Source organism: Lysinibacillus irui, assembly GCF_028877475.1.
Classification (GTDB): Bacteria; Bacillota; Bacilli; order Bacillales_A; family Planococcaceae; genus Lysinibacillus; species Lysinibacillus irui.
Window position 1 is genome coordinate 521,199 of the sequence record NZ_CP113527.1, and the last position, 57,671, is coordinate 578,869.

Sequence of the window (57,671 nt, forward strand, 5' to 3'; positions counted from 1 at the left end):
ATAAACATGTTGATGCAAGTCTTTTCAAAATCCAGATTGAAATGAAGAAAGGGAGAAGACAAAATGGCACAGCTATATTTTAAACATGGTGCAATGAATAGTGGGAAATCGATAGAAATTCTAAAAGTTGCCCATAATTATGAAGAACAGCAGAAGCCTGTGATGATGTTTACTTCAGGTTTAGATACACGTGATGAGGTTGGCTTTGTTTCAAGTCGAGTAGGATTACGACAACAGGCCATTCCTGTATATGAGGATACAAACATTTTCGAACTAGTTAAAAATAATGTCGTCAAGCCATATTGTGTGCTTGTAGATGAAGTTCAATTTCTAAAAAAAGCCCATGTTTTACAACTAGCTAATATTGTGGATCAATTGGACATCCCTGTGATGGGCTTTGGATTAAAAAATGATTTTCAAAATGAGCTATTTGAAGGTAGCCAATACATGCTTACATATGCAGATAAAATTGAGGAAATGAAAACAATTTGCTGGTTCTGTCATAAAAAGGCGACAATGAATTTACGAGTAGATGAAAGCGGTAAGCCAGTCTACACAGGGGATCAAATTCAAATCGGTGGGAATGACTCGTATTATCCCGTTTGCCGAAAATGTCACGCACATCCATCACTATAAAGCATGTGACAACGCTAAGAAAAAGTAGCATACATGCGAAAATTTCCTTATACTAAGTAGTGGAAATAAGAAATGTAAATTAGCCATTACGCCTAAGCGTCATTTTGATTGTAGCTGCTTCTCCTTAAAGAAGGAGCATCTTAAAAAACTAAATAGAGGTGAAATCCATGTTTGATCGATTACAAGCAGTGGAAGATCGCTATGAAAGGCTAACAGAGCTTTTGAGCGATCCGGATATTGTTAATGACAGTAAGAAATTACGTGAATATTCTAAAGAACAATCAGATATCCAAGAAACAGTGGATACTTATCGTGAATATAAAAGTGTTAAAGAGCAGTTAGTGGATACACGTGAAATGTTAGATAGCGAAAAAGATCCTGATATGCATGAAATGGTGAAGGAAGAATTTAACCTATTAAAAGCACAGCAGGAAGAGCTAGAAGAACGTTTACGTATTTTATTAATTCCAAAAGATCCGAATGATAATAAGAACGTTATTATGGAAATTCGTGGTGCAGCTGGTGGTGACGAAGCTAATATCTTTGCGGGTGATTTGTTCCGTATGTATTCTCGCTATGCAGAAACACAAGGCTGGAAAATTGATATTATGGAAGCTACACCGAACCCAATGGGCGGCTATAAAGAAGTAATCTTTATGATAAACGGACAAGGAGCCTATTCAAAATTCAAATTTGAAAATGGTGCCCACCGTGTACAACGCGTCCCTGCTACAGAGTCACAAGGTCGTATTCATACATCGACAGCAACAGTAGCGTGCTTACCTGAAGTTGAAGAAGTAGATGTTGAGATCCATGAAAAAGATATTCGTGTAGATACATTTGCGTCTTCAGGTGCAGGTGGTCAATCCGTAAATACAACGATGTCTGCTGTTCGTATGACCCATTTACCAACAGGTGTGGTAGTTTCAATGCAGGATGAACGTTCACAAATTAAAAACCGTGAGAAAGCGATGAAAATTCTACGTGCCCGCGTTGCAGATATGTATATGCAAGAGGCGCAAAAGGAAATTGATGCTACACGTAAATCTGCTGTTGGCTCAGGTGACCGCTCTGAGCGAATCCGCACATACAATTATCCACAAAACCGTGTAACAGACCACCGTATCGGTTTAACGATTCAAAAGCTTGATCAAATCGTTGAAGGTAGACTAGACGAAATTATCGATGCACTTATTTTAGAAGAGCAAGCATCGAAGTTAGAGCGATTAAATGATGACCTATAAAAATGTGATGGAGGCCCTTGAGTGGGCTTCTTCTTTTTTAGTGGATAACGGTCGTGAGCAAACAGCAGCGCGTATTGTCATGCAACATGTACTGGGTACTAGTTATTCAGAGGTCATGTTACATTTACAGGAAGAATTAACAGCGGAGCAGCAAGAGACATTTAAAGCACTTCTAGAAGAACATGTGAGTGGGCGTCCAGTTCAATATTGTGTTGGTAGTGAGGAATTTTATGGTCGTTCCTTTTTAGTTGATGAATCGGTCCTAATTCCTCGCCCTGAAACAGAGGAATTAGTACTCGGAACAATCAATCGCTTGCCAAAACTTTTTCAACATCAAACATTGAAGCTAGCTGATATCGGTACGGGCAGTGGAGCCATTGCCATTTCAATGAAGCTAGAATGTCCAGAGTTAACGGTTATTGCCACAGATTTATCAGAGGATGCATTAGCTACCGCACAAAAAAATGCCCAGCGCTTAGATGCGGATATTGATTTCAGATTGGGCGATTTAACCGCTCCGCTTGCAGGAGAGAAATTTGATATTGTTTTATCCAATCCACCGTATATCGCCTTTGATGAAGCGCAGGAAATGTCGAGTGTTGTGCTTGAGCATGAGCCGCATAGTGCGCTATTTGCGGAGGAAGACGGTCTTATTTTATATAGAAAATTAGCTGAACAATTACCCTTTTATATGAATAGCCCAGCATTAATAGGTTTAGAAATTGGTTATACACAAGGAGAAAAAGTAGCTAAATTCTTTCAAGATAGTTTTCCACAGGCTACAGTTTCAATAGAAAAAGATATTAATGGTAAACCTCGAATGATTTTTTGTGAGATTCATGTATAAAGTTTCTTGAACTTGCCAACAATGTTGAGCAAGGAGGGATTTTTATGTTAAACGAATACAAGATTATTAGATTACCTAAACAAAATATCTTTCTAGCTTTTGCTAGATTAGTAGTAGTGGCGATTGCTTTGCAACTATGTATTTTATATATTCCATCATTAGTAGGCTTTGCAAAGGAAGCTATGAATGATGAGCAAGAAAAGGATTTTCGTATACGCATTATTGCAAACAGTAATACGACACAAGATCAGCGAGAGAAAGAGCAGCTTGCGGAAGATTTAAAGCCTTACTTTATGCAAGTTGCCACTGCTGGATTTGCAGGGAATGAGCAAATTCTTTCTTTAAAACAACAAATTGAAACAGAATTGAATGAAAATTATCCACAGATGGATACACAGGTTGTAGTTGGGGATAACTTATTTCCACCGAAAAGACAAGGTGCTGTTCTATATCCACAGAATGTGTATCATTCCATTGTCGTTAAGATTGGTGATGCGCGTGGGGATAACTGGTGGTGCAGCATCTTCCCATCCATTTGTGAGCCAGAAAAAGAAGAAGTAAAAGTGGAAGAGTCCGAAGAAAAAGAGCAAGTAACATTCTTTATATGGGAATGGATTAAAGGACTTTTTGAATGAATTGTGCACAAATTCAGATAACTTATACACATTTTTTAATAAGTTATAAACAATTTGTGGATAATTCAGTAAAAAACAATAATTGAAGGTAGGTTGTAATCATGGAAACTGTTTGCAAGGTTGTGGACAGTAATGTGAATAGTCAGATTAATTATACACAAGCTGTGGATATCTTAAATGCAGGAGAAGTAGTAGCATTTCCGACAGAAACGGTTTATGGCCTAGGAGCAGTTGCGACAAATGATCTGGCAGTTAAAAAAATATTTGAAGCGAAAGGACGCCCTTCAGATAATCCTTTGATTGTGCATGTTGGTACAAAAGAAGAAGTAGAGATTTATATCGAGCATATTTCAGAAGTAGCTAAACAATGCATGGATTTATTTTGGCCTGGACCGTTAACGCTTGTGATGCCAGCGAAGCCCAACGTCTTAGCTAAAAGTGTCACAGCTGGATTATCAACAGTCGGCATTCGAATGCCTGATCATCCAGTAGCGCTTGCTTTATTACAACAACTTAAAAAACCTCTTGCAGCGCCAAGTGCTAATCGTAGTGGTAAACCAAGTCCTACAGAAGCAGTCCATGTTTTAGATGATTTGGGAGGGTACATACCTTATATTTTAGATGGAGGCTCTACAGGCATAGGTTTTGAATCTACTGTGCTAGATGTTACACATGAGCCACCAGTCATTTTACGTCCAGGTGGCATTACAAAGGAAATGCTTGAGGCTAAGATTGGTCCTGTTATTCAACCGAACAAAGTTGAGCAGAAGTTAGACACAACTCCTAAGGCACCAGGAATGAAATATACACATTATGCACCGAATGCTCCTGTCTATTTAATAGACTGCCAATTGGAGAAAGTTAGGGAAGCGGTTAAGCAACTGCAGCACGAAGGCCATGCCGTAGCTCTACTTGCACCAGCTAATTTTGAAAATAGTGAGGCTGATTTTTACTTCTCTATTGGAGAAATGGGTAGTAAACAAGAAATGGGAGCCGCATTATACAATGCACTAAGAGCATGTGATAAAACAACCGCTACCATTATATTAGCAACAACAACCTCAACAGAAGGCGTAGGAGCAGCCATTATGAATCGACTGGAAAAAGCCTCTGGAGGTAAATGGTATTCATCTAAATAACAATGACTCAATTATGTTAGCGACAAAAGACATTGAAAATTTCATGTGTTTTGTCCTTTTTTTGTTCATATAAGAAATTCTATAAGAGGCAATTATGATAATAATGTATTTGCTAGCATAAAATGATAAAATATTAGGGAGCGAAGGAGTGCGTTCTTGCAGGGAATTCTTGCAGGTATATTAACGTCTGTTGATGTGATTGGTCTATATGTTTTGCTGCCAAATGTTAGGTATCGCTTATTTTTATCACTATGGACGGCTGCATTGCATATGCTTTTTCCATTATTAGGATTTGAATTAGGGAGTTATTTAGTACGTTTTCTTTTAGAATGGGGTCAATGGATTTCAAGTATTTTATTATTTTGTATTGGTATGCATTTACTATTATTCTCTCATCGAGATGAAAAAGTAACGATTTCTCCAGTACTTTTAGCTGTGACTGCAAGCCTAGATACCTTTTCAGTTAGTGTTTCTTTTGGTATGCTTAACTTAGAAAAAACAATTTTTATCATGAGTGCAGGGTTAAGTGCTCTAATTTGTGCTTATGGGTCATTAGTCATTGCACGTAGAAGCCAAGTCTTTTTTGGTAATAAAATTCAAATAGTTGCTGGGATTATATTCATCATCATGGGTATTCTAGCTATTCAACAATAGATCAAACTGGAGAGTGATAAGTGTGAAAATATTATTTGTTTGTACAGGCAATACTTGTCGCAGTCCAATGGCCGAAGTCATTTTAAAACATAAACAAGTAGACAATGTAGAAGTACGATCAGCAGGTATTTATGCAATGCCAAATGCACACATGTCAGCACATGCGCAACAAGTACTAAATGAAGCCCAAATGTCACATCAACATTTAGCAACTCAATTATCATTTGCTGAAATAGAGTGGGCTGACTTGATTTTGACAATGACGTCTGCTCATAAAGACACCGTCATTTCTAATTATCCAGGATCCGAATATAAAGTGTATACATTGAAAGAGTATACAAATGAAGGTAGTCTCGAAAATGTAGTAGATCCTTATGGGGGCAATAAAGCAATATATGAAGCAACATTTGCAGAATTAAAGGAATTGATTGATCAACTAATTAAAAAAATAGAAAAGAATTGAGGGGCCCTATGAAAAAACAATTTGGTTTACGACTTAAATTAGTGTTGTTTGTTAGTGTTCTTGCATTAATTACCTACAGTGTCAGTTTTATATTCATTGAGTTTTTACAACCGACTTTTTTCCCTGAAACTAATGGAAAATTGTTTCAAGTGATTACTTACACATTAGGTATTATATGGTCAGGTATATTGGCTGCTATTTTTAGTGTGATTTTAATCAAACCTTTACAGCAGCTTGAGCATTCTGCAACTCTTGTGGCAGAAGGGAAAATTGGACAGGATGTGCAAATGCCTAGAACAAATGATGAAATTCGATCAGTAGCAGAGGCCTTCCAACTAATGGTGTTAAATTTACGTCAAATGGTGGAAAGTATTGATCATAACTTCCAACAAACAAATCAGTCCATTATTCAACTCTCTGATGAGGCAGGAGTGGCGACAAAAAAGGCAGAAGGTATTGCCTCTACAGTGAAGCATATTTCTGCTGGTGCAGAAGCATCTGCAACAGCGGTACAAGATACTGCTGAAGCAATTGAGGATGTACGAGCACTTGCGACTGAAGTAAATAGTAGAGCAGAGGCATCCGCATCGCAATCAAAAGAGATCCTACATAATTTAACGACAACAACAAAAGCCATCGAAACACTAGTAAATAGTATCCAGCAAATTGCAACGGGTAATAATGAAGCATTAAAAAGCATTCATGCATTAGAAGAAAATGCTGGCCAAGTAGAACGCATTATTAGCTTAGTCGGAGACATTGCGGCACAAACAAATTTATTAGCATTAAACGCCTCAATCGAAGCAGCACGTGCAGGAGAGCATGGAAAGGGCTTTGCGGTAGTAGCGGAAGAAGTACGTGGTTTAGCTGATGAAAGTGCGAAAGCAGTCCAAGGCATTACAGCTTTAATCCAGTCCATGCAGCAGAATGTAGAAGTAGTTGTTAAACAAATGAACGAACAAGTGGCTTTTGCAACAAAGGAAGCTGATCGTGTTTCTGAAACAACGACAGCAGTAGAAGGAATGGCATCTAATGTCCATGAAATGGCGACAGCAATTGTTGAGATTTCTACTTTAATTGAACAGCAAATGCATAATATTGAAACGACAGCACGACAATCACAGGAAGTCGCAGCCATAGCAGAAGAAACATCAGCGGGAGCACAAGAAGTTCGAAGTGCTGCTGAAGAGCAAGCCCATGCAATTGAACAGGTTGAACATCTTGCGCAAAGTTTAAAAAAGCAATCAGAAGCATTGCATAAAATGATTCAACAATTTGATAGACAAGCATAGTCCTATGGGCTATACATAATTGCGATGAAAATCGGATTATGTATAGTCTTTTTTTCTTCCCTTTTGTCAGTAGTAAACTTCTATCTAAAAGTCGCCTTTATGTCCACTGCAAGTAAAAAGCTGAAAAAACTTTAGTAGATGGAATATTACAACAAAAGACTGTTATCCGAACTTATTAACACGATATTCACATTATCCACAGAAAAATAGGTTTAAAAGTGAATGTTTTTATGTTAATATACAATAAACGTTCGTCTTTCGTGGGAAATCAACGTAAAAATACAAGAAAAATCATGTTATTATTCGAAAAGAAGTGGTACACTAAGGTTGACTATAATTCGAAAAGAGGGAACCCAGTGAGAATAGCAATTTCTTCTGATCACGGAGGCAATAACTTACGTCGTGAGATTATGCAGCTATTAGATGAACTTCAAATTAGCTACGAAGATTTTGGTCCACAATCTGCGGATTCAGTAGACTATCCAGATTACGCAAAACCAGTTTCAGAGGGTGTTGCTAATGGAGAATTTGATAAAGGAATTTTAATTTGTGGTACAGGAATTGGTATGTCCATTGCTGCAAATAAAGTGAAAGGCATTCGTTGTGCATTAGTGCATGATGTATTTAGTGCCAAGGCAACACGTTGCCATAATGATTCAAATATTTTAGCGATGGGTGAACGCGTCATTGGTCCGGGCCTTGCAAGAGAAATTGCACAAACTTGGCTAGAGACAGATTTCGAAGGTGGCCGTCATGCACGCCGCATTGAAAAAATTACAGAACTAGAGCAATAAAGATTTATTATTCCGTGAATGGCATTCGGAAAGGATGTCATTCATGGCATGATTTTAATGAATATAGATGAAGGAGCTGAGCTTAATGGTTGTAAAACAAATACGAACGCATTTGACTCAGTTACTCAGTGAATTTGAAGAGCAAGTCACTTTACGACCCCATACAATTTTTGTCGTAGGATGCTCTACATCTGAAGTGATTGGTCAGAAAATTGGCACAGCGGGTGCGTTGGAAATAGCTGAAGCCATTTACGAGCCGTTACAAGAATTTGCATCAAAACACCAGCTATATTTAGCATTCCAAGGTTGTGAACATATTAACCGTGCTATTACGATGGAGGCATCAGCAGCTGAAAAGTTTGGCTATGATCCAGTAGCGGTAGTCCCAATACGCACGGCAGGTGGGTCAATGTCCGCTTATGCCTACACAAGATTTGCAAGCCCTGTGGTTGTGGAAACAGTCCAGGCACATGCTGGTATTGATATTGGACAAACATTAATTGGTATGCATTTAAAAGCGGTAGCTGTTCCAGTTCGAACATCAGTAAAAATGGTGGGCGAAGCAGTTGTCACAATTGCTACAACACGTCCGAAGCTAATTGGCGGAGAACGTGCAGTATATAAATAATTACCACTTTTATCTGTGGTATAGATAAACGATACTTTAGGAGGCTTTTTCTAACATGGCATATGAAAAATTAGCAGTACAAGACAAAGCAGTATTAGATGGAATTCTTGCAGAGAAAAAACGTCAACAAGCAAATATTGAATTGATTGCATCAGAAAACTTTGTATCAGAAGCAGTTATGGAAGCACAAGGCTCTGTACTGACAAATAAATACGCTGAAGGCTATCCGGGTAAACGTTACTATGGTGGATGTGAACATGTAGACGTTGTAGAAGATATCGCGCGTGACCGTGTGAAAGAAATCTTTGGTGCGGAATATGCAAACGTCCAACCTCACTCAGGTGCGCAAGCAAATATGGCTGTGTACCACACAATTTTAGAACCAGGTGACACGGTTCTTGGTATGAACCTTTCTCATGGTGGTCACTTAACACACGGATCACCAGTAAACTTCTCTGGTATTCTATACAATTTTGTGGAATACGGTGTAACAAAAGATACGCAAGTAATTGATTATGAAGATGTACGTCAAAAGGCATTAGAACATAAGCCAAAACTTATTGTTGCAGGTGCTTCAGCTTATCCACGTGAAATCGATTTCTCTAAATTCCGTGAAATAGCAGACGAAGTAGGCGCATATTTCATGGTTGATATGGCGCACATTGCTGGTCTAGTTGCGGCTGGCGAACACCAATCACCAGTGCCATATGCTGATTTTGTTACATCAACAACACATAAAACATTACGTGGACCTCGTGGTGGACTAATTCTTGCTTCAAAAGAATGGGAGCAAAAACTAAATAAATCTGTTTTCCCTGGTATACAAGGTGGTCCATTAATGCATGTTATTGCAGCTAAAGCTGTAGCATTTGGCGAAGCATTACAACCAGAATTTAAAGACTATGCGAAGCAAATTAAAGCGAATGCAAAAGCGTTAGCTGAAGTTCTAATTGCTGAAGGTGTTGAAATTGTATCTGGTGGTACAGATAACCACTTATTACTACTTAACGTTAAATCTCTTGGTTTAACAGGTAAAGTTGCTGAGCATGCACTTGATGAAGTAGGTATTACAACGAATAAAAACACGATTCCTTACGATACTGAATCTCCATTTGTTACTTCTGGTATTCGTATTGGTACGCCAGCTGTTACTTCTCGTGGCTTTAAAGAGGAAGATATGAAAGAAGTTGGAGAAATTATTGCAGCTGTTCTAAAAAATCCTGAAGATGAAGCAGTTAAAGCGGAAGCAAAAGAGCGCGTGAAAGCATTAACGGATAAACATCCATTATACGCATAATAGAATAATAGGGCTGTGTTTAGAGTACATTTTTTACTTTAAACACAGTCTTTTATTTTTCGGAAATATAGGGTTAAACTGTAAAATGCATCTTTTTTCTAATAAAGTAGAATAATCCTCTTATTTTTGAATAAATTTACATAAAACAGGTATAAAGGGATATATTATAGTATGCTGAGGACAGATAATGTCCTAGAAAAGAAGTTTTTTTTCACAAAAGTGAAAATTTAATTAAATTTTATGTACAATGGAAATGGGATGAAGTGATAGAGACGGAGGGGTTGGATGGTCACTAAATCGTTAGACATAGATCATGATGTTTTATTAAACAGCATTCGCAAGTTAGGGGATAATTCGAAAGAAAGTTACGTTATTTTTGATGCAACCAATTGTCAGTGCATACTGGAATGTAGTGATTCTTTTTGTACGCTTACAAATGCTTCGCGGTCACAAATCCTAAATACTAATTTTTTTTCATGGCTTTCTATGGATGAAGAAAAGACAACCATTGAAATGATGAAAGAAAAAATACATAACGGCATAATGGTACAAGCGAAGCTTACTCATAATACCATTAATAAACACCCCTTTTGGGCGGAAATACAAGCATTACCATTTTGTAATGAGGCAAATGTAACGCAATTTGTTCTAGTACTTGTGAAGGATGTTACCTATTATCATACAGAAGATTTCTTTATGCGTTTAGAAAATGATATGTACAAGGCGATTGAAAGAGATAGCAGCTTTGAACAAAAAATGAAAATGATATGCCGTGGACTTGATGAATTTTTCATGCCGAATATTTCAAGTATGGTTCTCATTAAAAAGGACGCAAAACAATTGCAAGTATTTACAGGTGAGGATGAATCACGATGTGTACCAAAATGTTGTGAAAACAATGAATTTTTTACGGAAATTATGCAGTCAGAAACATCTACGTTCATTGAAAATTTAGATGAAGTAGATATTCCTGTAGAACATAAAAAATATGCAACATTGTCTCAAATGCCATATGGTTGGTTTATACCAATACGCAATCAACAACGGCAAGTGATAGGACTTTTTTCGATATTTGGTCAAAAAACGTTAAGTGACCAAAAGTTTTTGAAAAATATGTTTCGGAAAATGGGGGCACTAGTTGCCTTAGCTTTTTCGTATGCGAAGACGCAGAAAAAAATATGGAGTTTAGCCTACACAGATATTACAACGGGTTTACCAAATCGCCACAGCTTCGTTAATTCTCTCGAAAAAGTAGTTGAACAGGGTCAAAGTGGCTTTATTAAAATATTAAAACCAAGTGAATTTCACCAAGTAGTCGAATTATACGGACGGGAAATTGGTGATGAACTTTTAAGACAACTTGCCAAACGACTTGAGCAAGACAAGCCTGAATACCATGAATATGTTGCTAGATTTACAAGTTCTAGTCTTATTATGTCTACAATAGCACAGCATGAAAATTTACAAGATTACGAAGTGCGGATAAAGGAAACAATTCGTCAGCCATTTGTTATTGGAGGAAAGCAAATCTATATAACGTTAAAAACAGGTATTGCTTCTTATAATAATAGTACAAAAATCAAAGATGCAATCCGTTTTGCTGACAATGCTCTCTCCTTTGCTATCGATAAGCCAGGTACACATACAGAAATATTTACGACAGAGAAAAATGATGCACTTGTGCAGAAAATGACCATTTTAAACCATTTATCTCAAGCGATTAAAAATAAAGAAATTACAGTCCATTTACAGCCTAAAGTAGATTTACGTAATGGCGAAATTAAAAGTATTGAAGCTCTAGCACGTTGGATTTCTCCTAAGCTAGGTTTTGTTTCACCAGCAATCTTTATTCCAGTAGCAGAAAGTGTGGGAAAGGTTCGGGAAATTGATGTTCAAGTTCTAGAAACTGTACTCTCATGGCTTTCACAGCGTCAACGGTTAGGAAAAAATTTAGTGAGAGTAGCAGTCAATATTTCACCAGATCATTTTTACTATCCACATTTTGTTCAGGATACAGTAAAACTAGTTTGGAAATATAAGATTGATCCTAGTTATATCATTTTAGAGGTAACAGAAAATATTGGCCTAGTAGATTTCCAATCTGCCTATAAAATTATTCAAGAGCTAAAGAGCTATGGCTTTAAAACATCAGTAGATGATTTTGGCACAGGTTTTTCATCATTAAGTTATTTGCAACAATTACCGTTCACTGAATTAAAGATTGATCGGAGCTTTATTAATGCAATTGAAGATGCTGCAACACTGGCTATAGTGCGCTCTATCATTCAACTGGCATTAAATTTAGGGATGACATCAGTAGCAGAGGGGATTGAAACAGAGGAACAGGTTGAAATTTTACGTACGCTTGGCTGTACTGTGGGACAAGGGTATTTCTACTATAAACCAATGACAATTGAACAATTAGATACAATCCTTGAATAATAACTTATTTTTGTCAAAAGAACTATAACAAAAGGAGTCGTCCTAAATTTATTTTTGAGGCGACTCCTTTTTTCTGTTATACTAGTTGAGATAAAAATGAAATCCGAACGGTTAGGAGAGAATCCCTTTGAGCAAAGTCTATGTATTTGATCATCCACTAATCCAACACAAGTTAACTTATATTCGTGATAAGAACACAGGAACAAAAGAATTTCGTGAGCTAGTAGACGAAGTAGCAACACTTATGGCGTTTGAAATCACACGTGATATGCCTGTAGAAGAAATTGAAATTGAAACACCTGTAACCATTGCAAAAACAAAAGTACTATCTGGTAAAAAGCTTGCTATCGTACCAATTCTACGTGCAGGTATCGGCATGGTAGATGGCGTATTGAAGCTTATCCCAGCTGCAAAAGTTGGACATATTGGTCTTTATCGTGACCCTGAAACATTAAAGCCAGTTGAATATTATGCAAAATTGCCTGCAGATGTTGAAGAACGTGATTTCATTATTGTAGATCCAATGCTTGCAACTGGTGGTTCAGCAGTGGAAGCTATCCATTCATTGAAGAAACGTGGAGCTAAAAACATTAAATTCATGTGCTTAATCGCTGCACCAGAGGGCGTAAAAGCTATTCAGGAAGAACATTCGGATGTAGATATTTACATTGCTGCTCTTGATGAAAAATTAAATGATCATGGCTATATTGTTCCTGGTCTAGGTGATGCAGGAGACCGCCTATTCGGTACAAAATAAACATCAATACATGAAATTCCTTTATTTAGGAAGAAACTAATAACTTGTGAAAGCGTCCTTCAAATTGAAGGGCGTTTCATAGTATGTTTGGGCAAGTACATCTCTTGATAGCAATCAACGGATGTGGCTAACCTTCTCATACAATAACAAAAAGGACGGTGCAGATCGTTTTGACAAAGAAATGGAAAGTAATGACGATTTTTGGTACAAGACCAGAAGCAATTAAAATGGCTCCTCTCGTTTTAGAGTTACAAAAGTATCCAGAGCAAATAGAATCTATTGTAACCGTAACAGCACAGCATCGCCAAATGCTTGATCAAGTACTAGAGACATTTAAAATTACACCTAACTATGATTTAAATATTATGAAGGATCGTCAAACATTAATTGATGTCACAACAAACGCTTTACAGGGCTTAGATAAAGTAATGAAAGAAGCACAACCTGATATCGTTTTAGTACATGGTGATACAGCGACGACTTTTATTGCCAGCTTGGCGGCATTTTATAATCAAATAGCTATCGGACATGTGGAAGCTGGTCTTCGTACGTGGAACAAATATTCACCGTACCCTGAGGAAATGAATCGTCAACTAACAGGTGTGATGGCTGATTTGCATTTTGCACCAACAGAGGTATCTAAAAAGAATCTACTAGATGAAAATAAAAACCCAGATACTATTTTCGTGACGGGTAACACAGCTATTGACGCATTAGCAACAACGGTTAGCGAGCATTACACTCATCCAGTATTAGAAAAAATAGGTGAGGATCGCATGATTTTATTAACGGCACACCGTCGAGAAAATTTAGGTGAGCCCATGCGTCATATGTTCAAAGCGATCACAAGAATACTAGCAGAGCATGAGGATGTACAAGTTGTTTATCCTGTGCACATGAATCCTGCTGTAAGAGAAATTGCCAATGAAATCTTAGGTGAAAATAATCGTGTGCATTTAATAGAGCCACTTGAAGTGTTTGATTTCCATAACTTTGCAGCCAATTCATATATGATCCTAACGGATTCAGGAGGCGTGCAGGAGGAAGCCCCATCATTAGGGAAACCAGTGCTAGTGCTTAGGGATACAACAGAACGTCCAGAAGGGATTGCAGCTGGAACATTAAAGCTAGCAGGAACAGAAGAGGAAACAATTTATGCCTTAGCTAAAGAGTTACTAACAGATAAAAACGCCTACGAAGCAATGGCAAAAGCATCAAATCCTTATGGGGATGGACATGCATCTAAGCGTATTGTAGAGGCATTGCTAGGATTTTTACTAAAAACTAATTAATGTACTAATTTTTATTGTGAAAAATAAGTCTAATGTACCTATTGGAATGGGTAAGCTAATTTACGAGCATAATCATGTCGTAAATTAGCTTTTTTAATGCGTCAAGAAAATAGGAGGTTTTGAAACTATGAAATTTCATACACAAATTTGTCAACAATTTGACAAGAGTATAGAGGCTGTGAAGTTTTTCTCCTTTACCAATTGACTTCAAATATCACCTATTGTATGCTTACAAAGGGTAAGAATGATAAGGGTTTCTGTTCATAAATAGGACGTTGAAACACTTGTTATATCAACTTTCTACTAAATTGACAGTTCAAAATAAAACTGTCGATTTGCAACGTTTTGTGCGTTTCGGTTTTTACCGAGTCGGTAAGGGGTGTAAGTTATTTTTGGGCATTTACACCTGTAATTGAAATGACTCTCCCATTACTATTCCGCTGTGAGTAGTGCTTTTCACTGCTCTTTTCTGATTTCACATAGTGGTCAGCAAACGTTTTCATTACTCGAAAAAATGATTCAGGAGATTACAACCAATGCTAGATTTGCATCACATTTTTGCTGTGCAGAAGAGGGCGTTATTTTTTTTGCTTGCACTCTGCGCATTAGGCTGGGGATTCACTCCCTATCAAACTGTTTTTGCGGGCATCGCAGTAGGTGCATTTTTTGGTACGTATAATTTTTGGATTTTAGTTCGCCGGATGGAAAAGTTTGATCGATCCATTAGTGAAGGGAAGAAAATAGGCTCACTTGGTACAGCGCTTCGCTTTGGATCAGGTGTTGCGGCAGTCGCAATAGCCATTTCGTTGCCAAACTATTTTCACTTAATTAGCACGGTTATAGGGCTAATGATTCCGTACGTTTTTCTCTTTGTCGAGAGAATTGTGTCACATGTAAGGAACCGCTAATGTGCTTTAAATTAGAAAGAGAGGTGAAAAATAACAATGAATCATGAAGCTCCGTTACTAGAAGTCGGTTTTTTAACATTTAACTTATCGACAGTTATGATGTTACTAGTTGCCGCAATTATCGTATTTTTAATTGCTTTTATCTCAACTAGAAGCCTAAAGTTAAAACCTACTGGTATGCAAAACTTTATGGAATGGATTATGGATTTCGTTAAGAATATCATTAAAAGCAACATGGACTGGAAAACTGGTGGTCGATTCCACGTTTTAGGTATTACGCTAATTATGTTTATCGCAGTATCTAACTTACTAGGTCTTCCATTCTCAATCGTCTTTGATCATGAGCTATGGTGGAAATCACCAACAGCTGACCCAACAGTAACGATGACGTTGGCAGCAATGATTTTAGTCTTAACGCATTTCTATGGTATTAAAATGAAGGGTACAGGTCATTATGTTGGTACATTCTTCAAACCAATGTCATTCATGTTCCCACTTAAAATAGTAGAAGAATTTGCAAACACATTAACATTAGGTTTACGTCTTTACGGTAACATTTACGCGGGTGAGATTTTACTTGGCTTACTTGCAGGATTAGCATCATCAGGTGCCGTGGGATTCATCGGAGCAATCGTTCCTATGATGGCATGGCAAGGTTTCTCAATTTTCATCGGCTTCATCCAAGCCTTTATCTTCACAATGTTAACAATGGTTTACATGGCTCATAAAGTGAGCGATGACCATTAATATAAAGCATATATCCTATGCTTGAACCACAAAAAAACAAACAATTCCAAGGAGGAAATTTTCAAATGACAGGTTCATTAGGTTTATTAGCAGCAGCAATCGCAATCGGTTTAGGTGCACTTGGTGCAGGTATCGGTAACGGTCTTATCGTTTCAAAAACAGTAGAAGGTATCGCTCGTCAACCAGAAGCTCGTGGCGTTCTTCAAACTACAATGTTCATCGGGGTTGCATTAGTTGAGGCCCTACCGATCATCGCAGTAGTAGTAGCATTCATCGTAATGAACAAATAATTCAGTTGAACACTGAATTTTACTAGTGGCGAAGCAGGATTCTCCAGATGAAACTTCGCCCTTCATTTTGGAACTGATAAAAGCTATGTGTAAATATAGCTTTTTAAAATAGGTAGTTTTTTAGTTAATAAATTATGTTGAAGTTAAAGCTCTTGAAGGGAGTGAAACAATCGTGTTTTTAGATAATCTTGTACTAGGTGCAGGCGCTGGATTTAATAGCGGAGACATCATCGCAACATTAGTTATCTTCTTAGTATTAATGTTCTTACTTAAGAAAGTAGCTTGGGGTCCACTTATGGGCATCATGCAACAACGTGAAGAATTAGTAGCGAGTGAAATCGAAGCAGCTGAAAAAGCGCGCAAAGAATCGCACCAATTTTTAGAAGAACAAAAGAGCCTTCTTAAAGAAGCTCGTACGGAAGCACAATCGATTGTTGAAGGCGCTAAGAAGCAAGGCGAACTACAAAAAGAAGAAATTCTTACTGCAGCTCGTAATGAAGCAAACCGCTTAAAAGAATCAGCTTTACGTGAAATTGAGTCTGAAAAAGAAAAAGCTATTGCAGCTGTACGTGATGAAGTCGTTTCATTATCTGTACTTGCAGCATCTAAAGTCCTTAGCAAAGAGATTTCTGAGGCAGACAACCGTGCTCTAATTGAAGAGACGATTGCGAAGGCAGGGGAAGCTCGATGAGTAATTCAACTGTAGCAAAACGTTACGCTCAAGCGCTTTTTGAATTAGCGCAACAAAAAAACATGCTTACTGAAGTTGGAGCAGACTTAAGCGAACTAACAAAAGTTATTAAAGAATCTCCTGATTTTTTAACGCTTTTAAATGCGCCTAAGTTCTCCATCGAACGTAAAAAACAAATGGTAGCTGAAATCTTTGCTGGTGCAACACCAGAAGTTTTACACACAGTTCAACTTTTAGTTGAGAAAAAACGTGTAAACGAGATGAAGCTAATTGCTAATGCATATGCTGAACTTGCTGCACAGGCACAAGGCACTGCAGATGCAACAGTATTTTCAACACGTGCACTTTCTCCAGAAGAAAGCGCTAATATTTCGGCAGCGTTCGCGAAGCTTGTTGGAAAACAATCATTAAACATTACAAACGAAATCGATCCATCTTTACTTGGTGGTATTCGTGTTCAAATCGGTAACCATATTTATGATAGCTCAGTAGCAAATAAACTTGAGCGTCTGAAACGTGAATTAATCGGTTAATAATTTAGAAATGTGAGAGGTGACATACATGGGCATCAAGGCTGAAGAAATCAGCAGTCTGATTAAACAACAGATTGAGAATTATGAATCTGAACTTAAAGTAAGCGAAGTTGGTACAGTTATCCGTATTGGTGACGGTATCGCTCTTGCTCATGGCCTCGACAACGCCATGGCTGGAGAGCTTTTAGAGTTCTCTAATGGTGTTATGGGTATGGCTCAAAACCTAGAAGAAGGTAACGTTGGTATCGTAATCTTAGGTCCATACACTGACATCAAAGAAGGCGATGAAGTTCGTCGTACAGGTCGTATTATGGAAGTACCAGTTGGTGAAGAACTAATTGGTCGTGTTGTAAACCCACTTGGTCAACCAGTGGATGGACAAGGTCCAATCAACACTACAAAATCTCGTCCAATCGAAAGTCCAGCTTTCGGTGTAATGGCTCGTAAATCAGTACACGAACCACTACAAACTGGTATTAAAGCGATTGACGCATTAGTACCAATCGGTCGTGGTCAACGTGAGTTAATTATTGGTGACCGTCAAACTGGTAAAACATCTGTAGCTATCGATACAATTCTTAACCAAAATGACCAAAACATGATTTGTATCTATGTAGCAATCGGTCAAAAAGAATCAACAGTACGTGGAGTTGTAGAAACTCTTCGTAAACATGGCGCTTTAGATTACACAATCGTTGTGACAGCTTCTGCTTCTCAACCAGCTCCATTACTATTCTTAGCACCATTTGCTGGTGTTTCTATGGCAGAAGAATTCATGTTACAAGGTAAACACGTTTTAATCGTGTACGATGATCTTTCTAAACAAGCATCAGCTTACCGTGAACTTTCACTTCTTCTACGCCGTCCTCCAGGTCGTGAAGCTTACCCTGGTGACGTTTTCTACTTACACAGCCGCTTACTTGAACGTGCTGCGAAGTTAAACGAAACATATCAAAATGGTTCAATTACAGCTCTTCCATTCGTTGAGACACAAGCTGGGGATATCTCTGCATACATCCCAACTAACGTAATCTCAATTACTGATGGACAAATTTTCTTACAATCTGACTTATTCAACTCAGGTGTACGTCCAGCGATCAACGCCGGTCTTTCTGTATCACGTGTAGGTGGATCTGCTCAAATTAAAGCGATGAAAAAAGTTGCAGGTACGCTACGTCTTGACTTAGCTGCATTCCGTGAGCTTGAATCATTCGCACAATTTGGTTCAGATTTAGATAAAGCAACACTTGCTAAACTTGAGCGTGGTAAACGTACGGTTGAAGTTCTTAAACAAGACCTAAACAAACCACTAAAAGTTGAAAAACAAGTTGCGATCCTTTATGCATTAACTAAAGGTCATTTAGATGATATTCCAGTACAAGATATCGTTCGCTTTGAATCTGAATTCTTAAGCTGGTTAGATTCAAACCACACAAACGTTTTAGATCATGTTCGTACTACTAAAGAGCTTGCTCCTGATGCGGATTATGAAGCAGCAATTAATGCATTCAAAAAAACTTTCGCTAAATCAGAATAAGTTCAACGAGTCACTTGATTAAAAAACAGAAGGTGGTGAAATACCAGTGGTAAACTTACGCGAAATAAAAGGTCGTATTACTTCAACAAAGAGTACGAAGCAAATTACAAAAGCGATGCAGATGGTTTCTTCTTCTAAGTTACGTCGTGCAGAGCAAAATGCTAAAGCTTACGTTCCATACATGGAAAAAATTCAGGACGTAGTAGGCGCAATCGCTTCAGGGACAAAAGACAGTGGACATCCAATGTTAACTGCTCGTCCTGTTAAGAAAACGGCTTACTTAGTCATTGGTTCTGACCGTGGTCTTGCGGGTGCTTACAACTCAAGTATCCTACGTCAAGTACAACGTACAATTAACGAGCGTCATAAATCAAAAGACGAATACGTTATTTTAGCAGTAGGTCGTGTTGTTCGTGACTACTTTGTGAAACGTGATCATAATGTCATCAGTGATGTTGTCGGTCTTCCTGACCAACCAACATTTGCTGATATTAAAGAAATCGCTCGTAATGCTGTTGGTATGTTCATTGATGGTACGTATGACGAACTTTATATGTACTATAATCACTTTGTCAGCGCTATTGCTAGTGAAGTGACAGAGAAAAAACTTCTTCCATTAACAGATATTGCCCCTGCAAGCGGTAATGCTTCTTACGAATTTGAACCATCTGGTGAAGCAATTCTAGAAGTGTTACTTCCACAATATGCGGAAAGCTTAGTTTATGGCGCATTATTAGATGGAAAAGCAAGTGAACATGCTTCTCGTATGACGGCTATGAAAAATGCAACAGATAATGCAACTGATCTTATTTCAGACCTTTCTTTGCAATATAACCGTGCACGTCAAGCGGCGATTACACAAGAAATTACAGAAATCGTTGGTGGAGCTGCAGCCTTAGAATAGGCAAGCAGCTTCCCAATGTCGTATAAGAATACGATAGGAGGGTACACAGTAATGAATAAAGGACATGTTATTCAAGTAATGGGTCCAGTTGTTGACGTAAAATTCGACAATGGCCAATTACCAGCAATCTATAACGCATTAACAGTTAAGATTGAACGTCCTAATGAAGAACCAACAATTCTTGCATTAGAAGTTGCGCTTCATTTAGGTGATGATTCTGTTCGTACAATTGCGATGTCATCTACTGATGGCTTACAACGTGGAGCAGAAGTAACAGACTCAGGAAAAGCTATCTCAGTACCAGTTGGTGAAGTTACACTAGGTCGTGTATTCAACGTACTTGGAGAAGTAATTGACTTAGGTGAAGAGATTCCAGCTGACGCACGTCGTGATTCAATTCACCGTGAAGCACCAACTTTCGAGAACCTTTCAACTTCAGTTGAAATTCTTGAAACAGGTATCAAAGTAGTAGACTTACTTGCACCATATATTAAAGGTGGTAAAATCGGTCTATTCGGTGGTGCCGGTGTAGGTAAAACTGTATTAATCCAAGAATTAATCAACAACATCGCACAAGAGCACTCAGGTATCTCTGTATTCGCTGGTGTAGGTGAGCGTACTCGTGAAGGGAACGACTTATTCTTCGAGATGAGCGATTCAGGCGTTATCAAGCAAACAGCGATGGTATTCGGTCAAATGAACGAGCCACCTGGTGCACGTATGCGTGTAGCTCTAACTGGTCTTACAATGGCGGAATACTTCCGTGATGAGCAAGGCCAAGACGTGCTTTTATTCATCGACAATATCTTCCGTTTCACACAAGCAGGTTCTGAGGTTTCTGCCCTATTAGGTCGTATGCCTTCTGCGGTAGGTTACCAACCAACACTTGCAACTGAAATGGGTAAACTACAAGAGCGTATCACATCTACGAACAAAGGATCTGTAACTTCTATCCAAGCGATCTATGTACCAGCCGATGACTATACTGACCCGGCTCCAGCTACAACTTTCGCCCACTTAGATGCAACTACTAACCTTGAGCGTAAATTATCAGAAATGGGTATTTACCCTGCGGTTGACCCACTAGCTTCGACTTCTCGTGCATTATCACCTGAAATCGTAGGCGCTGAGCACTACGCAATTGCTACTGGTGTACAACGTACAATCCAACGTTACCGCGAATTACAAGATATCATTGCGATTTTAGGTATGGATGAGTTATCTGATGAAGATAAACAAACAGTAGAACGTGCTCGTCGTATTCAATTCTTCTTATCACAAAACTTCCACGTAGCGGAACAATTCACTGGTCAAAAAGGTTCTTATGTACCTGTAAAAGAAACTGTTCGCTCATTCAAGGAAATCCTTGATGGCAAATGGGATCACCTACCAGAAGATGCTTTCCGTCTAGTTGGTTCAATTGATGAAGTAGTTGAAAAAGCGAAAAGCATGGGCGTAGAGGTTTAATACTAGGGACGAGGAGGAAAAAATATGAAGACAGTTCTAGTCAATATTGTCACTCCCGACGGCCCAGTATACGATTCTGAAGTATCAATGGTAATCGCTAAAACAACTTCAGGAGAAATCGGTGTTCTTGCAGGCCATATTCCAATGGTTGCTCCACTTGCTATTGGTGCAGTGAAGCTTAAAAAAGAAAACGGTTCGACTGATATTGTTGCTGTAAGCGGTGGTTTCATTGAAGTTCGTCCAGAAAAAATCTCAATTTTAGCGCCGTCTGCTGAAATTGCTGAAAATATCGATGTTCAACGTGCTAAAGAAGCCGTTAAACGTGCTGAAGGACGTCTTCAAGGTAAACAAGACAACATTGATTTCAAACGTGCTGACCTAGCATTAAAACGTGCGTTGAATCGTATCAACGTTCATGAGGGTAATATCTAATTCATTTTTAACGGGCAGATATAGCATCTGCCCGTTTTTTAAGGTGACCTAGGAGAAATGGAGGAGGAAACATGGAAGTTTATGAAGCGATAGGACAAGAAGCTTTGTTAGGTATTTTGTCTCATATCTTTTTTATCGCAATTACTTTTTATGCATTACAGGCTTTTATGTTAGAGAAAATATTTAAGAAGAATCGAGTTTTTCAAATTCAGCTTATTTATATTTTATTAAGTATTGCAATCGGTACAACCGTATCCAATTTCTTTCTTCAACTATCTAATTGGTCTGGCAAACTTCCCTACTTATTTTAAAGCAGTGAACCCTTCTATATTAATGAAGATGGTTTACTCTACATGTTTCAAAGGACTTTATAACCCGATTTGTGTGGCCCTTTGAACTATGTAATAAACGTGTTCAACGTTAATTGGGCTTGCCCAAACCGTTTAAAATTACCTGGTATTTGCTATAATCATCGCCCACTCTAAAAAAATGTGAGAAAAGTTGTTTTTTATTCATATATCTTGGGGTATGTATTAGAAGCGAACTGGTTATTGGTCATTCACAAAAAAAAATTGGTAGCGTACAATAAATAAATAGCAAAATATCTAATAATGGCTTAAAATAGTGATTTGGACGCTTGAACGAGCGTTAGAAAAGTTGTACTATAGAGTTGTTTGTTTACTGATTATGACATTATACTTCTTTTTAAAATAAAAATTCGATAGGTTAATAGATTGAATTCGGAGGGACATAGGGTGGATAAAATAATAGTGACTGGCGGCCAAAAACTACAGGGAAAAGTACGTGTAGAGGGCGCAAAAAATGCAGTGTTACCAATCCTTGCGGCAGCTTTACTTGCTTCAAAAGGAGAAAACGTAATTAAGGAAGTCCCTAATTTAGCAGACGTCTTTACAATAAACGAAGTACTTAAAAGTTTAAACGCAGCAGTTACATATATACCTGAAGATAATGCCGTGTATATAGATGCATCAAAAGAACTTTCAAGTGAAGCTCAATTTGAATTTGTTAGTAAAATGCGTGCATCCATTTTAGTAATGGGCTCTTTACTTGCTCGTAATGGATATGCTCGTGTTGCTCTACCAGGAGGCTGTGCAATCGGTTCTCGCCCGATTGAATTACACTTAAAAGGCTTTGAAGCAATGGGTGCAAAAATCTCATTTGGTCATGGTTATGTAGAGGCGAAAACAGAAGGTCGCTTAAAGGGGGCTAATGTATATTTAGACTTCCCAAGTGTCGGTGCAACAGAAAATATTATGACAGCTGCATCTCTAGCAGAAGGGACAACTGTCATTGAAAATGCAGCGAAAGAGCCTGAAATAGTAGATCTTGCAAACTTCATTAATAGTATGGGAGGCCGTGTAATCGGTGCAGGTACCAATACAATTCGTATCGAAGGAGTCGATACATTATATGGAGTAGAGCATCATATTATTCCCGACCGTATTGAAGCTGGTACATTTATGGTAGCAGCAGCTATTACTAAGGGAGATGTAGTGATTGAAAATGCAGTACCAGAGCATATGACAGCTTTGATTGCTAAGATGCGTGAGATGGGTGTAGAAATTACAGAGTTGGATGAAGGAATTCGTGTACGTGTTCCACATACATTAAAAGCTGTTGATATTAAAACGATGCCACACCCTGGTTTCCCAACAGATATGCAATCACAAATGATGGCTTTAATGCTAACTGCTGAAGGTACGAGTATTATTACAGAAACGGTATTTGAAAATCGTTTTATGCATGTTGAGGAGTTCCGTCGCATGAATGCTGGTGCTAAAATAGAGGGACGCTCTGTGTTTATCGAGGGGCCAGTTAAACTTCAGGGAGCTGAAGTGATGGCAACGGATTTACGAGCTGCGGCTGCACTAATTTTAGCAGGACTTGTATCTGAAGGAGTAACACGAGTTACAAAGCTTCATCATTTAGATCGTGGTTATGTAGATTTCCATGGCAAATTAGCCTCTCTTGGTGCTAATATTGAACGTATTACTGAAGAAGTTGAAACAATTGAAGAAATTACGGTTGAATTACCTACAAACTAAGCTCATTTCTAAACCCTTTGCTGTTTAAGCAGAGGGTTTTTTGTTTTCTCATAACTAAATGGAGTCTAGCATATTATTCCTTATGAAAAAATGGATGATTAGTATAGGTGTCCTTTGTTTATTGGGAGCATTATATATGCTTCCTGTAGTAGGGTTGAGTGAAAGAAGAGAGGCAGTGAAACCTCCAACTAGTGATGATAATGCCTGTGAAATATTTATAGAAGTGGAGGGACAAAAGGAAAAAATCCCTTTGGAGACGTATATTACAGGTGTTGTTGCAGCCGAAATGCCTGTTTCCTTTAAAAAAGAGGCATTGAAAGCACAGGCGATTGCTGCACGCACCTATGCATTGAAAACGACAAATTACGGTAAAACAGCCATTGCTCCAACTGTAGCAAGACAGGTTTTTTACGATGAAGAGCAAAGAAAGGCGAATTGGGCTAGCAATTTCCTGGGAAATGAAAAGAAAATTGTCGAAGCCATCAATGAAACGAAAGGACAAGTTCTTCTATATAATAATGAACTAATTACAGCTATGTTCCATTCGACGAGCAATGGGAAAACAGAAAGTGCTTACGGTTATAGTGGTAATAATGTTCCATATTTACAAAGTGTTGCAAGTGTATCAGATCAAGCTTCACCAAAGTTTACTGCTGAGCAGGAATGGACATTAGCACAATGGAATAAGCTTTGGCCCGTTCAATGGCAAGCTAGTGATTTTAATCGTGTCCAGCTATTTTACAATGACTCGGGGCGAGTAGATCGTTTGCAGTTAGGGAATAATGTTTGGACGGGAAGAGAGGTACGAACAATACTCGGCATTCCATCTACTGATTTTACAATTAACTATAATAACACGACAAGAAAGGTTCATGTAAAAACTCAAGGCTATGGGCATGGAGTGGGAATGAGCCAGTATGGAGCAGAAGCAATGGCGAATGAAGGGAAAACCGCAGCTGAAATTTTACACTATTATTATCAAGATATTGAAATAAAAAAAATAGATGCATGTTTAAAATAGCTTCTAGTTGTTCACACTGCAACTAGAGGTGATGAAAATGAGAGAGGATAAAAATAATAAAGCTTCTCAAAACCAAAATCCAAATCAAAAGGAAAATGGTCAATTACAAAAGAAACCTTGGTTTTGGCCAGTAGTTTACACAGGTGGTGCACTGGTTCTAGCAGGATTGTTATTTGGTTACAATAGTCTCGTATCAAAAGTAGAAGAGGCGCCGTTACCAGATTTAGCTGAAGTAGATCCAGGTCCTGTAGTGGAAACAAATGCACTTACGGAAAACATGAAGTATCCATTCAAAGAAGAGAGTTTTAGTAAAGTACAAGTTTTACAAGAATTTTACGAGTTAGAGGCAAATGAAGAGTCTCGCGAAAATGCACTAATGGTATTTAATCAAACATTTACTACTTCTTCTGGTATCTCTATTGCTATGAATGGTGAAGAATTTGAAGTACTAGCTGCTATGAGTGGTAAAGTACTAGAGGTAAAACTAGACGCATTTACGGGTAATAAGATTGTGATTGAGCATCCAAATGGTATGCAAACACATTATAGCTCTGTAAAGGATATCGCTGTGAAAGAAGGCGATGAGGTTACACAAGGTCAGACATTAGGAAAAGCGACTGACAACGAGTGGAATCAAGCGGCTGGCGTCCACATGCATTTCGAAGTTCTTGAAAACGGAAAATATATTAATCCGAAAAAATTACTAGCTTTTTAAGACAAAAAGCTAGTAACGCATAAAAAATCAGCATTTTATCAGGAAAATGCAAAACGTGTTCTGAATAGCTTTGTCCTTACATAAGGTGAAGAAATGCGCAAATGTGCATCTGATTGCCAAAGCATTTTGTGAAATTGTGTGGAAAGGACGAAGAACGTGCATGAGCACATTCGGAAGCGCTGCATACGCCTCGGTGAATTACTGATTGAGACGCGTGAGACTGTGCGTGTCCTCGCGAAAATGACTGGTTATTCAAAAAGTACGGTGCACAAGGATTTAACAGAGCGATTGCCAACAATTCATGAAGGATTAGCTGACCAAGTGAAAGAAATACTCGCCTACCATAAGGCCGTACGTCATATTCGCGGAGGAGAAGCAACGAAAAACAAGTGGAAAGAAAGAGCGAGTCAAGAATGATTCGTTCTTTTTTGCTGTTTGGACAAGCTTAATAGGCAATTTATAAGGAATAGTAAAACTATATTATAGCCGTTCACAACCTAAAAAGAAAACAGTCTTATTCACTAAATTTAGGTGAAATTACCAATAGTATATGATAAAATATTCTAGATAAAGAGATAAAATGAACGTTATGTAGTTGGAACTGGCGGGAAGGAGAAATTATAGAATGTTTTCGAAAGATATTGGCATTGACTTAGGAACTGCGAACGTATTAATCCACGTTAAAGGTAAAGGAATCGTCCTAAATGAACCATCTGTGGTGGCGATTGATAAAAAGACAAACAAAGTATTAGCGGTAGGGGAAGAAGCTCGCCAAATGGTAGGGAGAACGCCAGGTAATATCACAGCAATTCGCCCACTAAGAGATGGAGTCATTGCAGATTTTGATGTGACAGAGGCGATGTTAAGACATTTCATCAATAAGCTAAACGTTAAAGGATTTTTGGCAAAGCCACGAATTTTAATTTGCTGTCCAACGAACATTACAAGTGTTGAGCAAAAAGCAATTCGTGAAGCAGCAGAAAAATCTGGCGGTAAAAAAGTATATTTAGAGGAAGAACCAAAAGTAGCTGCAATCGGTGCAGGTATGGATATCTTCCAACCAAGCGGCAATATGGTAGTCGACATCGGTGGCGGGACTACAGATATAGCAGTCCTATCAATGGGTGATATTGTAACAAGTGAATCCATTAAAGTAGCAGGAGATGTGTTTGATAACGATATTTTGCAATATATTAAAAAAGAATATAAATTGCTAATTGGTGAACGTACTGCAGAAGCAATCAAGATAACAATCGGTACTGTTTTCAAAGGTAGCCGTGATGATACGATGGATATTCGTGGTCGTGACATGGTAACAGGCTTACCACGTACCATTTCAATTCATTCTGAGGAAATCGAACGTGCTTTACATGAATCAGTAGCAATGATTGTCCAATCAGCAAAAAATGTTTTAGAAAAAACACCACCTGAGCTATCAGCTGATATTATTGATCGTGGAGTAATTATTACTGGTGGCGGTGCATTATTACACGGAATGGATCAGCTATTAACAGAAGAGTTAAAGGTACCTGTCTTTATTGCAGAGCGACCTATGGACTGTGTGGCTATTGGAACAGGTATAATGCTAGAAAATATTGATCGAGTGCCAGCTTCCTTATAAAAATAAATTGAGGTGATTTCTTTGTTTAAAGGGTTTTATACAGTTGCAACAGGTATGATCACGCAACAAAGAAGAACAGAATTATTAACTAATAATTTATCCAATGCGAATACACCAGGATTTAAGGCAGACCAATCCACAATCCGCTCGTTTCCAGACATGTTGATGTCTAGCATTGGAAAAACAAATGCTCCTGCCAATCAACAAGCAGGCGCCGAATATATGAGTCAAGTAGGAGCTTTAAATACAGGGACATATTTACAAGAAACATTGCCAAATTACATACAGGGCCAAATCTATAGCACTGATTTTACAACGGATATGGCGTTGATTGATGGGAACTTACCACAAAATGAAGATGGTGTGTCGGGCTCAATTTTCTTCCGATTAGAACATCCAGCTGGTGGCGAGGCCTATACACGTAATGGTAATTTCACATTAGATGGTCAAGGCTATTTAGTAAATGGTCAAGGTTTATACGTACTTAATGATGCGGGACAGCGTATCCAGCTACCAAATGACGATTTTCGCCTTGCTGAAAATGGAGCCATTTTTGTAAATGATCAGCAAGTAGCACGGGTTGGCGTATCATATGCTGCTAATCCGAACATGCTACTTAAACAGGATAATGGCCTTATTCGTACAGAAAATGGCGAAAACTTACCAACAGCTTATGGAGCAAATGGTGTTTCCTTTACACTTCGTCAAAACTTTTTAGAAGGTTCGAACGTAGATTCTGGTCGCACAATGACAGATTTAATGACAGCCTATCGAGCATTTGAAGCCAATCAAAAAGTATTACAGGCTTATGATCGTAGTATGGAGAAAGCTGTTAACGAAATCGGGAAAATCTAATGAGCGAACAGGAGGCGTTTTATAATGCTACGTACAATGATTACGGCAACGAACACAATGGGTCAATTACAAAATAAAATGGATACGATTAGTAATAATATTGCTAATAGCAATACAACAGGATTTAAAGCAAAGGAAGCATCCTTCAATGAATTACTTTATCAGCAATTCAATAATGATAAGCAGGATCGTGCTGAGCGTCAAACACCTGTTGGTATTCGCTATGGAGCGGGAGCTATGCTTGGACAAATCAAGTCCAATGAAAAGCAAGGTTCATTACAAACAACTAATCGAGATTTAGACTTAGCTTTTACAAAAGCTAAACAATATTTCAATATTTTAATGCCAAATGGTGAAAATGGTACCGAAACAGTGTATACTCGACAAGGTGACTTTTATTTATCTCCGTTAAACAACGGAACAGTGATGTTAGTAACAGCTGATGGTTATCCTGTAGCCGATGCGGCAGGACAAGCCATTACTTTACCAGATACTGTTCAAAAATTTGCCGTTCGAGATGGTGGTGTATTAGAGGCATCTTATCCAAATGGCGATATTATTCGTACGGATTTAGCTGTAACAGAATTCCAAAAGCCACAGTTAATGGAGCATATAGCTGGTTCTTATATAGGATTGCCAGACAACCTAGCTGAACTTGGCTTTACACAGGCAGAGGTTCTAACAGAGCTAGTTGGTGCCAACCGTCAGCAAATTGGAATGCAAAGTGGTACATTAGAAATGTCCAATGTAAACCTCTCAAAGGAAATGACAGAACTAATACAAACACAACGTTCTTATCAATTTAATGCAAGAGCGGTTACATTAGCAGATCAAATGCTCGGACTAATTAACGGCATTCGATAAAAAGTCATCCAAAACACTAGTAAGGAATGAAGAGGAGTACAATCTATGACAAACGATTCACGTCGACGTTCTGTGCCGACACAAGAAACCGATACGCAACCAGAAAAGAAAGAACGCCGCTCAAACGATGAGCAACGCGAAGTTCGATGGGTGCAAATCCGACTGATTCCGATTTGGCTACGCATTGTAATTGTTCTCATCTTAGTCGTTGTTGCCGCAGCAGTAGGCGCAATGTTTGGCTTCAGTGTTATTGGAGAAGGCAATGCTATGGATATTTTCAAAAGAGAAACATGGCAACATATATTTGATATTATGAATGGTAAAGAATAAATTTTATTCTTTACCTTACTTTGTGTATACATACTAATTTTGAGGGGGAAATGACATGTTAACAGCAGAACAAATTCAAGCTATTTTACCGCATCGCTATCCTTTTTTATTCGTAGATCGCATTGTTGAATTAGAAGAAGGGAAACGAGCAGTAGGGTTAAAAAATGTTTCGATTAACGAAGACTTTTTTAATGGGCACTTCCCAGGTTATCCTGTGATGCCGGGTGTATTAATTGTAGAAGCATTAGCACAAGTTGGTGGAGTTGCTTTATTAAATGCAGAAGAATTTAAGGGGCGATTAGCATTTCTAACAGGTGTAGATAATTGTCGTTTCAAACGCCAAGTAGTACCTGGCGACCAGCTTAAACTAGAAGTAGAATTCGTAAAACTTCGTGGTGCGATGGGTAAAGGACATGGTATCGCAACAGTTGATGGAGAACTGGTATGTGAAGCCGATATTTTATTTGCGATTGGACCAGAGCAGCCTAAACAAGCTTAATTTGCATTTGTAGACCAAAAGATATAAAATAGATAAAGTCAAGTCTAAAATTGATTAGTAGGTTCTTAAATTGCGATGGCGATAGTAAAGCGATTGTAAATTAAAATAGATATATGTAATTTTTAGGTTTTACAAACGTAGGAGGATTATTAAGATGTATAAGGAATTGTCTTCAGGTATTAAAATTAGCATTACTCGTTCGATTTCGACATCTTTTGAAACATACTTAGCAAGTATCGGTTGGGATGAAGAGCGCTTTTCCATGGAAGACTTCATTGCAAGCTGGCAAACCTATTTTCAGGAGAATGCCGCATGGATCGAAAAAATCCCTGCTGATACATTGATGAGTGCACAGTTTCATGAAGAGATGGCACAAAAAATCGATGAGGTTATTGCCAAAATTTTAAATGAAGAACCAACAGAGCAGCAAATTGAAACAATCGAAGCATTGCAAAAGGAGCTAGGCACAAACTATAGCTATGACTGCAAAGCAGAGGCAGCATACATTGAACAAGTATTAAAAGAAAAACAAAAATAGTTTGTACAAAAATCGGATAGTTCCCTCCTTTCTCGGGCAATCTATGATGGATCACAAATACACACGATGTATTTGATGACATAGACCTAAGAAAGGAGGTTTTTTACTATGTGGAAAATGTCATTTTTAGCCATTATCCTTGCAACTGTATTCCTTGGAGGATGTAACTGGGGAAATAATGCAGTAGAAGATCACCCTGTAAGAGACGTCGAAAATGACGTTCGTCGTGGTGTAGACGATGTTGAGGATGCATTAACTCCAAATGATCGCGACGACAATGCATACGATCGTAATAATGTGAATGGAAATGGTGTTGATCGAGGTACTGTCAATGATAATACAACATTGCCAGAAGCAACAACACCAGGGTCAAACGCCGATATCAACAGCACAAACGGCTTTGATAACACACCAAATGCAAATGGAGTAAACGGTGTTGAACGTAATGACAACATAAACAGCAACAATAATAATGATGTTGTCGACGATAAAGTCAACGACACTGAAAAGTATCGTGACGGCATGAACAACCGATAATATAAAAAAGAGTGTTTCCTTAACGGAAAACACTCTTTTTTCGTTTACTTTAGGTGAGTAGAGCGGAGTCGGAGTGAATACCCGCGGAAGGAGAGTGAATCCTCGCGGAAGGAGAGTGAATCCCCGCGGAAGGGAAGTGAATACCCGCGGAAGGAGAGTGAATACCCGCGGAAGGAGAGTGAATACCCGCGGAAGAGAAGTGAATACCCGCGGGAGAGAAGTGAATACCCGCGGGAGAGAAGTGAATCCCCACGGGAGAGAAGTGAATACCCGCGGAAGGAGAGCGAATCCCCACGGAAGAAGGAGGAATACCCGCGGAAGAGAAGTGAATCCCCGCGGAAGGAGAGTGAATACCCGCGGAAGGAGAGCGAATCCCCACGGAAGAAGGAGGAATACCCGCGAAGAGAAGTGAACACCCGCGGAAGAAGAGAAAATCCCCGCGGAAGGAGAGTGAATCCCCGCGGAAGGGGCGAATCCCCGCGGAAGGAGAGTGAATACCCGCGAAGAGAAGTGAACACCCGCTGAAGAAGGGTGAATCCCCGCGGAAGGAGAGTGAATCCCCGCGGAAGGAGAGTGAATACCCTCGGAAGGAGAGTGAATACCCGCGGAAGGAGCGAATACCCGCGGAAGAAAGGGGAATACCCGCGGAAGGAGAGTGAATACTCGCTGAAGAAGTGAATCCCCGCGGGAGAGGAGTGAATACCCTGAAAGCAGAAAAAGTTCCCTGAGCAGAACCCTTAAAATCAATAAAACCTTTCCATATGATCCAATAAATTTTCAGGTAAATGATAAACTCGATTTCTATAGGTACCTGTATAAGGAAACTGAAATTTCCGAAGTAATCGTGTGGCTGTATCACTAGAATGAATACCGAAAAATGTCCTTAGCTGTTGGTTTGTAATGTTATGACTAACTAATAAACGATAATCTAATAAGGCTTCAGCGAAAATTTTTATACTACTATAATGACAATATGAACATTTCCATGTACCACGCTGGAAAGACATCGCATGTTGATAGGAACATTTTGGACACAAAACCCCGTGTCGAATTCGTGATGGGGCAACTGATGTTTGCATTCTGGGAGCTGTTTGCTTGGAAAGAAGCATCTGAACCAATTGAGTCAATTGATCCTCAGTTATTATTTTTTGAGGGTATTTTTTGAAAAGCAACTGAAGATGTTTATGAAGACCTGATACATGAAAAATAGGTAAAGCATTAGATGGGTTAATAATGATTGCTGAAGGATTTGCTATAACAACGGCACCTTCAATAGGGAGGGGGTAATTTGCAATTAGACTTTTCAAAAATCGAATATGACGCTCAGTTTGAGTAAGTGCATTCGGAAAGCCTTCAACTGTTCCATCTACCTTTGTACGTGTGCATTGATGTGTGAGTTGATCAAATTCAAGACGGCCATGAATGTTTTTGATCTCTAAAACGAACATAAATTGAGGGCATATAAAGAGTGTATCCAGCTGATGACCATGCTCAGCAGCATTCATAAAATGTAAATTATTTAATACATAAAAGTTATTTGGACATATTAATTCATACCATTCACGATCAACTTTTTGCTCACCAGCAAAACCTGCATCTAACCGTCGATATTGCTCTTGAAAATAATGAAATTCAACATCATCCTTTAAAAGACGCCTCATTAAAGCTTCAAGCCATAATAACTTTAAAGGTTTTTCTCTTCTTGCAATAATCACAATAGATTCCTCCTTTTTTAAATTGTATTTTACATAATAACAATCACTTGTCCAATAAAAAACGATGCGAATTTTCGCATCGTTAGTCATTTTTTAATTTTGGTCGCTGCTTCATATCTTTCGTAAAACGTTCAAGTAAATTTTCTAGGGAAACACCTTCAGCAAGGAGCTCTGAAAGCAATTGTTCAGCATATTTAGAGCGTTTAATTTTGAGAGTACCTTTTAACAGGACAGAAACATGATCACCGATTTCTTGAACAGTATGTACAATTACCTGGAAAGGAGCGGGTTCATTATCTGGGAATGAAATAACCGCGCGTACATTGAAGACCGTATTATTCGCTAATAGCTCATCAAAGGTTGAGCGATATTGTTTAGCTAGAAACAATTCAAGTATCCAAGATTGATGGCTGTTCTCCTGATTAATAATGATGCCATCGACTAAAGGGAATGGTTGCACGCCATCTTTCGTGACAAGGTCAAAGGAAAGCATTTTAAATGTTTTCATTATGTATATTCCTCCTAAGTCTGTCATTCTTTTAGTATAACACATGAAGTAACGGTTGTTTGTTATGCGCACCTGTTACGTTTTTTTTAAAACTGCGAAATTGTCGATTTCATGAAATAGCATTTGCCATTACAGTCTAAAGCATTCGGCTAGAAAATTAATAAAAATTACCAAAAATAAAAATGCTAATTTACCCAATTTATGCTTTAAAACTTATGGAAATTAACAATTTCAAATTTTGTCATAACTAGGATCGTTTTGTAAGATAAGAGCAATCAAAAGCAAAGGAGGTGAATACATGAATCAAGTCGGATTGGTTGGAAGGTTTACGAAAGATCCAGTGTTACGTTACTTATCAGGAGATCGAGTACAGACTCACTTTTCACTCGCCATTAATCGCAACTTTAAAAACAGTCGTGGAGAAGTAGATGCCGACTTTATTTTCTGTACAGCTTGGGGAAGGCTTGCAGAGCATATCGTCAAATATTGCGGTAAAGGCTCATTAATTGGTGCAAACGGCCGAATTCAAACAAGGTCTTTTGTTAATGAAGAAAGCACTAAGATTTTTATGACAGAGGTAGTGGTAGAAGATGTTCGATTTTATCAGCTTAAACAAAGGGATAGTGACGAAACAACTCTTATACCGCCACAACCACCGAATGGACAGGAAAACTTAAAAGACTTTGTATTACCATAGCAAGTTTAGCTTTACATACGGGGCAAGAGAAAAAATCATTACCTGAGTCCGCCATTCTCCTTATATCCTTGCACCGTAGCAACAGAAAGGAATGATGTCTACACAAATTATTAAAGCGTTGCTGAAGACCGCACAGCAATGGGGTTTCAATACAACTAAATAAGAGTTATGAAGTAAGTAGGGAAAAGAAGTAACAAGATTCACTAAAAGAGCGCCAAGAACAATCAATTTTGCTCTTGGCGCATCTAATTAGTATATATCTAGTGTTATTAAATCACGAAGTTCTTGGTCTTCCAATTCTGTTAACCACTGGCTTGATTGAATAAGTTCTTCGGATAATGCAGATTTCTGCACAAGCATTTTGTCTATTTTTTCTTCAATTGTGCCGATTGTTACAAATTTATGGACTTGCACAAATTGTGTTTGCCCAATGCGATAAGCACGGTCTGTCGCTTGATTTTCGACAGCTGGATTCCACCAACGATCAGCATGTAATACATGGCTAGCTGCTGTTAAATTTAGTCCGGTACCACCAGCTTTTAAAGAGAGAATAAATATAGGGAAATCTCCTGCCTGAAAAGCCTCCACTAAGCGGTCACGCTGCTGCTTAGGCATGGCACCGGTTAAAAACGGTGCGTCAACATTGATTAATTCACTTAAGCAATGCTGTAGCAATTGTCCCATTCCGATATATTGTGTAAAGATGAGACATTGCTCCCCATTGTCCACAATTTCAGCTGCCATTTGTACAATGCGTTCTAGCTTGGTTGAACGTGCAAGCATTGTTTCGGCATCCTCGAAAGGTTCCTTTAAATATAAGGCAGGATGATTACATAGTTGCTTTAATTTACTAAGCATCTTTAAGACGCGTCCCTTTTTCTGAAAGCCTGTTAACTGCTCTAGCTGATCAAGCGTCTCTAAAATATAGCCTTCATAGAGAGAAGCTTGCTCAGCGGTTAATGGGCAATACTCGTTTGTTTCTAGCTTATCTGGTAAGTTCAGCTGTAAATGTGGATCGCGTTTTGTACGTCGTAATAAGAATGGCTGAATTTTAGCTCGTAGCTTTTGCTTATGAGATTCAGATTCATCTCGTTCAATAGGCAAAATAAATTCCTCATTGAAGCGACCAAAGCTACCTAAATAACCCTTATGAATAAAGTCAAATATAGCCCATAGCTCAGATAAACGGTTTTCTACAGGTGTTCCAGTTAAAGCAATGTGATGGTCTCCGAGTAACTTACGAATGGCTTTTGATTGTAATGTCTGCATATTTTTTATATTTTGAGCTTCATCGAGTACAACCGTTGCCCAATCAATATTTTGTAAAAACTCAGTATCCTGTGACACCGTACCATAGGTTGATAAAATAACATGTGGCTTTTCTATTGCCACTAATTGTGTAAAATCTTCATCCTTTGCTCGATTGGTCTGATAATGCGTATGCACATTTAGGGAAGGTGCAAATCGGGCGAGCTCTTTTTGCCAGTTACCAAGCACGGATGTTGGACAAATAATAATGGACGGCTTTTTGTAATCATCTGCTTCCTCATAAATATGAAGTAAGTAGGTAATTAATTGGACCGTTTTACCAAGACCCATATCATCTGCTAGACACGCCCCAAAACCTTGTTGGCGCATAAAGACTAACCATTCAAAGCCTTCTAGTTGATAGGGGCGTAATTCGGTTTGTAAAGAAGATGGAATCGGTACAGCGGGCAAACCTTTCTTCTCCAAAAGCTGTTCCATATACGCTTTTAATGATTGTTGTATTTCCAAGGCGAAGATAGGATCGTCTCTCATGGCATCATCAGCATCTTCCTCTTCAAGAGGTGTAGTCAAGTCCTCTGGCAATTCTCTAAATAACAATTCTCGTACAGTCCAACTTTCATCTTCTGCCTGCTGCATTAATGTACGCATTTCTTGCATCCAATGGGCGTCAACTCGGAACCATTCAGTACCAATGCGAATAAATTCACGTTTCTCATCCACTAGCTTTTTAAATTGCTCAGCAGAAATTGTTTGACCGTTCATAGAGAATTGCCATTTAAATGTTAAAATATCATCTAATCCAGCCACTTTTTTCGTTGAGACATTGCTAGTTGCTACACGGACACGTATTTTGGATTGCTTTAGGTCCTTTAACCAGGCAGGTAGGACAACATCGAAACCAAGTGCCTGTAATCTAGCGAGGTCTTCGCGTAAAAATAATCGCACTTCTGGATCTTCTAGGGTCACCCGTATAAAAGTATCACTGCTGATATCATCGTTAGAAAGTAAATCTGCTATTTGCTGTTGTTGCTGCTGAATTTCAGTTGCAAACATTCGCCATTTTGCAGGAAGTGCATCCTCTATAGGTAAGAATTGCTTACGAATAGCAGGGGTCCAGTAGTTTTTGGTTGTTGCAGTGCTTAGGACTGTTTCTAATAACCAAACATCGGAATCCTCCTCGGGTTCACTTAAGCGTAAAGAAACGGATATTCCTCCAGTTTGACGCGTCTGATCTAATGGCCAGCCACCACGCAAGAAAAAGGGTAGTAGCTTTGGTAAATCAGCTATTATTAACCCAACTTGAGCCAGCTTTTGCTGGACGGCTGTTTCTAATAAAGCTGTATCTATGTCCTCAATAGGAAAGGTTAGTGAAGAAAAATCTTCTGCAATGACAGCGTATGACCAAAGTGATGGCTCATGCCAGTATTCTTGTAAAGCCAATACCTTCTCTAGCCAAGCTTGACTTTCTTCATTTGCACCTAGCCAACTGATAAAGGGATGCTGGAAGCTTGATGAAAAAATATCAAGTAACTCAGCAGTAGAAACTTCAATCGTAAAATCAGCTCGATTTGTTAATAAACCATAGATATTTGCTTCATAAGTAAAGAATAGCGAAGAAATTAATGTATCTACGTCGATTGTTGAACCATTTGCAGTAAAACCCTGCAACGTAAAATATCCTTCCCGAGCTACATCAATACGGAGCTGTTGTGTTTTGGAAAAAGGGGAAGGAGCATTTGTTGTCATCATACTAAGTTTCCTTTCTCAATTTCTTCTTGTAACGCACGTAGTCGTTTATATTCTGCACGAATCGTTTGCATGTATGTTTCAAAATAAGCCGTTTTGCCAGCTCGTTTTGCAGCACTCCGCATACTTTTCCAAATACGCACAGCCTGCTTATAATTCATACGAGATTTCTGTGCAATTTCGGCCATTGCATAGACATGATATAAAGGTAAAACAGTAGCAGGTTCAATTTGTAATACATCCTTTAATCCACACATTTCTAAGTAAGATAAGGACGAAGGGTTTAATTGATGGAGAGCAGCCCACTCGCGGTAACGACCTTTTTTTATTAGAAAGTTTGAGAACGGCTGAAGCCCATATACACCAAAGGCACTGTATAGCGTTGCTTCTTCTTCGTCAGTCAGCTGAATATCATCGAACAAAAGTTGAAACTGCCTTACGTATTGTGCTCGCTGAACAACAGGTACGACATCCTGTAGAAACGTTCCTGTCAATGGGAGCATTGATCGCAAAATGACTGCTAATGAATTAGATTCGCCCGCACGTTGAGCAAAAGTAGCCAGTTCAAATAAATCCTGCATTTGCGGTAAAGAAATTTGTGCCAAACTTTCGAGTAGTAACTCCTCTTTTTGTAAAAGCACATAAAATAATAGCCTTAATGATTGCAAAGAGATTTCAGCAGACGGGTTTTCAAGATTATTTAAATAATCTAATTCCTGTTCACGTCGAGGCTTCTCATAAAAAAGCACTGCCCAAAGCAGCATGTATAGACGAAGTCGATTGGCGAACAGCCCTTGTCGTTCTAATAAAAATTCTCTTATGAGCAATTGAATGCCATCATAAAATGGGTCCGTCGCAAAAAGTCGAGATCGATTCGTGAGCTCTGTGAGGATGCTCTCAAATGATTGGGTACTTTGCTCGATAAAGTACTTCATATAAGGTGTATCTAACGAATGTCCAGGTGTTTCATTTAAATGTCGCCATATTGTATTAAAAATGGCCAACTCCATAAAGAGCTTATAAAGGGGTTGCCATTCACGCTCAAAGGGCATATGTCGACGAAGACGCTCTAATGCATCTGTTCTAACCGCAGAGAGACCGTAGCCTTCTAATACTCTGCCAGGTGGTAATAAGCGCTTCATTACCTCATCGACCATGGTTGCCCAGCTTTGAGGGCTACGTTCATCAGCTAAAGATTTTAACTGAACAGATTTTTGAGCGCGCCAAGCACCCGACCAATTTTGAACGGAATCAAAATATTGGTAGAGAGCGAGTAGTGCACCAACCTGATGTCGGCACCATTTTGTTTGTGGACAGCTACAATATAGCTCTTCTTTGGAAAAATCAATTTCAACATAAGCGGGTCTGACATCCTGAACACTTGCATATAATATAGAACTTGCTCCATTAAAACGTTCAAAAACAATGGATTTATTTCTTACAGAAAAGACAGCACGACGCACTAGTTCTTCATCTTCCGTAGAGGAAGGATGTAACGCTTGTTCAGCTTCTTTTAATTTAGTCAGTACAAATGCTTGATGTTCCTTAGCTAATTGCGAGATAGACAATGCCATAACCTCACTCCTTTCATCATGTATGGCTATGTTTAACATTGTGAGTTGTAAAAAAGGAAAAAAAGACTGTCCTTCCATTATACGATTAAAATGCAGTAATGATAAGCTGAATGATCAGAAAGAAAAAAAGGAAAGAAAGATAGTTAACAAGGCTTTTGATTTGTGTTAAAATCTGAATAATCAGATAACTAGGGAGGGATGAAGGATGATGCAAGTTCAATACATGAAGCCGTTTTATACAAAAATTACTGGAGACAAATTACGTCTCGTATTTGCTTATCAATATTTCTCTATTTTAAAAGAGAATGAGATTTTCCATTTCATTCCCATAGAAGGTAAAGAGATGATTATCAACATGAAGACACAGCAAATTGAAAATTTATCTGAGGTATTTGTGTTCCAAAAAGGGAATCGTTTTATCCGATTACCACTTTATCAACTACTGCTCATTACCAATGTTCATGAACATCTAGCACCAATACTTGAAAGCGCTACGCCGAAGCAACAGATCCCAATGGTGTCTACAGTAACGGTTGGCGAGATTGATCAGCTTATCGCAGAGCTAGAGGAGAAAAATTACGATCATTTAATCGATCAAGCATTATTAGAAAACGATAAAGCACTCTTTTTCGAACTTCTACAGCAAAAGAACCATCAACTTGGAGGGTTCAAAATTGAATAGATGGAACCGCCAGTAAGCACCTACTTTTCATAAATGAGAAGCAGGTGCTTTTATTTCTCATTATATAATTGCGCTCTGACTAGCGGAGTGTTGAATCTATGGATGTACAACTATAAATTGTAAAAAATAATTAAAATATTAGAAACAATTACCAAATAATTGATTAATAGTATAAAGGATAAACCGATATAAATGACAATAAGGTGGTGATATCATGCTTGGGAAGTGGTCAGCTACAGGGATGTCGATCCTCAATAATATGAATCGGCATTATGGAGCGATGAGTAAGGCGATGCTACGTATTTCTTCAGGCTATCGAATTAATAGTGCGGCGGATGATCCAGCAGGATTGGCGATTTCTGAGAAGATGCGAGCTCAAATTCGGGGCTTGAATATGGCGGCTAAAAATATACAGGATGGCATTTCTCTTGTGCAGACAGCAGAGGGGGCATTGAATGAAACTCATGCGATGATTCAGCGTATGCGCGAGCTAGCAGTGGAGGCGGCAAATGATACGCTAACGGATGAGGATCGTCAACAGCTAGATTTGGAATTTCAAGAATTAAAGAAGGAAATTCAGCGTATATCTTCGGATACAGAGTTTAATACGAAGACATTACTAAATGGAGATCATGAAAAAGATGGTATTAAAATTCAGGCAGGGGCTAATGCTGGGCAGCATATTGAATTATTTATCAATGGAATGGGGTCTGAAGCACTTGGCTTGAAGGACGTTTCGATTGCTACTCGTGAGGAAGCGGATCAAGCTATTTCTTCCATGGATGATGCTTTAAAGCGAGTTTCCACTGAACGATCTCGTTTAGGTGCTTACCAAAACCGTTTGGAGCATGCCTACAATGCTAATGTTAACACCGCAGAGAATTTACAAGCAGCTGAGTCCCGAATTCGGGATGCAGATATTGCGAAAGAGATGATGAATATGGTTAAGGCCCAGATTTTAATGCAGGCAAGTCAATATGTTTTGGCCATGCATATGCAACAAGCACAATCCATTTTAAAATTATTAGAAGTCGGAAAAAAATGATGAATTTCAATTACTTTTGAAATTCATCATTTTTTAATGTTTATTTTGCAAAAGCTTCGAGTGCTAATTTAGCGGTTGCTGTTGCTTCAGTTTGTAAAGGTAGAACGGCCTGACGCATGTTTTCTTGAACCGTTGTATAAGATTCAAGGATTGAGACAGCTTGTTCAAATAATGTTACACCATTCCAATTATCTACTTCAACATGTCCAACAACGGGTTGGCCGACAATGTCAGCAAATGCATCGATTTTTGGATCGTATGAAACCGCAATAAAAGGTGTCGCGTAAATGGCAGAGAAAATTAAGGAATGTAGACGCATTCCAATTAATAATTGGGATTGTCCAATCACGGCAATTTTCTCCTCAATCGATAATTCAGCAGGAGCAGTTATACTCGTTTCTTTCATCAGCCCTGCTACTTCCTGTGAAGTTACAAAATCATGCTCACCATGCATCGGTAAGAAGACAATTTGCTCACCTTGACGCGCTAATTCGTCTAGGCTGTGAGCAATTTTTTCTTTGTACGCTACTGTTGATGGCCAGTCACGAACACTGACAGCGATATAGCTTTTAGGTGCTAAGGCAACCTTTTCTAGCCAATCACAACGAAAGTCACTACCATTAAGCCCCATAACAGGATCTGGTACAATCGTTGTCTCTTTGCGCACACCAATCTCAGTTAAAAGCGCTTGAGAGGCTTTATCTCTTACTGTAATTTGCTCGACCTTATTAAAGACTTTACGAACAATGAATTTACTTAGTGGGTGATTGATCGGCCCCATACCTTGGGCGTAAACAAATACTGGCTTCTTCAACCATTTGGCGATTTGAATAACACCTGCATAGTAAGGAATGGTTTTCATTCCTGTCTGATCCTGCATAAGACTACCGCCGCCGCTAATAAGTCCATCAGCCGTTTTCAGCAGTTGGCGAATTTCTTTCATCTTCCAACGATTAACGGCTTTGACACCGTATGTTTGCTCAGTAGCTGCTGGGTTATTCGATAATACTGTGATCTCAATATCACTCTGCCATTTCTTTAAAGATTGGATAATGGACAGCAGAATAGCATCATCACCGACATTATCAAATCCATAATAGCCAGATAAAACAACGTGCATTATGACCACCTCGCGATTGCCTTAGAAACCCAACGATAACCAATTTTAAAGATAAAGATAAATACTAATCCAATTACAAAGCCAAGAGATACGCTGTATAAAGTACGTAATACTGAAACAGCTACAGGAATGTGTAAGTGTGTAAAAGTATTCACAATAGATAAGAATCCAATGACACCTGGTACAAGTAGGATGCTACCCCATTTGCGGTTGATGCCCATTACATATAACGCTAATACAAAGAATGGGAAACCAATTAAGAATTCTTTCGTTCTTGGTCGTACATATAAAGTATTTTCTAACCATTGTCTAAACGCTAATTCTAAATCACTAACTGAGCCAGAGTTACCCGTTCTGCTAATGTAAAATAATCCGATACCAGCCACCACAATTAGTAGTAGCACATGCCAATATTTTAATTCTTTATTTAACAAAGTTACGGTATTAGATAACGACTTTTTAATGTTTTGATCAGCTAATCGGTTGATCTCAATTAATGTAAATAGTAAGACGCCCATAATTGGAATCAGATAAACGAGCTTCACGCCTTTGAACGTAGCAAAGCCTGTCATAAAGGCATTGCCATTTAATAAGCCAATAACAATGACAATTCCGATAAGGCTAATCGCTACTGCCTTCAAGTATTGCACAAGTATTTTAGACATTTTCGTAGAACCTTGTGCCGATTTAATGACGGCATAGGTAGGTGCTAGGACTGCAATAATGAGTGCAAATGCTTGTAAGAATAGGGTACTTTTCAGGATAAAGTACGCAATGGCTAAAACCGCCATAAATCCAGCTGCCGCAATACGTAGAGGCATCCATTTAACTAATTCTGAAACGATAAAGGTAAATAAAATACCTGCTAATAATACGGCAGCAGTAACCCATGCTGGTACAGCTACTTTATCAAACAGTTTTGGCTCGCCAGGTTGGAAATGATCTGGCATGGCGTCATGAACACCATTTAAGTAGTCAATTGTTTCTTCTACATTTTCTTTGGCATTGCCAGATGTTTTAATATGATAGAAAATCGAGCGAATATTACGCTCTTTGACAGCTCGCGTTGTGCGGTCGATACTTGCATTTAACTTTAATTTTGTCTCTTTGTTGACGTTGATACTGTGCAAACGAATCATATCATAATCGGTCATTTGGGCGATTTTACTCTCGCCTTTAAGTGGGTTACTTTCAATTGTATAGAAGTAATAGCCAGCATCACTTAATTTTTCAACTAATTGATTGCCTTTTTCTTGTCCAAAGCCAATTGCTTCGTCACCTTGGCCAAGCAAGCGGCCAGCAGAAGTTTCCTTTAAGGCTAGTAATTGATCAACTAACTTTTTGTTAGCAACTTCATTATCTGCATTTTCTACTTTAAAGATATGAGCTAGTCCATGCTTACTAATCATGTCAATAGCGGGCTGATCGTAGCCAATTGGTGTTTTTAAATCAAAGTTATGGTTCGAAGTTGGAAGGAAATAAAAAGCTTCATCTCCGATTTGCACTTCTTCTGGTTCCATGCTATCCATGATAAGCTTTCGGTAGCTTTCATTGTCAGGCACTCGAATATAGTAGCCACTCTTTGCAATATCAACAGCATCTTTATAAGGTGTAAACAATAATTGTGCTGCTAATTCGTTTTCTTCATAAATTGTAATTAAATTTTGTTTTTCCATTTCCTTTAATGTTAAAGGCTCTAGACTTACTGTATTAAGTCCAGCCTTCTTTAAAGAGGAAAGAATCTCATCCATTGTTAAATCGCTATTTTTATCTGCGGTTTGTATTTCATCATAAGGAATGACAATTTCATAAGCATCATTTGATTGCTCAGCATTCCACCTCATCATAATACCTGTAGAGGAAACGACGAGTAAAAGAACAATGATTCCCCAAAGCCATTTCTGTTTCGACATAAGTGTCCTACCTCTCTTATTTATGAAAATCTTTTTCCGATAACAGGGATTTTCTTTAAATCTTGTTTATGAATAGCTTTCATTAGCCATAGTAGCAGGAAGTAAAGAACTCCTCCAACGATAATGGCAACTGTTAAATAACCCATTGCCGCCATTCTTGACCACTGTGTAAAATCAAGCCAAAGTGTTGGTAATCCAACTGCTGCCCCCATAACGATCGAAGCCACAATCATTTTCACCGTATTTTTTCCAAGGACAGTGAAGCGAATCGTACGATAAATAAAGACAGAATTCACAATAAATAACACAAAATACACAAGCAAAGTTGCATAGGCAGCGCCATCTAAGCCGAATGCTTGAATAAAGAAGATGTTAGAAAATATCTTCAGCACAACACCGCTCAAAATAATGAGGGCGCCTGCCTTGGCAGCATTCATTCCCTGTAAAATACCCGTTCCTAGCAATGTCAGGGAAGTAAAGACAGAGCTTAGGTTAATGATCGCTAACATTAAGCTTCCCTCTAAGTCTTTGAAAAGTGCTAGATTTAAAGGCAAGGTTAAGGCTAGCAAACCGATCGCAGCTGGCCATGAAATAAGATGTGTCATACGATGTGTTTGTTCAATAATGCCACGAGTTTCATCCAATTTACGCTCTGCAAGCTTTGTTGTAATAAGTGGCACCAATGGCAAGATAATGGAAGAAGCAAAAACAGTCGTAATTTGAACTAATGTCAGTCCTCGTCCATAAATCCCGTACAGGTAGCTAATTTCACTCGCATCTGCTCCAGCATTTCTCAATCCATATGTGACCGTAAAAGAATCAACAAAGTTAAAGAGTGCCATTGTAACAGAACCAATCGCAATCGGAATCGAGATTTTTAAAATCGTTTTACTATATGTGGAGAAATCCTTACCTGAATATTTCTCCTTGCTCGTCACTTTTACCGAAGAACGGAAATATTTAAAGAGTAAATAGAAAAGTGAACCGAGTGCACCAAGAACAGAGCCGGCCATAATGCCACCTGCGACAATGTCATTTGAATAATCCATCGCAACTAGGAAATACGCAACAATTAAAATTAACGCAACCCGTACTAACTGCTCAATCACCTGAGAGATGGCAGTAGGTCGCATATCTCCGAAGCCTTGGAAAAATCCTCGATAGACAGCCATATAGGGAGCAACAAGTAATGTCAGGGCAACAATGATTAGCGCAATCTCTGTTGAAGGGCCACCGAGTGCATTCGCTATTTGCTCTGAAAAGCTATAAATGATTGTAAAACTAATGACGCCAAAGGATAGTGCAAGGATTCTTGCCGTCACGTAAATTTTCTTAATTTTGGCAGTATCTTGACTCGTTCTAGCTTCCGCAATCAGCTTAGAAATAGCGATTGGGATACCCGCAACGGATAGATACAGTGCCACCATATAGACAGGATAGACAAGACTGAAAATACCAAGTACTTCATCACCCGCAATATTTTGAAGCGGTATACGGAAAATACTGCCGATTACTTTCGAAAGTAATGTTGCAATGGTTAAGATCAGTGTACTTTTAACAAATGTTGACTGACTCATTTTGTTTTGCCCTGACCTTTAAGCTTTAATGCGAAAACCTTTAAAGCAAAGCGAGGAAGCACAAGCATTCTACCAAAACGGCTTGGCTGGCGCAGCAGTCGATAGAGCCATTCAAGGTTAAGCTTTTGCCAAATAACGGGCGCACGCTTAACAGTACCTGCAATAACATCAAAGGAACCGCCTACGCCAATAAATACGCCCTTTGAGAACTTCTCAAGATTTTCAGTAATCCATTTTTCCTGTCTTGGTACACCTAACGCTACAAACACAAGATCAGGCTGTAGTGTAGCAATTTCATTGGCAAAATCATTGTTATTCCAATCAAAGTAGCCATCATGGTAGCCAACAACATCCACATTCGGATAGTTTTTATTAATATTGGCAACGGTCTTTTCAATTGTTTCTTTTTGTGCACCTAATAAATAAATTTTAAAACGCTTTTGCTGACCAACTTCCAGCAGTCGTACCATCGTATCATAGCCTGTTACACGTTCAGGAAGTGAATCTCCCAGTATTTGTGCAGCTTTCACGACACCGATGCCATCCGCACAAATATAAGTTGCCTGCTGTAAATAACTCATCACAGTAGGGTTCTCATTTGCCTGCATGACAACTTCTGGATTGGCTGTCACAACGAAAGTTTTTTCTTGCTGTTCAATACGATTAACGAGTAAATCTACAAACCCTTGCTGACCAATATGTAAAAAGGGTACGCCCATAATCGTTACATGCCTCATATAGTGTTCAAACCTTTCTGTAATTCCTTTTTCACTGCAATCTATCATACCATAAAAGCAATATTGACAGGAAATTTTCGTGAAGGGTTTAACGGTGATGAATGGGGGTATATCAAGGACAAATGAATGGAAGGCGAAAAGAATGTCAATAGTCATAGAGGGAAAGAACCTAGTGCTTAAAATAAAATTTCGTTATCAAGATATGCCTAAATTCCCACTAAATTTTAGGAGAAAAATTTGATATCCATTCCCTAAAATTTCGAGTTTCTTCTATTATATAGTGGTAAAAACGTTGAACGAAAAAATAGCTTAAAAAGAGTGCGAAACCATATCGCACTCTTCACAATCGAATTATTTTTTTACAATATAATCGCCATGCACCCAGCCTGTTTTTCCATTGTAGATCACCTGATACCAGGCATCCTTTTTAATGAATTCACCCTTATCATCGACAGCACCGATAATAAAGCCATTCGGTTTAACTGTCCCTAAAATTGTACTTGTAGTAGATGGCTCACTTCTAACATTGAGGGTAATAGTCATGTTGACAATTTGTAGACCATTTTCAAGGCTTACATAATCATCAAAGACCCAGCCCTCTTGGCCGTTAACATTTACTTTCAACCAACCACCATTTTCGCCAAGTACCTTGAAGGATGTATCCTTCGGCAAATTCGTAATAATTGAAGCATTATCCGTCGTAGTCGGGTACGTTCTCATATTAAGATTGATCGTTGCCTTTCCAGTAGCCCCAGCTAAGCCTGGATCTAGCGCATATTGCTTCGAAGGGCTCGGTAAGGATGGGGCAGAAGACTGACTTTGATAAGCTGGCACATCAAACACTAAATTGGTAGTCGTATGAGCTCCAATTAATTCGTAGATATCATAAATTTTCTTCGCCTGAATCACTGCCCACATTACATGTGTTGCATACTGATGGACTGTTGGATTATCTGGATTCCATCGCATTTTATAGAGCGTATCCTGGCCCTTACTAATATACTGATCCTTTACAAATTGTGCACCACCAATAATGGCATCTTCAACAGTAAACCAGCCATTTGTATAGGCACGCTCAGCACCATATTTATTCGCATCAGCATCAATAGCGCCAATACCGTAAGCATTATATGTTTTCTTGATTTCCGTTAATTTATCACGGTTTTCAGCTGTCACCATCATCGGTTTACCATTTGTATCTAAACCAACCTCAACGCCTTTGATTAGAGTAGAGCCACCATTCGCTGTTTCATGAAGGGCATGGGATACCAAATAAATGGCATTGATGTTGTTATCAACACCCGCCTGAATAAAGGCTTCAGCTGTCCCCGCTAAGCTTCCTTTATTCGCAAGTACTTTATCATTCAGTTCCTTTGCATTCAGGTTGTTTACCACAGTAGATAATTTTAAAAATTGATAATATGATGGGCTATCCTGCATAAAACTTTTTGGGTGTACATAGTATGACACTAGTGCCTCGCTAGCCGTAAAAATACCAGCTCCATCGACCTTTGGATTATTCTTTGCCTGCTTACTGACAACCGTTGAATAATCGTGTGAGTAGTTCGTCGTAGTGTACTGCTTACCACCCGTTTCAGGTGCTTCTATATGGATTAAACGATAGAGCACGGTAGCTGCCTCTGCACGAGTTGTTTGGGCAAGAGGTGCGAATTGATTATTAGGCTTCCCGACAAGTAGCCCTGTTGTTACGACGGCTTGTACATCTGCATAGGCCCATTTGGCAATACGAGCATTATCACTAAACGTAATAGGGGAGGAAGATGTGGTGATGTTTTGATAAGTGAGAGCTCTTTTTAACATAGCCGCCATTTCCTGACGATTAATATGAGAGTTCGGGTTAAATTTGCCCTGCTCATCACCTTTAATCAGACCGTGATAGCTTGCTTGCTCGATGACTCCGTAATACCAGTCACCTTTCTTCACATCTGAGAAGGTTCCTTGACTAGAAGCCGCTGGTAAGTTGAGTGTTCGAACTAGAAAAGCGGCAAATTCAGCTCGAGTTACAGCATCATTCGGACGATAATTGCCGAATTCATCGCCCTTCATTAAATCGTGGGTAATTAGGTAGTTCATTTCATTGTAGGCCCAGTGCTTAGAAATATCTTCTGCTGAAGCGGAAGTAGGTGCAAGATATAACATACCTGCAAGCACTGCCCCGTATAGAGGAAATTTACGTTTCATTTTTTAAGCTCCCTTCAATAGCTGATGATGTTCTATCAAACTATTAAAAGTGTAGCATAAAAAAAGGAAATCTATCATTACAACATAAGGACAGATAGCTTGAGTGCATAAATAATAGAAGAAACTCATGAAGGAGAAGAATGGAAGGCACAATTCGCTAAAAAACGTCTTTTATATTTCTGTTTCTTTACAATTATAACTAAATTATTACGGGAGTCTTTAATTTTTGACAATTTAGTAACCATTCCAGAAAATGCTTGGTTATTATTGAGAGTAAGGTATAATAGGTAACGGAACTATATGTTACCAATACAATTGAGGGGATAATTAGTTGGAATGATATTGGTATCTATTAAATACCATAATAGGTATGGTAAAAAAATCTTCTATAACTAAATTTATGTCCCAATGCTTGAATTTCGGAAAAGATAGTGTTATATTATTGTAGAAAGTGAATAAACTTACTAGAATGGTATTCTACTACGCTTTTTCTAGTAAATTTACTAACCAATTTGCTTTAGTTTTGTATTATTCAAGAAAGCTATAATACATACATTTAGGTAACTAGGCGGTACTATAGTTTTCGTTGGATTAATATCAATTTAAGGAATTTTAGGGAGGAATACATTAATGGCAAAGCAAAACAAAGGCCGTAAGTTCTTCGCGGCATCAGCAACAGCTGCATTAGTTGCATCAGCAATCGTACCTGTAGCATCAGCTGCGCAAGTAAACGACTATAACAAAATCTCTGGATACGCTAAAGAAGCAGTTCAATCTTTAGTTGACAAAGGCGTAATCCAAGGTGATACTAACGGGAACTTCAACCCACTTAACACTGTAACTCGTGCACAAGCTGCAGAAATCTTCACGAAAGCTCTAGAATTAGAAGCTGACGGCGAAGTAAACTTCAAAGACGTTAAAGCTGGCGCTTGGTACTACAACTCAATCGCTGCTGTTGTAGCTAACGGTATCTTCGAAGGTGTAAGTGCAACTGAATTCGCACCAAACAAATCTTTAACTCGTTCTGAAGCTGCTAAAGTTCTTGTAGATGCTTTCGGTTTAGAAGGTAGCGAAAGCCTAGGCCAATTCGCTGACGCTTCTCAAGTTAAACCTTGGGCTAAATCTGCTCTAGAAACAGCTGTAGCTAACGGAATCTTCACTGGTTCTGAAGAAAACGGTAAATTAAACTTAAAACCAAACGCAGCAATCACTCGTCAAGACTTCGCAGTAGTATTCGCTCGTACTCTTGATCTAGTTGACGCTGAAACTCCAGTTGACGCTTCAATCAAAGCTATCAACAGCACAACTGTTGAAGTAACTTTCGATGAAGAAGTTGATACTGATAACGTAACTGCTGGTAACTTCAAAATCGATGGTTTAGAAGTTAAAAATGCAGCTATTAAACAAACAAATAAAAAAGTTGTTGTTTTAACTACTGCTACTCAAACTGCTGATAAAGAATACGTTCTTTCTTATAAAGACGAAGAAATCGGCAAATTCAAAGGTATTGCTGCTGTAATCCCAACAGCAATCAAAATGGTAACTCCATCTGTACAAGGTACAATTGGTAAAGAAGCAACTGTATCTGCACAAGTTACAGTTCCAGAAGGTCAATCTAAAGCTGGTATCCCTGTAACATTCAACATTGCAGCTGATACAAACAACCAATTAAACCAAAAAATCGAAGTTGTAGCTTACACTAATGAAGAGGGTATTGCATCTTACTCTTACACTCGTTACTACAAGTACAACGACCAAGTAACTGCTTATGCTTCAGAAAAATCTTCAGTATATGCATCTGCTAAAGTATACTGGGCTGAAGGCTTAACTATTACTGAAGCAACAACTGGAAACGATTTAGCAAACGGTGCTAAAAAAGTTTACAAAATTAAAACTGATAAATACAACACTCAATATGTTGGTACATCAAACACAGTTGATTACAACTATGTAAACGTTGCTTTCAAAGAAAACGTTGATGTAGCTCCAGACAAATTAGTTCGTGATGTAGAAGTTATCGATACTGGCGTATCAACTAATGCTAAGTACCCATCACAAGTTACAACTGGTGGTGTAAATGTTGTTCGTGTTAAAGTGAACAGCAATGGTGAAGCTACATTCACTCTAACTGGTTCTAATGCTTCAGTTACTCCAATCGTATTCGTTGATGAGTCTAAAAATCTAGTTGGTAAATATACTGAAACAGCTCTTCAAGCAGCTGCTCCAACAGTTAAATTTGCTCTTAGCCATACACTAGGTTTAACAGTAAAAGCTGAAGGTGAGCAAAATGCTGCAGCATATAACTCAACTCCAACTTCTAAAACTAACGCTGGTGGACGTAATTATGTAGCTACACTTACTGATAAAGAAGGTAAAATTGCTCCTGAAGGAAGCACTGTTTATGTAACATTTGAAGATGGTAACTTAAGTAAAGATAAATCTGTTACTGTATTAGTTACTGATAAAGATGGTAATGTAACTTCACATGCTGCTACAATTGGTGCAAGAATCCCTGTAAAAGTTGTAGGTACTAAAGGTGAAGCGAAATTCCGTGTTGTTGGTCAAAAAGATGCTTACGCTAAACCAACTGTATACGTTGAAAACGGAACAGATTCTACAAAACTAGATAAAAATGATTTACAAACTGTTGCTGAAACTACTTATTTTGTAGATGCCAAAGTTGCTAATGCTACATTAAAAGTTAAAAATGCGACTTCTGATAAAGAAGTAACTTCATTATCAACTGCAAATGCTGCAGTATTTGAGTATCAATCAGTAGATCAAAATGGTTTCAACTACCATACTACTAACTCTAATTATGAAGTTTCTTACCAAGTAACTGCTCAATTCGCAGATGTTAAACTATTCGCAGATGCTGCACAAACAACTCCAGTTAACTTTACTGATGCAAGTGGTGCTCTAACTAACGTAGTTAAAGCTGGTACAACTGCAACAGTAAAAGTAAATGCAGTTTCTGGGCTTGCTAAACTATATGTAGCTTCTTTAGTTCCTTCTAATGTAACTGTGAATGCTTCTGCTTCTCAAGTAAGCTTACCAAACCAAAATGTTACTGTAAGCTTTACTTCATCATCTGAATTACCAGCTGTTCATACTGGTTATGTAACAGGACTTGATGAAAAGAAAGAAACAATTAAAATTGATGGATTTGATGCAGTTAGCTATGATGGTGGTTCATACTTCAATCATTTAAATCAACCACTTAATAAAACTGAATTTGTAACTGCTTTAAAATCAGTAAAAGCAAATGAAAAAGCTCAAATAACAGTTACAAAGCAAGCTGATGGCACATACAAATTTAATATTCTTAGCTTAACTGTAGTTAAAACGCCAGAAGAACAATTAGCTGAGGCAAAAACAGCATTAGAAGCAAAAAAACAACAAGCTAACAAATTAGTATCATCTAATTACACAGCGGCTTCTTGGAAAGCATATACAGATGCTAAAGCTTTAGCGGATGCAATGCCTGAAAGTAACTTAACTGAAGTACAAGCAAAAACAACAGCTATTGATGCAGCTATCAATTTATTGGTAACAATTTCTTCAGAACAAGAAGCTGAAGCTGCTGCTAACAAAAAATTAGCTGATGCAATCAATGCTGCTTCAACAAAAAAAGAAGAAGATTATAAAGCATCAACTTGGACAGCTTTAACTACTGCAAAAGCTATGCAAGAAACAACAGTTAATCAAAAAATTGCAAAAGCTGATGCAATTAATGCTGCTATAGCTGGACTTGTTGCAAAAGCAATGCCTGTAGTTGCTGTAAATGTTGATGAATCTAATATTACAACTGGTGAATTAAAACTTACATTTACTGAAACAAATGAAACAATTGAATTAGGTTCAATTCTAAACAGTGCATCAACTACTGCAGGTGAAACAGTTGCTGTAACTGGTGCTGGCACTAATGTATTAGTACTTACTGTTAAAGACGCTACTACTAACCCAGTAAATCTTGGGACTGCAAAAGATGGAAAATACTCATTTGATGCAACTATTACAGTAACTGGTGCTAATGCTGGTGAATATAAAGCTCAAGATGTTAAATTAACAATTGAATTTGATACAAATTCAAATAAATGGGTTGCAAAATTAGTAAATAAATAAGCCTTTAAATTTATAAACTAATGACCAAATTAATATAAAAGCCTTGTAGAATTTTCTACAGGGCTTTTATTTTTTCAAATACGAGTAATATTTCTTATAATTAAGGTTTTATAGAGATTTTTATGGAAGATACTCATTTGATATTAATAACAATGGAAAGTGAACTACCTAGTTTCGTTATACTTTCAAAATGATTCGTTTTGGTTATATATATAAATTTCACTGAAAGACAATTAATAAAAATTATAAGAATTACTTTGATGTAAAAATTTAATTATTTATACACAGTTCGATCTGGTAATAAATACCTATGCAATGATATGATGTCACAGTAGAAAGAGTCCTTTTGAAAAGTATTTAAAAGAAGTGTAACTTTTTTTGAAAAAAAAGAGTCTACTTAACTACATAGGTGTACTTATTGAATAGTTAAGATAAAGAGTTAATTTATTGGTTTTTTAAAAAGAGCAAGTTCAAATTTATAATGATGAAGTTTAATAGAAAATGTTCATAGTATTTTGTAATATCTTTTGACTGATATAAAGCTTTTGAAGGAGGGAGGTTAGCACTCTAGTACCGTATTCTACTCTTTTCGATAAAAATCCCACATTTTAGGGGTTTTTCATGTTAAGATGATAAAGACTATTGAATGTGAAAAAAAGGAGATTAGTATGTTTAAGAAACTAAGAACTACCTGTATTGTATCGGCAGTTGCTTTGGCTACGATTTTGCCTGGACAAGCTTCTGCAGCTACTAGTAATAATGGAATTCAAATAAAAAACAATGTTTCTATTACGATTAATGGAGAAACGATTCATGTGTATGATCCTATTTTAAATAAGTCGGATTTTTTACTATTACCAATGCGTGCATTATATGAAGCGGTTGGTGCAAGCGTGGATTGGGATAAGGAAACGTTGACGGCATCGGCTATTCGTAATGGTAAAACAGTCGATTTAACGATTGATTCGATGAAGGCTTTAGTAGATGGACAAGAGGTTGCGATGGATGTTGCGCCATTTATGTATAAGGACCGCACTTACATGCCATTACGTTTCGTCAGCGAAAACTTTGATGGTATTGTTAATTGGGATGAGGCTACACAATCAGTAGATATTACATTATCCGATGAAACAACAGCACCACCGCAGGAAGACCCATATATCTTACATATCAATAACAAGCGTATTGTGATGAAAGATCCAATTGTTACGAAGGATGGAAGAACATACTTACCTGCCAGTTATATTTATGATTATTTAGATGATTCATCGGGCACATGGCAACCGGATGGTTCCTTTGAATTGTTAGTTGGTGGGATGAGCTTTATTTTCAATGATAATAGCAATCAAGCTTTGATTAACAATGAAGCTGTGACAATGATCGAAAAGCCATTTGTACAAAAAGGCAAAATGTATGTTCCTGCTAAGTTTCTTGTCGATGCATTAGGCGGAAATTTACGCTATATCACGGATAAAAAAGAAATGTATATTTACGTTTATCGATATATGTTCACAAGTCCTTTCCTTGAAAAATCATATGGCTCTACGTCATCTCCAGACGTTGTTCCTTCTGCTCGTTTAGAAGGGGATCGTGATTTATTTATTAGTGATAATCCAGAAACGCTAACACGTAAGCTCGTGCCACTGAATAATGCAACGCTTGCACAATATGATGTGAAACCAACAGCAGCAACGAATAAGCATCGTGTCTTTGGCTGGCATTACAACACGTTAGGTACGGATGTCAATCTCGGTATTACGGTTCAAAACAAGTCTACGACAGAGAGCATTAAAGTGACTGACTCGAAAGGCATTAGCCAAAAAACAGGTAATAGCTGGGTAGGGCATGACCTTGGCTTGACGATTGCGGATGCTGTGTTAAATAACAAGCTTCAAAAATCGGAGAGCAGTGGTATTGTTATTGCACCAGGGGAAACAAAGGTCATTGAAACATATGATTTACACTATGATTATATCATTGGCTTCTTACATGATTTAGATATTCAAGCAGTCAATGGTGGCAAACCAGAGTATACGATTCGTACAGTGCTTACAAAGGATAATAGTGATTTAACGACTATCCAATCTGAGCAGGTAGCCATTGATGAGTATGCTAAACATCCAAGAGGTGCGTGGCCAAGCGCTACGATTCTAGCAGAACTACCAGCCTATACAGTAGATTCTCCTGAGGTAGGCTATAACATTTCTAACGGTCGTACGGACAATTTACAAACGGCTGAAAATTCACTATCCCAAATTAATGGGTCGGTAGGAAATCCAGGTCATTTCGGTATGAACTACAAGGTTTCCATCCCTGTAGTCAATCCAACAGGCTCTACAAAAACGATTAAGCTGAAACTAGCTGGTCGAGGCGGCTTATACAGTGGTGCTATTAAAGTAAATGGCACGGTGTATTTAGTGCCTTCGTTAAGAGTAGGGACAGAGTATGTTGAATTACCAGATTTCAAAATGAAGGGTTCAAAAGATACGATTGAATTAGAACTGATGCATGCTGGTGGGGTTAATCTTCCAGTTGCTATCTATGTGGAAACAAAATAAAAAAGTCACTGGCACGGGTCATGTGACATGAGATCGTGCCATACTTTGGAAATATTCGGAGTGAAAAAATGGCAAGAAAATTAGTAACAACAGTTGTCGTCCTTTTCGTGCTTATGCTGGCAGTTAGTCCTATCAATGGACAAGCTGCTGGTTTAGGCAATAAAGTCAGTGAAGTGAAAAAAGAAGTTTCACCACAAGTAACACATATACAGCAAAGTTATACTTCAAGTTCTTTACGTCAGTTTGTAAATGTTTTAGATGTCAATTTAAATAATACATATACGAAACTAGAAATTGGTATGCCTAATCCTATTAATTCATTAAAAACAACATCAGCGATGGCGAAGCAAAATACATATGATGGACATCGCGTTGTTGGTGCAGTCAATGCTTCTTACTTTTTAGGAAATGGTATGCCTGCGAACTTGTTAGCGGAAAATAATGAAATTGTGAACTATGGTATTTTAGGAGATACGTATGATAGTCCAACACAAAAGCCAGTTGCTTTTGGTTTATCTAAATCAGGGAAGGCTATTGCAGACTATTATTCTACAAATCTTTCTTTCCAGGTGAATGGAAAAAGCTATCCTATTGATCTCATTAATAGTGAACGTGGAACAAATAAAAACGTTCTATATACACCTGAAAAAAGATCAACAGGTTCGAATACATGGGGTGTAGAACTTGTAGTATCTGGTGCAAGCCAAGATACAAGCGTCTTACATTTTGGCGATCAATTCTCAGGCACAGTGTCACATGTAACAACTTATGGAGTAGAGGGTAATTCGTCTATACCAGCAGATGGCTTTGTTATTTCAGTTCAAAATAAAGAATTAGCTACTGAATTAAGCAAGATCACAGCAGGTACTAGTGTGGATGTTAGTTTATCGATTGATCCAAAATGGATGGATGCACAATTCATTTTAGCTGCTGGTCCAATGCTTGTGCGTAACGGCAAGGTTGATATTTCAATGCCAACGAATTCTGGCTTTGCTTCAACACGAAGCCCACGTACGGCAGTAGCAGTGGATGCAACAGGTACAAAGGTATCTCTTGTGACAATTGATGGTCGCATTAGCGGTCATAGTAATGGTGTTAATTTATCAGATTTAGCATCTCATTTAATTTCAATGGGTGCATCTTCAGCTATTAACTTAGATGGAGGCGGCTCTACAGCGATGGTGGTGCGTAATCCAGGAGGTTATTTCGCCAATCTAGTGAACAGACCGTCAGAGGATAGTGAACGTCGTGTATCAGCCATTTTACAGGTTGTTAATACCGCGCCACCAGGCAAAGCAAAATCGATTACGTTAAGTAATGTTGGTCAAGTAATGAAAGGTTCTTCTGTAGAGATGCAGGTTGCAAGTGCTTATGATCAATACTTGAATCCAATGACGATTAACCCAGCGAATATGAACTGGACAGTTGAAGGAAATATCGGCAAGATGGACGGTTCTACTTTTACCGCTACACAAAAAGGTGAAGGGAAGATTATTGGAGAGTATGAAGGGATTCGTACGTCCACACCTGTGAAAGTAGTAGACTTAGCAGAAAAACCTATTGTCTTAGATAGCTTCGATAATACGTCATCGTGGACAACAGAAGTGGCAAAAGCCAATGCTTCCTTAGCAAGCTCTAAAGAGTATGCTAGACAGGGAGCGGCTAGCTTACAGTTAAACTATGATTTCACAACAGCCGGCACAGGCACAAAAGCTGCCTATATGGTTGCTAAAGCACCAATTGCTATTTCAGGGCAGCCTAAAAACATTGGGGTCTGGGTATTTGGTGATGCAGGTAAGCATTGGCTAAGAGGTGTTGTGATTGATGGCGCTGGAGCTAAGCATACGATTGATTTCACAAGCCAGGGCGGTTTAGACTGGAGCGGCTGGAAATACGTGACGGCGGATATTCCAAGTGATCTAGCACAGCCATTAAAATTTGAACGTTTATATGTCGCTCAACCAACAGCTTCTCTTCAAAAGAAAGGTAAGCTATACTTCGATCAATTACAGGCGGTCTATAAAGACAATCACGAGGAATTAGTTTATACAGATGTAACAAAAGGGCATTGGGCATTTTCAGAAATCCAAAGCCTATACGATAAATCCCTTATTAAAGGGTACTCAAACGGAACATTTAAGCCAGAAGCATCTATTACACGTGCAGAGGCAGCTACAATCATTGCTAGAGCTTTAAATCTCTCAACGACGAAGGATTCAAGCTTTAAAGATGTAAGTAAAAGCCATTATGCCTACAGTGCCATTGCAGCAGTCGAGCAGGCTGGCATTATTAAAGGGCAAGAAGCAGGGAAGTTCAATCCAAACGGACAGCTTTCACGTGCAGAAATGGCAGCGATTTTAACAAGAGCGTACAAATTAACGGGAACAAGCAAGGTAAACTTCACAGATATTAAACCAACACACTGGGCGTACAGCAATATCCAAGCGCTTGTGGCGAATGATTTAACTGGAGGTTTCCCTGATAATACGTTTAGACCAGATGCACAAATTACGCGTGCTCAATTCGCAAGCTTCTTAAATAGATGCTTATCATTAAAATAAACATGAAGAATCCTCTGTAGTGGCTACAGAGGATTCTTTTTGTTGTTTAAAAAGGAATACTTGTTAAAGCGAAGGTTGATTTCCGTTCCGCCAGCGTCCTTTCCAGGGGGCGTCCGATGAGCCGCTTCACTCACTTACGTTCGCTCCAGGGTCTCATCTGTGACGCTAATCCCCTAGGAGTGACGCTGGCTCCACTCCAATCAACCATGTTGCATAGTGTCCTTTCTGCTATATGAATGGTCGTGAAAAAATCTATTATCACAAGAATAATAATGGGTAACCTTTCTAAAATGATAACACCTTTGCCGAACAGAAAGTGTTTTCATTGTTTACAAAAATTCTAGCAATTGATCGAACTAAAAAATCCGCCTAGCCCCAAAAAAGGCGAAGCGGATTTAGATTAGAAAACGATGTATTTCACATATTGTTTCCACGTTAAATCTTTAAAGTGGTTCCATTGTATTTTTTCAACGGGTAATGTGCGGAAGGTATAGGCTTCAATATTACGCTTCTCATTAGTGAGCATTGGCGTTCCTTCATCTACATAGTCCATAAAAATAGCTGACTTAGCAGTATTAAATTGTACATTGATATCGATCAGCTGAATTTTGCCATCCTGATTGATAATATACAGCTTTTTATTGCCCTTTTTAGTCGTTGCTAACCACGATTTATCGACCTTATAGGAATCGAACGCTTCATTGACAATAATAGAAGCCTTGCCCGTTGTTGAAAATGGGATGTCCTCTAAAGGAGCGTCTTGTTGTAGTTTGACTTCATAATTTGTTGGTTGTGGCAATGCTGCTGTTTTGGCTAGTTCATTTGCCCAAAATGTTTGATCATCTGTCGCAATCATTTGTTTTTCTAATACGACGCCAGATAATGCATCATCTTTAACATGCTTTACCTTAAAATCAACAGTTTGTCCTTCTTCAACCTTTTGCCATTCACTTTCGGATAAATAAGC

51 protein-coding genes (1 of these 51 only partly in view) are annotated in these 57,671 nt (G+C 38.4%); 41 read left to right on the top strand and 10 right to left on the bottom strand.

From position 1 onward, the window contains the following. Positions 1–63: 63 nt before the first annotated feature. The 35 genes from OU989_RS02525 (at position 64) to OU989_RS02695 (ending at position 30,675) form a co-directional block, all read left to right on the top strand. Positions 64–636: a thymidine kinase gene (locus OU989_RS02525; RefSeq protein ID WP_274795545.1), complete on the top strand. Its 573-nt coding sequence runs from the start codon at positions 64–66 to the stop codon at positions 634–636. 167 nt (positions 637–803) lie between these two features. Beyond that, positions 804–1,880 carry a peptide chain release factor 1 gene (gene prfA / locus OU989_RS02530; RefSeq protein ID WP_004269459.1) on the top strand — a complete coding sequence of 359 codons (1,077 nt, stop codon included), beginning with the start codon at positions 804–806 and terminating at the stop codon, positions 1,878–1,880. Beyond that, entirely contained in the window at positions 1,867–2,727 is an 861-nt protein-coding gene (gene prmC, locus OU989_RS02535; RefSeq protein WP_274795546.1) for a peptide chain release factor N(5)-glutamine methyltransferase, read from the top strand. Before prfA ends, prmC begins: the two co-directional genes overlap by 14 nt. A 44-nt stretch (positions 2,728–2,771) precedes the next feature. Next, complete coding sequence (locus OU989_RS02540) at positions 2,772–3,362, top strand: stage II sporulation protein R (protein ID WP_274795547.1); 591 nt, start codon at positions 2,772–2,774, stop codon at positions 3,360–3,362. A gap of 101 nt (positions 3,363–3,463) precedes the next feature. After that, positions 3,464–4,501, top strand: a complete 1,038-nt coding sequence (locus OU989_RS02545) for an L-threonylcarbamoyladenylate synthase (protein WP_274795548.1) — start codon at positions 3,464–3,466, stop codon at positions 4,499–4,501. 156 nt (positions 4,502–4,657) lie between these two features. Then, positions 4,658–5,155, top strand: a complete 498-nt coding sequence (locus OU989_RS02550) for a manganese efflux pump MntP (RefSeq protein WP_274795549.1) — start codon at positions 4,658–4,660, stop codon at positions 5,153–5,155. Between the two features lie 22 nt (positions 5,156–5,177). Then, positions 5,178–5,618: a low molecular weight protein arginine phosphatase gene (locus OU989_RS02555; RefSeq protein WP_274795550.1), complete on the top strand. Its 441-nt coding sequence runs from the start codon at positions 5,178–5,180 to the stop codon at positions 5,616–5,618. A gap of 8 nt (positions 5,619–5,626) precedes the next feature. Further along, positions 5,627–6,910 carry a methyl-accepting chemotaxis protein gene (locus OU989_RS02560; RefSeq protein ID WP_274795551.1) on the top strand — a complete coding sequence of 428 codons (1,284 nt, stop codon included), beginning with the start codon at positions 5,627–5,629 and terminating at the stop codon, positions 6,908–6,910. Between the two features lie 356 nt (positions 6,911–7,266). Then, entirely contained in the window at positions 7,267–7,704 is a 438-nt protein-coding gene (gene rpiB, locus OU989_RS02565; RefSeq protein ID WP_274795552.1) for a ribose 5-phosphate isomerase B, read from the top strand. An 85-nt stretch (positions 7,705–7,789) separates the two neighbouring features. Next, the gene (locus OU989_RS02570; protein WP_274795553.1) at positions 7,790–8,332 is read left to right on the top strand and encodes a TIGR01440 family protein; all 543 of its coding nucleotides are present in this window, start codon (positions 7,790–7,792) and stop codon (positions 8,330–8,332) included. A gap of 55 nt (positions 8,333–8,387) precedes the next feature. Next, positions 8,388–9,629, top strand: coding sequence for a serine hydroxymethyltransferase (glyA, locus tag OU989_RS02575; RefSeq protein ID WP_274795554.1), 1,242 nt, complete (start codon positions 8,388–8,390; stop codon positions 9,627–9,629). 285 nt (positions 9,630–9,914) lie between these two features. Further along, positions 9,915–12,071, top strand: a complete 2,157-nt coding sequence (locus OU989_RS02580) for a bifunctional diguanylate cyclase/phosphodiesterase (protein ID WP_274795555.1) — start codon at positions 9,915–9,917, stop codon at positions 12,069–12,071. Between the two features lie 127 nt (positions 12,072–12,198). Continuing rightward, positions 12,199–12,828 carry a uracil phosphoribosyltransferase gene (upp, locus tag OU989_RS02585; RefSeq protein WP_004269470.1) on the top strand — a complete coding sequence of 210 codons (630 nt, stop codon included), beginning with the start codon at positions 12,199–12,201 and terminating at the stop codon, positions 12,826–12,828. 170 nt (positions 12,829–12,998) lie between these two features. Next, entirely contained in the window at positions 12,999–14,120 is a 1,122-nt protein-coding gene (gene wecB, locus OU989_RS02590) for a non-hydrolyzing UDP-N-acetylglucosamine 2-epimerase (protein ID WP_274795556.1), read from the top strand. A 536-nt stretch (positions 14,121–14,656) separates the two neighbouring features. Beyond that, positions 14,657–15,028 (top strand): ATP synthase subunit I, encoded by a 372-nt coding sequence (locus OU989_RS02595; RefSeq protein WP_004269472.1) that lies wholly within the window; start codon positions 14,657–14,659, stop codon positions 15,026–15,028. A gap of 36 nt (positions 15,029–15,064) precedes the next feature. Beyond that, complete coding sequence (gene atpB, locus OU989_RS02600) at positions 15,065–15,775, top strand: F0F1 ATP synthase subunit A (protein ID WP_274795557.1); 711 nt, start codon at positions 15,065–15,067, stop codon at positions 15,773–15,775. A gap of 65 nt (positions 15,776–15,840) precedes the next feature. Then, on the top strand, positions 15,841–16,065 hold the full coding sequence (atpE, locus tag OU989_RS02605) for a F0F1 ATP synthase subunit C (protein ID WP_004269474.1): 225 nt from the start codon (positions 15,841–15,843) through the stop codon (positions 16,063–16,065). Between the two features lie 172 nt (positions 16,066–16,237). After that, positions 16,238–16,756, top strand: a complete 519-nt coding sequence (atpF, locus tag OU989_RS02610; RefSeq protein ID WP_274795558.1) for a F0F1 ATP synthase subunit B — start codon at positions 16,238–16,240, stop codon at positions 16,754–16,756. Continuing rightward, on the top strand, positions 16,753–17,289 hold the full coding sequence (locus OU989_RS02615) for a F0F1 ATP synthase subunit delta (RefSeq protein ID WP_274795559.1): 537 nt from the start codon (positions 16,753–16,755) through the stop codon (positions 17,287–17,289). The genes atpF and OU989_RS02615 overlap by 4 nt, the downstream gene beginning before the upstream one ends. 28 nt (positions 17,290–17,317) lie before the next feature. Next, complete coding sequence (atpA, locus tag OU989_RS02620; protein WP_274795560.1) at positions 17,318–18,826, top strand: F0F1 ATP synthase subunit alpha; 1,509 nt, start codon at positions 17,318–17,320, stop codon at positions 18,824–18,826. Between the two features lie 46 nt (positions 18,827–18,872). Continuing rightward, positions 18,873–19,730 (top strand): ATP synthase F1 subunit gamma, encoded by an 858-nt coding sequence (gene atpG / locus OU989_RS02625; RefSeq protein WP_274795561.1) that lies wholly within the window; start codon positions 18,873–18,875, stop codon positions 19,728–19,730. A 51-nt stretch (positions 19,731–19,781) separates the two neighbouring features. Continuing rightward, a complete protein-coding gene (gene atpD, locus OU989_RS02630) occupies positions 19,782–21,197 on the top strand; it encodes a F0F1 ATP synthase subunit beta (RefSeq protein ID WP_274795562.1) in 1,416 nt (471 codons plus the stop codon). Positions 21,198–21,221: 24 nt separating this feature from the next. Then, positions 21,222–21,629 carry a F0F1 ATP synthase subunit epsilon gene (locus OU989_RS02635; RefSeq protein ID WP_274795563.1) on the top strand — a complete coding sequence of 136 codons (408 nt, stop codon included), beginning with the start codon at positions 21,222–21,224 and terminating at the stop codon, positions 21,627–21,629. Between the two features lie 71 nt (positions 21,630–21,700). After that, complete coding sequence (locus OU989_RS02640; protein ID WP_274795564.1) at positions 21,701–21,940, top strand: DUF1146 family protein; 240 nt, start codon at positions 21,701–21,703, stop codon at positions 21,938–21,940. Positions 21,941–22,384: 444 nt separating this feature from the next. Further along, a complete protein-coding gene (gene murA, locus OU989_RS02645) occupies positions 22,385–23,695 on the top strand; it encodes a UDP-N-acetylglucosamine 1-carboxyvinyltransferase (RefSeq protein WP_274795565.1) in 1,311 nt (436 codons plus the stop codon). Positions 23,696–23,831: 136 nt separating this feature from the next. After that, positions 23,832–24,716 (top strand): stage II sporulation protein D, encoded by an 885-nt coding sequence (gene spoIID, locus OU989_RS02650; RefSeq protein ID WP_274795567.1) that lies wholly within the window; start codon positions 23,832–23,834, stop codon positions 24,714–24,716. 37 nt (positions 24,717–24,753) lie between these two features. Then, positions 24,754–25,431, top strand: a complete 678-nt coding sequence (locus OU989_RS02655) for a M23 family metallopeptidase (RefSeq protein WP_274795568.1) — start codon at positions 24,754–24,756, stop codon at positions 25,429–25,431. Between the two features lie 156 nt (positions 25,432–25,587). Next, entirely contained in the window at positions 25,588–25,848 is a 261-nt protein-coding gene (locus tag OU989_RS02660) for a sporulation transcriptional regulator SpoIIID (protein ID WP_004269485.1), read from the top strand. Between the two features lie 208 nt (positions 25,849–26,056). After that, positions 26,057–27,052, top strand: coding sequence for a rod shape-determining protein (gene mreB / locus OU989_RS02665; RefSeq protein WP_274795569.1), 996 nt, complete (start codon positions 26,057–26,059; stop codon positions 27,050–27,052). 21 nt (positions 27,053–27,073) lie between these two features. Further along, the gene (locus OU989_RS02670) at positions 27,074–27,907 is read left to right on the top strand and encodes a flagellar hook-basal body protein (RefSeq protein ID WP_274795570.1); all 834 of its coding nucleotides are present in this window, start codon (positions 27,074–27,076) and stop codon (positions 27,905–27,907) included. A 24-nt stretch (positions 27,908–27,931) separates the two neighbouring features. Then, the gene (locus OU989_RS02675) at positions 27,932–28,771 is read left to right on the top strand and encodes a flagellar hook-basal body protein (protein ID WP_274795571.1); all 840 of its coding nucleotides are present in this window, start codon (positions 27,932–27,934) and stop codon (positions 28,769–28,771) included. Positions 28,772–28,816: 45 nt separating this feature from the next. Then, entirely contained in the window at positions 28,817–29,101 is a 285-nt protein-coding gene (locus tag OU989_RS02680; protein WP_274795572.1) for a DNA-directed RNA polymerase subunit beta, read from the top strand. Between the two features lie 55 nt (positions 29,102–29,156). Next, positions 29,157–29,600 carry a 3-hydroxyacyl-ACP dehydratase FabZ gene (gene fabZ, locus OU989_RS02685; RefSeq protein ID WP_274795574.1) on the top strand — a complete coding sequence of 148 codons (444 nt, stop codon included), beginning with the start codon at positions 29,157–29,159 and terminating at the stop codon, positions 29,598–29,600. A gap of 154 nt (positions 29,601–29,754) precedes the next feature. Further along, positions 29,755–30,138 carry a hypothetical protein gene (locus tag OU989_RS02690; protein ID WP_274795575.1) on the top strand — a complete coding sequence of 128 codons (384 nt, stop codon included), beginning with the start codon at positions 29,755–29,757 and terminating at the stop codon, positions 30,136–30,138. A gap of 108 nt (positions 30,139–30,246) precedes the next feature. Next, positions 30,247–30,675: a hypothetical protein gene (locus OU989_RS02695; RefSeq protein ID WP_274795576.1), complete on the top strand. Its 429-nt coding sequence runs from the start codon at positions 30,247–30,249 to the stop codon at positions 30,673–30,675. A gap of 743 nt (positions 30,676–31,418) precedes the next feature. On the opposite strand, the gene OU989_RS02700 is transcribed toward OU989_RS02695, so the two are convergent. Together OU989_RS02700 and OU989_RS02705 are read right to left on the bottom strand one after the other, a co-directional pair. Beyond that, positions 31,419–32,390 (bottom strand): nuclease-related domain-containing protein, encoded by a 972-nt coding sequence (locus OU989_RS02700; RefSeq protein WP_274795577.1) that lies wholly within the window; start codon positions 32,388–32,390, stop codon positions 31,419–31,421. Positions 32,391–32,472: 82 nt separating this feature from the next. Further along, on the bottom strand, positions 32,473–32,898 hold the full coding sequence (locus OU989_RS02705; protein ID WP_274795578.1) for a YwpF family protein: 426 nt from the start codon (positions 32,896–32,898) through the stop codon (positions 32,473–32,475). 298 nt (positions 32,899–33,196) lie between these two features. Here OU989_RS02705 and OU989_RS02710 point away from each other — a divergent pair, with 298 nt between their 5' ends. Then, the gene (locus tag OU989_RS02710) at positions 33,197–33,595 is read left to right on the top strand and encodes a single-stranded DNA-binding protein (protein WP_274795579.1); all 399 of its coding nucleotides are present in this window, start codon (positions 33,197–33,199) and stop codon (positions 33,593–33,595) included. A gap of 249 nt (positions 33,596–33,844) precedes the next feature. On the opposite strand, the gene OU989_RS02715 is transcribed toward OU989_RS02710, so the two are convergent. Both OU989_RS02715 and OU989_RS02720 read right to left on the bottom strand, forming a co-directional pair. Then, a complete protein-coding gene (locus OU989_RS02715) occupies positions 33,845–36,613 on the bottom strand; it encodes a DEAD/DEAH box helicase (protein ID WP_274795580.1) in 2,769 nt (922 codons plus the stop codon). Further along, the gene (locus tag OU989_RS02720) at positions 36,610–38,184 is read right to left on the bottom strand and encodes a hypothetical protein (protein ID WP_274795581.1); all 1,575 of its coding nucleotides are present in this window, start codon (positions 38,182–38,184) and stop codon (positions 36,610–36,612) included. The genes OU989_RS02715 and OU989_RS02720 overlap by 4 nt, the downstream gene beginning before the upstream one ends. A gap of 205 nt (positions 38,185–38,389) precedes the next feature. On the opposite strand from OU989_RS02720, the gene OU989_RS02725 reads away from it, so the two are divergent. Both OU989_RS02725 and OU989_RS02730 read left to right on the top strand, forming a co-directional pair. Next, positions 38,390–38,866 (top strand): transcriptional regulator, encoded by a 477-nt coding sequence (locus OU989_RS02725; RefSeq protein ID WP_274795582.1) that lies wholly within the window; start codon positions 38,390–38,392, stop codon positions 38,864–38,866. Positions 38,867–39,080: 214 nt separating this feature from the next. Further along, positions 39,081–39,911 (top strand): flagellin N-terminal helical domain-containing protein, encoded by an 831-nt coding sequence (locus OU989_RS02730; RefSeq protein WP_274795583.1) that lies wholly within the window; start codon positions 39,081–39,083, stop codon positions 39,909–39,911. A 40-nt stretch (positions 39,912–39,951) separates the two neighbouring features. Here OU989_RS02730 and csaB read toward each other — a convergent pair whose 3' ends face one another. From csaB to OU989_RS02755, 5 genes are all read right to left on the bottom strand, one after another. Next, on the bottom strand, positions 39,952–41,031 hold the full coding sequence (gene csaB, locus OU989_RS02735) for a polysaccharide pyruvyl transferase CsaB (RefSeq protein ID WP_274795584.1): 1,080 nt from the start codon (positions 41,029–41,031) through the stop codon (positions 39,952–39,954). Continuing rightward, positions 41,031–42,944, bottom strand: coding sequence for a DUF5693 family protein (locus OU989_RS02740; protein WP_274795586.1), 1,914 nt, complete (start codon positions 42,942–42,944; stop codon positions 41,031–41,033). The genes csaB and OU989_RS02740 overlap by 1 nt, the downstream gene beginning before the upstream one ends. A gap of 20 nt (positions 42,945–42,964) precedes the next feature. Next, on the bottom strand, positions 42,965–44,521 hold the full coding sequence (locus OU989_RS02745) for a putative polysaccharide biosynthesis protein (RefSeq protein ID WP_274795587.1): 1,557 nt from the start codon (positions 44,519–44,521) through the stop codon (positions 42,965–42,967). After that, complete coding sequence (locus tag OU989_RS02750) at positions 44,518–45,240, bottom strand: WecB/TagA/CpsF family glycosyltransferase (protein WP_274797264.1); 723 nt, start codon at positions 45,238–45,240, stop codon at positions 44,518–44,520. The genes OU989_RS02745 and OU989_RS02750 overlap by 4 nt, the downstream gene beginning before the upstream one ends. A gap of 369 nt (positions 45,241–45,609) precedes the next feature. Beyond that, positions 45,610–47,460, bottom strand: coding sequence for an S-layer homology domain-containing protein (locus OU989_RS02755; protein ID WP_274795588.1), 1,851 nt, complete (start codon positions 47,458–47,460; stop codon positions 45,610–45,612). A 630-nt stretch (positions 47,461–48,090) separates the two neighbouring features. Here OU989_RS02755 and OU989_RS02760 point away from each other — a divergent pair. The 3 genes from OU989_RS02760 (at position 48,091) to OU989_RS02770 (ending at position 56,704) form a co-directional block, all read left to right on the top strand. Next, a complete protein-coding gene (locus OU989_RS02760; protein ID WP_274795589.1) occupies positions 48,091–51,585 on the top strand; it encodes an S-layer homology domain-containing protein in 3,495 nt (1,164 codons plus the stop codon). Between the two features lie 668 nt (positions 51,586–52,253). Further along, positions 52,254–54,143, top strand: coding sequence for a copper amine oxidase N-terminal domain-containing protein (locus tag OU989_RS02765; protein ID WP_274795590.1), 1,890 nt, complete (start codon positions 52,254–52,256; stop codon positions 54,141–54,143). Between the two features lie 68 nt (positions 54,144–54,211). Then, positions 54,212–56,704 (top strand): S-layer homology domain-containing protein, encoded by a 2,493-nt coding sequence (locus OU989_RS02770; RefSeq protein ID WP_274795591.1) that lies wholly within the window; start codon positions 54,212–54,214, stop codon positions 56,702–56,704. Between the two features lie 400 nt (positions 56,705–57,104). Here the strand turns inward: OU989_RS02770 and OU989_RS02775 are convergent, their stop codons facing one another. Continuing rightward, positions 57,105–57,671, bottom strand: partial view of an HlyD family secretion protein gene (locus OU989_RS02775; RefSeq protein ID WP_274795592.1) — the 3' end only. Its footprint extends 696 nt past the window's final position; only the last 567 of its 1,263 coding nucleotides appear in the window; its start codon lies off the right edge, out of view; its stop codon occupies positions 57,105–57,107.

Bases quoted from the DNA above. Each gene is read 5' to 3' on its own strand.
- OU989_RS02525 (WP_274795545.1), top strand. From the start codon at position 64: ATGGCACAGCTATATTTTAAACATGGTGCAATGAATAGTGGGAAATCG.
- prfA (WP_004269459.1), top strand. From the start codon at position 804: ATGTTTGATCGATTACAAGCAGTGGAAGATCGCTATGAAAGGCTAACA.
- prmC (WP_274795546.1), top strand. From the start codon at position 1,867: ATGATGACCTATAAAAATGTGATGGAGGCCCTTGAGTGGGCTTCTTCT.
- OU989_RS02540 (WP_274795547.1), top strand. From the start codon at position 2,772: ATGTTAAACGAATACAAGATTATTAGATTACCTAAACAAAATATCTTT.
- OU989_RS02545 (WP_274795548.1), top strand. From the start codon at position 3,464: ATGGAAACTGTTTGCAAGGTTGTGGACAGTAATGTGAATAGTCAGATT.
- OU989_RS02560 (WP_274795551.1), top strand. From the start codon at position 5,627: ATGAAAAAACAATTTGGTTTACGACTTAAATTAGTGTTGTTTGTTAGT.
- OU989_RS02570 (WP_274795553.1), top strand. From the start codon at position 7,790: ATGGTTGTAAAACAAATACGAACGCATTTGACTCAGTTACTCAGTGAA.
- glyA (WP_274795554.1), top strand. From the start codon at position 8,388: ATGGCATATGAAAAATTAGCAGTACAAGACAAAGCAGTATTAGATGGA.
- OU989_RS02580 (WP_274795555.1), top strand. From the start codon at position 9,915: ATGGTCACTAAATCGTTAGACATAGATCATGATGTTTTATTAAACAGC.
- OU989_RS02595 (WP_004269472.1), top strand. From the start codon at position 14,657: ATGCTAGATTTGCATCACATTTTTGCTGTGCAGAAGAGGGCGTTATTT.
- atpB (WP_274795557.1), top strand. From the start codon at position 15,065: ATGAATCATGAAGCTCCGTTACTAGAAGTCGGTTTTTTAACATTTAAC.
- atpE (WP_004269474.1), top strand. From the start codon at position 15,841: ATGACAGGTTCATTAGGTTTATTAGCAGCAGCAATCGCAATCGGTTTA.
- OU989_RS02615 (WP_274795559.1), top strand. From the start codon at position 16,753: ATGAGTAATTCAACTGTAGCAAAACGTTACGCTCAAGCGCTTTTTGAA.
- atpA (WP_274795560.1), top strand. From the start codon at position 17,318: ATGGGCATCAAGGCTGAAGAAATCAGCAGTCTGATTAAACAACAGATT.
- atpD (WP_274795562.1), top strand. From the start codon at position 19,782: ATGAATAAAGGACATGTTATTCAAGTAATGGGTCCAGTTGTTGACGTA.
- OU989_RS02635 (WP_274795563.1), top strand. From the start codon at position 21,222: ATGAAGACAGTTCTAGTCAATATTGTCACTCCCGACGGCCCAGTATAC.
- OU989_RS02640 (WP_274795564.1), top strand. From the start codon at position 21,701: ATGGAAGTTTATGAAGCGATAGGACAAGAAGCTTTGTTAGGTATTTTG.
- spoIID (WP_274795567.1), top strand. From the start codon at position 23,832: ATGCTTCCTGTAGTAGGGTTGAGTGAAAGAAGAGAGGCAGTGAAACCT.
- OU989_RS02655 (WP_274795568.1), top strand. From the start codon at position 24,754: ATGAGAGAGGATAAAAATAATAAAGCTTCTCAAAACCAAAATCCAAAT.
- mreB (WP_274795569.1), top strand. From the start codon at position 26,057: ATGTTTTCGAAAGATATTGGCATTGACTTAGGAACTGCGAACGTATTA.
- OU989_RS02675 (WP_274795571.1), top strand. From the start codon at position 27,932: ATGCTACGTACAATGATTACGGCAACGAACACAATGGGTCAATTACAA.
- OU989_RS02680 (WP_274795572.1), top strand. From the start codon at position 28,817: ATGACAAACGATTCACGTCGACGTTCTGTGCCGACACAAGAAACCGAT.
- fabZ (WP_274795574.1), top strand. From the start codon at position 29,157: ATGTTAACAGCAGAACAAATTCAAGCTATTTTACCGCATCGCTATCCT.
- OU989_RS02690 (WP_274795575.1), top strand. From the start codon at position 29,755: ATGTATAAGGAATTGTCTTCAGGTATTAAAATTAGCATTACTCGTTCG.
- OU989_RS02695 (WP_274795576.1), top strand. From the start codon at position 30,247: ATGTGGAAAATGTCATTTTTAGCCATTATCCTTGCAACTGTATTCCTT.
- OU989_RS02705 (WP_274795578.1), bottom strand. From the start codon at position 32,898: ATGAAAACATTTAAAATGCTTTCCTTTGACCTTGTCACGAAAGATGGC.
- OU989_RS02710 (WP_274795579.1), top strand. From the start codon at position 33,197: ATGAATCAAGTCGGATTGGTTGGAAGGTTTACGAAAGATCCAGTGTTA.
- OU989_RS02715 (WP_274795580.1), bottom strand. From the start codon at position 36,613: ATGATGACAACAAATGCTCCTTCCCCTTTTTCCAAAACACAACAGCTC.
- OU989_RS02720 (WP_274795581.1), bottom strand. From the start codon at position 38,184: ATGGCATTGTCTATCTCGCAATTAGCTAAGGAACATCAAGCATTTGTA.
- OU989_RS02725 (WP_274795582.1), top strand. From the start codon at position 38,390: ATGATGCAAGTTCAATACATGAAGCCGTTTTATACAAAAATTACTGGA.
- OU989_RS02730 (WP_274795583.1), top strand. From the start codon at position 39,081: ATGCTTGGGAAGTGGTCAGCTACAGGGATGTCGATCCTCAATAATATG.
- csaB (WP_274795584.1), bottom strand. From the start codon at position 41,031: ATGCACGTTGTTTTATCTGGCTATTATGGATTTGATAATGTCGGTGAT.
- OU989_RS02740 (WP_274795586.1), bottom strand. From the start codon at position 42,944: ATGTCGAAACAGAAATGGCTTTGGGGAATCATTGTTCTTTTACTCGTC.
- OU989_RS02745 (WP_274795587.1), bottom strand. From the start codon at position 44,521: ATGAGTCAGTCAACATTTGTTAAAAGTACACTGATCTTAACCATTGCA.
- OU989_RS02750 (WP_274797264.1), bottom strand. From the start codon at position 45,240: ATGGGCGTACCCTTTTTACATATTGGTCAGCAAGGGTTTGTAGATTTA.
- OU989_RS02755 (WP_274795588.1), bottom strand. From the start codon at position 47,460: ATGAAACGTAAATTTCCTCTATACGGGGCAGTGCTTGCAGGTATGTTA.
- OU989_RS02760 (WP_274795589.1), top strand. From the start codon at position 48,091: ATGGCAAAGCAAAACAAAGGCCGTAAGTTCTTCGCGGCATCAGCAACA.
- OU989_RS02765 (WP_274795590.1), top strand. From the start codon at position 52,254: ATGTTTAAGAAACTAAGAACTACCTGTATTGTATCGGCAGTTGCTTTG.
- OU989_RS02770 (WP_274795591.1), top strand. From the start codon at position 54,212: ATGGCAAGAAAATTAGTAACAACAGTTGTCGTCCTTTTCGTGCTTATG.